General features: G+C 74.0%; 47 protein-coding genes. 30 read left to right on the forward strand and 17 right to left on the reverse strand.

Annotation, left to right across the window (positions count from 1 at the left end; genetic code table 11):
- From FVA95_RS14755 to FVA95_RS14790, 8 genes are all read left to right on the forward strand, one after another.
- Positions 1-392, forward strand: a 392-nt coding sequence (locus FVA95_RS14755; RefSeq protein WP_193564271.1) for a transposase, incomplete at its 5' end; no start/stop codon positions are given.
- On the forward strand, positions 361-549 hold the full coding sequence (locus tag FVA95_RS14760) for a hypothetical protein (RefSeq protein ID WP_149664752.1): 189 nt from the start codon (positions 361-363) through the stop codon (positions 547-549). The genes FVA95_RS14755 and FVA95_RS14760, both read left to right, overlap by 32 nt.
- Complete coding sequence (locus FVA95_RS14765) at positions 546-6,311, forward strand: SDR family oxidoreductase (RefSeq protein WP_149664753.1); 5,766 nt, start codon at positions 546-548, stop codon at positions 6,309-6,311. The genes FVA95_RS14760 and FVA95_RS14765 overlap by 4 nt, the downstream gene beginning before the upstream one ends.
- A gap of 10 nt (positions 6,312-6,321) precedes the next feature.
- On the forward strand, positions 6,322-7,314 hold the full coding sequence (locus FVA95_RS14770) for a 3-oxoacyl-[acyl-carrier-protein] synthase III C-terminal domain-containing protein (protein WP_149664754.1): 993 nt from the start codon (positions 6,322-6,324) through the stop codon (positions 7,312-7,314).
- Positions 7,311-8,522 (forward strand): cytochrome P450, encoded by a 1,212-nt coding sequence (locus FVA95_RS14775; RefSeq protein ID WP_149664755.1) that lies wholly within the window; start codon positions 7,311-7,313, stop codon positions 8,520-8,522. The genes FVA95_RS14770 and FVA95_RS14775 overlap by 4 nt, the downstream gene beginning before the upstream one ends.
- 28 nt (positions 8,523-8,550) lie before the next feature.
- Entirely contained in the window at positions 8,551-9,906 is a 1,356-nt protein-coding gene (locus tag FVA95_RS14780) for a cytochrome P450 (protein ID WP_149664756.1), read from the forward strand.
- Positions 9,903-10,688 (forward strand): class I SAM-dependent methyltransferase, encoded by a 786-nt coding sequence (locus FVA95_RS14785; protein ID WP_149664757.1) that lies wholly within the window; start codon positions 9,903-9,905, stop codon positions 10,686-10,688. The genes FVA95_RS14780 and FVA95_RS14785 overlap by 4 nt, the downstream gene beginning before the upstream one ends.
- A gap of 28 nt (positions 10,689-10,716) precedes the next feature.
- Positions 10,717-11,784, forward strand: coding sequence for a Rieske 2Fe-2S domain-containing protein (locus FVA95_RS14790; RefSeq protein ID WP_149664758.1), 1,068 nt, complete (start codon positions 10,717-10,719; stop codon positions 11,782-11,784).
- Between the two features lie 152 nt (positions 11,785-11,936).
- On the opposite strand, the gene FVA95_RS14795 is transcribed toward FVA95_RS14790, so the two are convergent.
- A complete protein-coding gene (locus FVA95_RS14795; protein WP_149664759.1) occupies positions 11,937-12,761 on the reverse strand; it encodes a helix-turn-helix domain-containing protein in 825 nt (274 codons plus the stop codon).
- Between the two features lie 102 nt (positions 12,762-12,863).
- On the opposite strand from FVA95_RS14795, the gene FVA95_RS14800 reads away from it, so the two are divergent.
- The 4 genes from FVA95_RS14800 (at position 12,864) to FVA95_RS30855 (ending at position 17,080) form a co-directional block, all read left to right on the forward strand.
- Positions 12,864-13,583, forward strand: a complete 720-nt coding sequence (locus FVA95_RS14800) for an SDR family oxidoreductase (protein WP_075312290.1) — start codon at positions 12,864-12,866, stop codon at positions 13,581-13,583.
- A 313-nt stretch (positions 13,584-13,896) separates the two neighbouring features.
- Positions 13,897-15,423 (forward strand): Re/Si-specific NAD(P)(+) transhydrogenase subunit alpha, encoded by a 1,527-nt coding sequence (locus FVA95_RS14805; RefSeq protein ID WP_149664786.1) that lies wholly within the window; start codon positions 13,897-13,899, stop codon positions 15,421-15,423.
- A 3-nt stretch (positions 15,424-15,426) separates the two neighbouring features.
- Positions 15,427-16,836, forward strand: a complete 1,410-nt coding sequence (pntB, locus tag FVA95_RS14810; RefSeq protein WP_149664760.1) for a Re/Si-specific NAD(P)(+) transhydrogenase subunit beta — start codon at positions 15,427-15,429, stop codon at positions 16,834-16,836.
- A 94-nt stretch (positions 16,837-16,930) separates the two neighbouring features.
- On the forward strand, positions 16,931-17,080 hold the full coding sequence (locus FVA95_RS30855; protein ID WP_158071455.1) for a hypothetical protein: 150 nt from the start codon (positions 16,931-16,933) through the stop codon (positions 17,078-17,080).
- A 137-nt stretch (positions 17,081-17,217) separates the two neighbouring features.
- Here FVA95_RS30855 and FVA95_RS14815 read toward each other — a convergent pair whose 3' ends face one another.
- Complete coding sequence (locus FVA95_RS14815) at positions 17,218-17,649, reverse strand: ATP-binding protein (protein WP_149664761.1); 432 nt, start codon at positions 17,647-17,649, stop codon at positions 17,218-17,220.
- A 158-nt stretch (positions 17,650-17,807) separates the two neighbouring features.
- Here FVA95_RS14815 and FVA95_RS14820 point away from each other — a divergent pair, with 158 nt between their 5' ends.
- The 7 genes from FVA95_RS14820 (at position 17,808) to FVA95_RS14850 (ending at position 23,026) form a co-directional block, all read left to right on the forward strand.
- The gene (locus FVA95_RS14820; protein ID WP_149664762.1) at positions 17,808-18,623 is read left to right on the forward strand and encodes a SigB/SigF/SigG family RNA polymerase sigma factor; all 816 of its coding nucleotides are present in this window, start codon (positions 17,808-17,810) and stop codon (positions 18,621-18,623) included.
- Between the two features lie 290 nt (positions 18,624-18,913).
- Entirely contained in the window at positions 18,914-19,426 is a 513-nt protein-coding gene (locus FVA95_RS14825; RefSeq protein WP_149664763.1) for a hypothetical protein, read from the forward strand.
- 130 nt (positions 19,427-19,556) lie between these two features.
- Complete coding sequence (locus FVA95_RS14830; RefSeq protein ID WP_240051498.1) at positions 19,557-20,315, forward strand: energy-coupling factor ABC transporter permease; 759 nt, start codon at positions 19,557-19,559, stop codon at positions 20,313-20,315.
- Complete coding sequence (locus FVA95_RS14835; RefSeq protein ID WP_149664764.1) at positions 20,312-20,602, forward strand: energy-coupling factor ABC transporter substrate-binding protein; 291 nt, start codon at positions 20,312-20,314, stop codon at positions 20,600-20,602. Before FVA95_RS14830 ends, FVA95_RS14835 begins: the two co-directional genes overlap by 4 nt.
- The gene (cbiQ, locus tag FVA95_RS14840) at positions 20,602-21,333 is read left to right on the forward strand and encodes a cobalt ECF transporter T component CbiQ (protein ID WP_149664765.1); all 732 of its coding nucleotides are present in this window, start codon (positions 20,602-20,604) and stop codon (positions 21,331-21,333) included. Before FVA95_RS14835 ends, cbiQ begins: the two co-directional genes overlap by 1 nt.
- The gene (locus FVA95_RS14845) at positions 21,330-22,178 is read left to right on the forward strand and encodes an energy-coupling factor ABC transporter ATP-binding protein (protein WP_149664766.1); all 849 of its coding nucleotides are present in this window, start codon (positions 21,330-21,332) and stop codon (positions 22,176-22,178) included. Before cbiQ ends, FVA95_RS14845 begins: the two co-directional genes overlap by 4 nt.
- Positions 22,179-22,183: 5 nt before the next feature.
- The gene (locus FVA95_RS14850; RefSeq protein ID WP_149664767.1) at positions 22,184-23,026 is read left to right on the forward strand and encodes an SAM-dependent methyltransferase; all 843 of its coding nucleotides are present in this window, start codon (positions 22,184-22,186) and stop codon (positions 23,024-23,026) included.
- 6 nt (positions 23,027-23,032) lie between these two features.
- Here the strand turns inward: FVA95_RS14850 and FVA95_RS14855 are convergent, their stop codons facing one another.
- Entirely contained in the window at positions 23,033-23,848 is an 816-nt protein-coding gene (locus FVA95_RS14855) for a crotonase/enoyl-CoA hydratase family protein (RefSeq protein ID WP_149664768.1), read from the reverse strand.
- A 79-nt stretch (positions 23,849-23,927) separates the two neighbouring features.
- On the opposite strand from FVA95_RS14855, the gene FVA95_RS14860 reads away from it, so the two are divergent.
- Entirely contained in the window at positions 23,928-24,716 is a 789-nt protein-coding gene (locus FVA95_RS14860; protein WP_149664769.1) for an RNA methyltransferase, read from the forward strand.
- On the opposite strand, the gene FVA95_RS14865 is transcribed toward FVA95_RS14860, so the two are convergent.
- Positions 24,704-26,311, reverse strand: a complete 1,608-nt coding sequence (locus FVA95_RS14865; RefSeq protein ID WP_149664770.1) for an AMP-binding protein — start codon at positions 26,309-26,311, stop codon at positions 24,704-24,706. The two genes, FVA95_RS14860 and FVA95_RS14865, sit on opposite strands and share 13 nt — an antisense overlap.
- Before the next feature lie 104 nt (positions 26,312-26,415).
- The gene (locus FVA95_RS14870; RefSeq protein ID WP_149664771.1) at positions 26,416-27,624 is read right to left on the reverse strand and encodes an MFS transporter; all 1,209 of its coding nucleotides are present in this window, start codon (positions 27,622-27,624) and stop codon (positions 26,416-26,418) included.
- Positions 27,625-27,669: 45 nt separating this feature from the next.
- Here FVA95_RS14870 and FVA95_RS14875 point away from each other — a divergent pair, with 45 nt between their 5' ends.
- Positions 27,670-28,890: an ROK family transcriptional regulator gene (locus tag FVA95_RS14875; RefSeq protein ID WP_205015863.1), complete on the forward strand. Its 1,221-nt coding sequence runs from the start codon at positions 27,670-27,672 to the stop codon at positions 28,888-28,890.
- Positions 28,891-28,900: 10 nt separating this feature from the next.
- On the opposite strand, the gene FVA95_RS14880 is transcribed toward FVA95_RS14875, so the two are convergent.
- The gene (locus FVA95_RS14880; RefSeq protein WP_149664772.1) at positions 28,901-30,637 is read right to left on the reverse strand and encodes a pyruvate dehydrogenase; all 1,737 of its coding nucleotides are present in this window, start codon (positions 30,635-30,637) and stop codon (positions 28,901-28,903) included.
- A gap of 196 nt (positions 30,638-30,833) precedes the next feature.
- Between FVA95_RS14880 and FVA95_RS31500 the strand changes: the two genes are divergently transcribed.
- From FVA95_RS31500 to FVA95_RS14915, 8 genes are all read left to right on the forward strand, one after another.
- Positions 30,834-30,989 (forward strand): hypothetical protein, encoded by a 156-nt coding sequence (locus FVA95_RS31500; protein ID WP_020622688.1) that lies wholly within the window; start codon positions 30,834-30,836, stop codon positions 30,987-30,989.
- Between the two features lie 200 nt (positions 30,990-31,189).
- On the forward strand, positions 31,190-31,789 hold the full coding sequence (gene aroQ, locus FVA95_RS14885) for a gamma subclass chorismate mutase AroQ (RefSeq protein WP_161992312.1): 600 nt from the start codon (positions 31,190-31,192) through the stop codon (positions 31,787-31,789).
- Between the two features lie 98 nt (positions 31,790-31,887).
- On the forward strand, positions 31,888-32,934 hold the full coding sequence (locus tag FVA95_RS14890; protein WP_149664774.1) for a leucyl aminopeptidase: 1,047 nt from the start codon (positions 31,888-31,890) through the stop codon (positions 32,932-32,934).
- Positions 32,931-33,677: an aspartate/glutamate racemase family protein gene (locus FVA95_RS14895; protein WP_060711127.1), complete on the forward strand. Its 747-nt coding sequence runs from the start codon at positions 32,931-32,933 to the stop codon at positions 33,675-33,677. The genes FVA95_RS14890 and FVA95_RS14895 overlap by 4 nt, the downstream gene beginning before the upstream one ends.
- Positions 33,678-33,881: 204 nt before the next feature.
- Positions 33,882-34,586, forward strand: a complete 705-nt coding sequence (locus FVA95_RS14900; RefSeq protein ID WP_149664775.1) for a GntR family transcriptional regulator — start codon at positions 33,882-33,884, stop codon at positions 34,584-34,586.
- A 20-nt stretch (positions 34,587-34,606) separates the two neighbouring features.
- Positions 34,607-35,584, forward strand: coding sequence for an ADP-ribosylglycohydrolase family protein (locus FVA95_RS14905; protein WP_149664788.1), 978 nt, complete (start codon positions 34,607-34,609; stop codon positions 35,582-35,584).
- A 12-nt stretch (positions 35,585-35,596) separates the two neighbouring features.
- Positions 35,597-37,039: a cytosine permease gene (locus tag FVA95_RS14910; protein WP_149664776.1), complete on the forward strand. Its 1,443-nt coding sequence runs from the start codon at positions 35,597-35,599 to the stop codon at positions 37,037-37,039.
- Positions 37,036-37,953, forward strand: a complete 918-nt coding sequence (locus FVA95_RS14915) for a PfkB family carbohydrate kinase (protein ID WP_149664777.1) — start codon at positions 37,036-37,038, stop codon at positions 37,951-37,953. The genes FVA95_RS14910 and FVA95_RS14915 overlap by 4 nt, the downstream gene beginning before the upstream one ends.
- A 138-nt stretch (positions 37,954-38,091) precedes the next feature.
- On the opposite strand, the gene FVA95_RS14920 is transcribed toward FVA95_RS14915, so the two are convergent.
- The 10 genes from FVA95_RS14920 to FVA95_RS14965 form a co-directional block, all read right to left on the reverse strand.
- On the reverse strand, positions 38,092-38,577 hold the full coding sequence (locus tag FVA95_RS14920) for a hypothetical protein (protein WP_149664778.1): 486 nt from the start codon (positions 38,575-38,577) through the stop codon (positions 38,092-38,094).
- Positions 38,578-38,639: 62 nt separating this feature from the next.
- Positions 38,640-39,497, reverse strand: a complete 858-nt coding sequence (locus FVA95_RS14925) for an alpha/beta fold hydrolase (protein WP_149664779.1) — start codon at positions 39,495-39,497, stop codon at positions 38,640-38,642.
- Complete coding sequence (locus FVA95_RS14930; RefSeq protein WP_149664780.1) at positions 39,494-40,147, reverse strand: isochorismatase family protein; 654 nt, start codon at positions 40,145-40,147, stop codon at positions 39,494-39,496. Before FVA95_RS14930 ends, FVA95_RS14925 begins: the two co-directional genes overlap by 4 nt.
- Complete coding sequence (locus FVA95_RS14935; protein WP_075333050.1) at positions 40,144-40,704, reverse strand: (2Fe-2S)-binding protein; 561 nt, start codon at positions 40,702-40,704, stop codon at positions 40,144-40,146. Before FVA95_RS14935 ends, FVA95_RS14930 begins: the two co-directional genes overlap by 4 nt.
- Positions 40,701-43,055: a xanthine dehydrogenase family protein molybdopterin-binding subunit gene (locus FVA95_RS14940; protein ID WP_149664781.1), complete on the reverse strand. Its 2,355-nt coding sequence runs from the start codon at positions 43,053-43,055 to the stop codon at positions 40,701-40,703. The genes FVA95_RS14935 and FVA95_RS14940 overlap by 4 nt, the downstream gene beginning before the upstream one ends.
- Positions 43,048-43,833, reverse strand: coding sequence for a xanthine dehydrogenase family protein subunit M (locus tag FVA95_RS14945; RefSeq protein ID WP_149664782.1), 786 nt, complete (start codon positions 43,831-43,833; stop codon positions 43,048-43,050). Before FVA95_RS14945 ends, FVA95_RS14940 begins: the two co-directional genes overlap by 8 nt.
- Positions 43,830-45,236 (reverse strand): MFS transporter, encoded by a 1,407-nt coding sequence (locus tag FVA95_RS14950; RefSeq protein ID WP_075307989.1) that lies wholly within the window; start codon positions 45,234-45,236, stop codon positions 43,830-43,832. The genes FVA95_RS14945 and FVA95_RS14950 overlap by 4 nt, the downstream gene beginning before the upstream one ends.
- Positions 45,237-45,248: 12 nt before the next feature.
- Entirely contained in the window at positions 45,249-46,517 is a 1,269-nt protein-coding gene (locus tag FVA95_RS14955) for an FAD-dependent monooxygenase (RefSeq protein WP_149664783.1), read from the reverse strand.
- 135 nt (positions 46,518-46,652) lie between these two features.
- The gene (locus tag FVA95_RS14960; protein ID WP_149664789.1) at positions 46,653-47,177 is read right to left on the reverse strand and encodes a MarR family winged helix-turn-helix transcriptional regulator; all 525 of its coding nucleotides are present in this window, start codon (positions 47,175-47,177) and stop codon (positions 46,653-46,655) included.
- Positions 47,178-47,265: 88 nt separating this feature from the next.
- Positions 47,266-47,844: a TetR/AcrR family transcriptional regulator gene (locus FVA95_RS14965; protein WP_149664784.1), complete on the reverse strand. Its 579-nt coding sequence runs from the start codon at positions 47,842-47,844 to the stop codon at positions 47,266-47,268.
- A 176-nt stretch (positions 47,845-48,020) separates the two neighbouring features.
- On the opposite strand from FVA95_RS14965, the gene FVA95_RS14970 reads away from it, so the two are divergent.
- Positions 48,021-48,644: an SDR family NAD(P)-dependent oxidoreductase gene (locus FVA95_RS14970; RefSeq protein WP_161992313.1), complete on the forward strand. Its 624-nt coding sequence runs from the start codon at positions 48,021-48,023 to the stop codon at positions 48,642-48,644.
- 26 nt (positions 48,645-48,670) lie between these two features.
- On the opposite strand, the gene FVA95_RS14975 is transcribed toward FVA95_RS14970, so the two are convergent.
- Positions 48,671-49,081, reverse strand: a 411-nt coding sequence (locus FVA95_RS14975; protein ID WP_193564333.1) for a transposase, incomplete at its 5' end; no start/stop codon positions are given.

Genomic DNA, 49,081 nt, shown 5'->3' on the forward strand with positions numbered 1-49,081 from the left:
GAGCTATTTACACCGCGTCCACCGCCGATGCCGCTGCAGCCGCGCTGGATGATCTCGATGACGAGTGGGGGCGAGCCTATCCGGCGATGATACGTTTGTGGCGTAACGCCTGGACCGAGTTCGTGCCGTTCCTCGACTACGACATCGAGGTCCGGAGGGTGATCTGTACGACGAACGCGATCGAATCGTTGAACGCCCGCTACCGGCGAGCGGTCCGAGCGCGAGGGCATTTCCCCAGCGAGCAGGCCGCGATGAAATGTCTGTACCTTGTCACCCGCAGCCTCGACCCGACCGGACGAGGCCACACCCGATGGATGATGCGCTGGAAGCCAGTCCTCAACGCCTTCGCCATCACTTTCGGTGACCGCTGGCCGGGCGCCGAGCACTACTGACAACATCGCCGGAACCACCGTTCTCGTTACAGACCCGGTCGCGGACCTGTTCAACCTGCCCGACCTGCGCTCGAACGCCTCGTTGCTGGGCTTCGGCTCACTGCGGCGCATCGCGGACGCCGTCGTGGCCGGCGGAGCGGTCGGCGAGGCTGCGTGAACGGGCACGAGGGCTCCCCGGACGACCTGACGGGGCGGATCGCGCTGGTCACCGGCGCGGCACGCAGTCTGGGTGCCGACATCGTGCGGAGCCTGGCCCGCCGGGGCGCGCACGTGATCGTCAACTACTTCCACTCGGTCGAGGCAGCCCGGGAGCTGGAGGCGGAGCTGTGTGCCGCAGGCCGTTCCTGCGAGTTCATCCGCGCCTCGGTGGCCAAGACCGCCGAGGTGGACCGGATGTTCGACCTCGTCCGGGAGCGGCACGGTGGCCTCGACATCCTGGTGAACAACGCCGCGGCCGGCGCCTTCCTCCCGCTGCTCGACGTCGACGACGTCTACTGGGAACGGGCCTGGCGCACCAACGTGATGGGGCCATACCACTGCGCGCGGCGGGCGGCCGAGCTGATGGACGGCCGTCCGGGCGCGGCGGTGCTGTGCCTGTCCGCCGTGGGCTCCCACCTGCCGGTGCCCGGCTACGGGCCCGGGGGCGTGACGAAGGCGGCCGCCGAGTCGCTGGTCCGCTACCTGGCGCTGGAGCTGGCCCCGCGGGGGATCCGGGTGAACACGGTCCTGCTGGGCTCGGTGGCGAGCGACATCGTGAGGTCACTCGCCGACCCGGACACGATCGGTGACCGCTCCGACGACGAGCGGCTGCTCCGGCGCACGATCTCGACGCCGGACGCGGCCGACCTGATCTGCCACTTCCTGCACCCGCACGCCGGGTTCGTCACCGGGCAGACCCTCGTCGCCGACGGCGGCATCGGCCTCACCGGGATGCAGACGCTCCAGCTGCACAGCAACCTCGCCGCGCACGCCGCTCCCGTCCGGGGGACGTCGCCCGCACCCGCCGGACCGCCGAGCGGGGACCCCGAGCCGGCGGAGACCGTGGCCGGGTCCCCCTCCGAGGAGCCCCGCACCGACACCGTCGCTGCCGACGACGACGCCGTCGCCGTCGTCGGGATCGGGGTGGCGCTGCCCGGCGCGAACGACCGTCGCGAGCTGTGGGACCGGCTGCGCGAGGCCACGCTGCAGGCGAGCGAACCGACCGGCTTCGCGCTCGAGCACTTCCACGCCTCCGACCCCACGGTGCCCGACCGCTTCCACGCCCGCCGGGCCGGCTATCTCACCGGCTTCGTCCCGGATCCGCGCTCGCTCAGCGAGCCACACGGACTGCGCGACCACCCCGGGGTGGCACCGACCGCGCGCTGGTTGCGGCACTGCGCCGTCCAGGCACTCGACGGCGTGCGCCGCGGAGCGGGTGACCGGTGGCTCGCCGTCACCACGGGAGCGCACGACCACATCGGGCTCGGCGACCGGGCCCCGGTGCTGGGGGCGCAGTACGCGAGCATGCTCCGCGGGGCCACGGCAGCCGACCCGGACGGTGACTGGCTCGGTGAGATGGCCGAGCACGCGGTGCTCGCCCACTACTCCGGCAGCGGTGCCGACCCGCTCATGCACCAGCCCGCGTCCGTCTCACGGGTGGCACTCGGCGGGCTCGTGCCCGACGACGCCCGCCACCTCACGCTCGATGCAGCCTGCGCCAGCGGCCTCTACGTGCTCGACGCCGCCGTGAAGGCACTGCGGGAGGGCTCCTGCGACGTGGCGCTCGCCGGCGGCACCTCGGTGGCCGAGCCGACCCTGCTGACCCTGTTCTGCAAGGCCCAGGGCATCACCCCCAGCGGCCGGGTGCGCCCGTTCGACCGGGACGCGGACGGGACGCTGCTCGCCGAGGGTGCGGTGGCGCTCGTGCTGAAGACCCACGCGAGGGCCGTGGCGGACGGCGACGAGATCCTGGGGCTGGTGCTCGGCACCGGCCTGGCCGCCGACGGCCGGGGCAAGGGCATCCACGCCCCGGCCGAACGCGGTCAGGAACTGGCGATCTCCCGCGCCTGGTCCGACGCCGGTGTCGGAGCCGACGACCTCGACTGGGTCGTGGCCCACGGCACCGGCACACCGACCGGTGACGAGGTCGAGGTCCGAGCCCTGCTGGCGCGGCTCGGGCAGGGCCCGCGCACCTGCCTGCTCACCTCCAACAAGCAGGTCTTCGGCCACACCGGTGTGCTCGCGGGGCTCGTCTCGGTGGCGCACGCGCTCACCGCGATCGAGCACGGGACGATCCCGGCCCAGACGGACCGGATCGTCCCGCACGCGCTGCTGGACGGGGAGGAACGGCTCGGGGTGCCCGTCACCGAGGTCGACTGGCGGCCCTCGGACCGGCCACGTGTCGTCGGCGTCTCGTCGTTCGGGCTCGGGCTCGGTGGCGCCGACGCGCACGCCGTGCTGGCCGACCGCGTCCCGACCCCGCGGCCCGCCAGGGCGATCCCGGAGGACCTCGTCGTCGTCGGCTGGAACACACACCTGCCCGGCTCCGACCGCGACGCGACCGCTGCCTGGCTGGCGGGTACCGGGCCCGGTCCCTCGGCCGGGTTCGGTGAGCCGTACCCCGTCCCGTCGCCGCGTGAGGTGCGGATCCCGCCGCGCACCACCGCGCACATGGACCCGAGTCACCTGATGATGCTGCAGGCGGTGGACCCGCTGCTGGCGCAGCTGGGCGACGCGGCCGCTGACCTGCGTCCCGACACCGCGCTGCTGATCGGGTCGGCGCTGCCCAGCAGGCACGCCACCCGGATGGCCGTGCGGGTGCACGCCGCTGAGTGCGCCGACGCGCTCGGGCTGCTGCCCGACCCCGGCATGGTCGCGACGCTGCGTGAGCGGCTCGCCGCCGCCGTCGACGCGTCCGCTCCCGACATCAGCGAGGACGACTTCACCGGTGCCGTCTCCTGCATCGCGGCCGGCCGGGTGACCAACTACGACGACCTGCAGGGATTCGGCGTCGCCGTCTACGACCACCGGGATTCCGGCACCGCCGCACTCGACCTCGCGATGCGTCAGCTCCGCCACGGGGCCTGCGAGCTGGCGCTGGTGGGGGCCGTGAGTGTGGCACCGGTCCGGGGCTGGGACGGACATCTCGGTCCGCTCGTACCGGACGGGGCGACGATCGCGGAGGGCGCCGCCGTCGTGGCACTGGCCCGGCGCTCGACCGCCGAGCACCACGGTCTGCCGATCCTGGGAACGGTCGCGACGGCCGGTCCGGCGGCGGTGCCGCCCGCGCCCCCGGCGCCCGATCGCACCTACCTCGCCGTCGACGCGCTGTTCGCGCTGCTGCACGGTGTCGTCACCGGCCGCGAGACGATCGTCGGCGCGAGCGACCCGGCCACACCGGGCCTGCGCTTCACCGGTGTACGGCCCGTCGACGCACCGGAACCCGACATCGGTACCCGGGGCACGGTGGACCTCGTCGACATACCCGTCCCGACCGGGGCGACCCCGCCGCACCCGGTTCCGCCGGGCACCGTCGTCGTCACCGACTCCACGGACGTCGTGGCCGCGCTGGAGGGCTGCGTCGACGTCGCCGTGTGGACGACCGACGCCGTCGCCGCGGAGGACGCGGCCGGCGCGCTCGCGGAGCTCCCGTTCGTCCCGGCCCACGTGCGGGTACTGACGCGGTTCACCGACCGCGCTGACGCCCCCACCGACGCGCTGCGCGCCGAGACGCTGCAGGACCTGCTCCTGACCACGACCCAGGCCCTGCTCCCGGCCCTGCGCAACGGCGGAACCGTCGGCGCCGCGCTGCTCGACGCCCTGCCCGGCGACCGTCCGCACCCGCTCGCCGGTCTGTTCACCGGGTTCGTCCGCTCGGTCCGCGCCGAGATCACCCAGTGCGGGGGAGCCGCGCTGCTCACCGCGGAGCCCGACGCGCTGACCGCGCTGCACCAGCTGGCCCGCGCGAGCGGCGACGCCGGTCCGCTGCACACGGTCGCGGCCCGCGGGGACGGGAGCTGGGCCCGGATGGACGTCTGCCCGGACGGCGTGCCCGCCGGCCCGGGCGGGACCTCGCTGGCCCCGGGCTCGGTCGTCGTCGCGTTCGGCGGCGCACGCGGGATCACGCCGGAGCTGCTGCACGCGCTCGCCGTCCGCGTCGAGCGGCCGCACGTCTACCTGATCGGCCGCACCCCGGTCCCGGACGGCCCGCCTACCGAGCCGGCACCCCAGGCGGAGTTCATCGCCGAGCAGCGACACCTGCATCCCGAGCTGAGCCTGCGCGAGCTCAAGGCGCGGTACGACCGTCTCGACGCCGCCCGGGAGGTACGGGCGACACTGCGGCGGCTCGCCGAGGTCTGCGGTCCCGACCGCGTGCACCACCGCGTCTGCGACGTACTCGACGGCGAGGCCACCACCGCCGTCCTCGACGAGATCCACGACCGGCACGGCCGCGTCGACCTCGTGGTGAACGCCGTGCTCGACCTGCGTCCCCGCGCGCTGCACGCCAAGGCGCTCGCCGACTTCCGGGCCGTGCGGGCCACGAAGGCCACCGGCTACCGCAACCTGAAGCACGCCCTCGCCGGACGACCACCGACGATCCTCGCCACCTTCAGCACCCTCGCCACGGTCGCGCCGGCGCCCGGCGACGTCGACTACTGCGCGGTGAACTCCTATCTCGAGTACGCCACGGCCGCCGCCGACCGGGACCTGCCCACGGGGCACCGGGAGATCGCGATCCTCTGGAGCGGCTGGAAGGACGTCGGCGTGGCCAGCGGCGTCGCCATGGAGGAGACGCTGCGGCGCAACAACATGGACGCCTACATCACGCCGGCCCAGGGGTGCGCGCAGTTCCTCTCGTCGCTGGCCCACCCGCCGGCGAACGGACTGACGTTCTTCCTGCGCGGGCCGGAACGGGCCATGCTCGCCCGCCGGGGCATCGGACCGGACGCCTCGCCGATGCCGCCCCCCGACGTCCCGCCCCCCGCCGTACCGGGTCCGGAACCGGCCTCGCCGCTCCTCGACGGCATCACGATGGAGGGCCGGTCCTGGGTGGTCGCGACGAAGACGTGGGACCCCCGCACGCTCGACGAGCGGGACGGGCGGTGGATGCGCCACCACCGGGTCAACGGCGCCGTCGTGCTCCCCGGCACGTTCGCGCTCGAGGCCGCCGCGGCCGCCGCGACCCGGCTGCGGCCGGACATGGTCGTCACCGGTTTCCGTGACCTCGCCTGCCACGCCTCGGTGACGGTGCGGCCCGACGGTCCTCCCCGCACCGTCACGGTCTCCGCGCGGGTGACCACCGAGGATCCCGCCGGGGCCCGGGTCTCGGTCCGGGTCACGACGAACCGGGTCAGCGCGACCGGGAAGGTGCTCCGGTTCGGCGACCTCTGCTACGAGACGGACGTCCTGCTCGCCCCGGTCCGCCCCCACCTCGGCCCGGCGCCGGACCTGCGGGCGCACACCCCCGTCCCGGGGTTCCGGATGCCGATCTACGACGGACATCCCGTACTGGCGCTGAGCGGGCCGTTCGCCGGGACCTCGGCCCACGCCCACGGGCCGGACGGGACGAGTGCACTGTTCTCGTTCGACCACGCGGGGTTCTCGGCCGAGCTCGGCGGGACGACGGTGCCCTCGATCCTGATCGACGCGCTCGCCCACCTGCTGCTCGTGCCGCGGGACGGGGCCGAGGGCGAACCACCGGTGCCGGGCCCCCTCGCCGGTATCGCCGAGGTCGATCTGGGGTGTGCCGGCAACGACTGCGACCTCGCCGCTCGCCACCCGGTCGTCCGGCTCGGCCACGACACCGCGTCCGGAGTGCTCACCGCGGCCGCCGACGACCGGGTGCTGGTCCGGGTCCGCGGCGTCACCGCCTTCTCGAGCAGCGAACCGGGGCGCCTGGTCCGTCCGGGAGCCGACGACCACCGGCCCGTCCCTGCCTGAGGAGGCACTCGTGCTCTGGTCCGACGTGAACATCGCGGGCAGCGGGTCGTGGATCCCGCCCATCCGGCCGCGGGCAGGTGCCCGGCCGGACACCCCCTCGGCGGCCGACGCCAACGGGTTCGGCTCCGCCGCCGTGGCCACGGGCGACACGGCCGTCGGGATGGCGGCACGCGCGGCGCTGAAGGCCCTGCGGCACGCCGGTGCCGTCGGCTCCGACCTGAGCCTGCTCGTGCACGCGAGCTTCCAGGACGTCGACCACTACACCCCCTCGCCCTACCTGCTGCGCGCCCTGGGCACCACGGTGGCGACGGGGATGGAGATCGGCGCCGCGAGTGACGGCGGTGCGGCCGCGCTGGTCACGGCGGCCGAGCACCTCACCGCACGGCCGGACGCACGGGCGGCGATGGTCACCGCGGGGTCCCGCTTCCCCGCCGAACGCTGGGACTTCGTCCACGAGATCGGCTACCTTGCCGGTGACGCGGGCGGGGCCGCGGTGCTCACCCGCGCGCCGGGCCGGGCCCGGCTGGTGGCGACCGCCCACGCCGCGGTGCCCCGTCTGGAGGAGATGAGCAGGGCCGCGGCCGGCGTGGCGGGCGGGGCGACGGGCCGGCGCATGGCGGTCGAGGAGACGGGGCTCGCCCCGCACGTCACCTCCCTGCAGGAGGCCACGCGCTCCTGCGTCGAGCAGGTGCTGGACGAGGCCGGTCTCGGACCGGCGGACGTCGCGCACATCGCCGTCGTCGCGATCGGGTCGGCGGTACTGGACGTCCTGCTCTCGGGGCCACCGTTGCACGCCCGTGCGGCCGGCACGAGCTGGACGTTCGGACGCCACGTCGCCCATGCCGGACCGTGCGACCTGCTGCTGGCCGTCGACCGGCTGCTCCGCGGCGGGACTGTCGTGCCCGGCGACCGCGTGCTCGTGGTGAGCTTCGGGCTCGGGTTCCGCTGGACCGCCGCGGTCCTGGAGATCACCGCGCCCGTCCCCGGACGGACCGCGGCATGACCGCCCCGATCCCCGAGTTCCCCCTGCCGCGTGCGGCCGGCTGCCCGTTCGACCCGCCGCCGGAGCTGCTCGGACTGCATGCGCGCGGACCGGTCGGCCGGGTCCGCATCTGGGACGGCAGTACGCCGTGGTTCGTCACCGGACACGCGCTGCAGCGCGAGCTGCTCAGCGACCCGCGGGTCAGCGCCGACCCCACCCACGACGGCTATCCGCACGTCACGGCAGGGATCAAGGCACGCCACGCCGACGCGCGCTCCTTCATCACCATGGACGATCCGGAGCACCGGCGGCTGCGCCGGATGCTGACAAGCCCGTTCGCCGTACGGCGGGTCGAGGCCCTCCGGCCCACGATCCGGCGGATCGTCGACGAGCGGATCGACGCGATCCTCGACGGACCGCGTCCCGTCGACCTCGTCACGGCCTTCGCACTGCCCGTGCCGACGATGGTGATCTGCGAGTTGCTCGGGGTGCCCTACGCCGACCACGAGTTCTTCCAGCGGTCGAGCCACGTGCTCATCCACCGGTACTCGACGGTGGAGCAGGTGCTCGCGGCGCAGCGCGGGCTGGTCGGGTACCTGGAGGACCTGATCGCGCGGCGGCTCACCGACCCGGCCGAGGACATCCTGTCGCGGATGGCGGCCCGGCACGTCGCAACTGGGGAGCTGACCTCGTCCGAGCTGGCGTCGATGCTCCTGCTGATCCTCGTCGCCGGTCACGAGACCACGGCCAACATGATCGCGCTGGGCACGCTCGCGCTGCTCGGCCACCCCGAGCAGCTCGCGGCGTTGCGCACCACCGAGGACCCCGCGCTGGTGGTGGGCGCGACCGAGGAGCTCCTGCGGTACCTGCCCATCGTGCACTCCGCGCGGCGCCGGGTGGCGCTGGCCGACATCGAGCTCCCCGACGGGACCACGGTCCGCGCCGGCGACGGCATCGTGCTGCCCAACGACGTCGGCAACCGCGACCCCGAGGCCTTCCCCGACGCCGAGCGGCTCGACATCCGCCGCGACGCCCGGCACCACGTCGCGTTCGGCTTCGGCCCGCACCAGTGCCTGGGGCAGCCGCTCGTGCGGGTCGAGCTGCAGGTCGTCTACGGCACGCTCTACCGCCGCATCCCCACCCTGCGCCTCGCCGTCGAGCCGTCCGAGGTGCGGTTCAAGCACGACGGCCTGATCTACGGCGTCCACGACCTGCCCGTCACGTGGTGACCGGACCCTCCGAGACAACGAGGTGACCATGCCCCGCCCCCCGTCGATCCCGCTCGCACCCGGCGCGCTGCCGGTGCTGGGCCACGCGGTGCCGCTGCTGCGGGACGCGCTCGCGTTCACCTCGTCGCTGCCCGCGCTCGGGCCGCTGGCGCGGATCCGTCTGGGCCCCTTCTCGGTCGTGATGGCCTGCGACCCGGACGTGACCCGCCAGGTCCTGCTCGACGACCGCACCTACGACAAGGAGGGCCCGGTGATCGAGCGGATCCGCGAGGTCGCCGGCAACGGCCTGTCGACCTGTCCGCACAGCAGCCACCGCCGGCAGCGGCGGTTGTGCCAGCCCTCGTTCCAGAACGACCGGTTCCCCGGCTACGCCGAGGTGTTCGCCGCGACGGCCGAGGCGAGCAGCAGCGCGTGGCACACCGGGCAGCACCTCGACGTCACCCGCGAGATGATGACTCTCACTGCCCGCGCGACCATGGAGACGATCTTCAGTGGTGAGCTGCCCGCGGATGTGGTCGACCGGAGCATCGACGACACGACGACGCTCGTGCGGGGTGTGTTCCGGCGGATGCTCACGCCGCCGCTGCTGAGCCGGCTGCCCATCCCGTTCAACCGCCGGTTCGACGAGGCCCGCGCGCGGCTCCTCGACGTCGTCGCGACGATCGTGGCGAACCGCCGCGCCGACCCCACCGATCACGGCGACCTCATGTCCTCGCTGCTGGGGGCGGTGGACGACGGCGCGACCCTCACCGATGCCGAGCTGGCCGACCAGGTGCTCACGTTCTTCATCGGCGGCACCGAGACCGCCGCGAACACGCTCGCGTGGGCGCTGCACCTGCTGGCCACCCACCCCGACGTGCAGGAGCAGGTCACGGCGGAGGCGCGGGCAGCGGACGGAGTCCGGCCGCCGCCGCTCGACGGTGTCACCGGCCGGGTCCTCACCGAGACCCTGCGGCTGTTCCCGCCCGCGTGGCTGTTCACCCGCACCCTGACCGCGGACACCGAGCTGGGCGGGGTCGAGCTGCCGCGCGGGACCGTGGTGGCCGTCAGCCCGTACCTGATCCAGCACCGCGGTGACCTCTACCGCGACCCCGATCGGTTCGATCCCGGCCGGTGGGTCGGCCGGGCTCCCGACCGCAGTGCCTACCTCCCCTTCGGCGCCGGGGCCCGCAAGTGCATCGGCGACCGCTTCGCAATGACCGAGATGGTCACCGCGTTGCACGCGGTCCTCCGGCGCTGGCGCGTCGAGCCGCTCTCACCGGAGCCGTTCCGGCCCGCGGTGGAGGCCACCATCACCGCACGCGGCCTGACCCTGCGGGTCGTGGCACGGGACGCCGCACCGGCGGTCGGCGAGCCCTCGGCAGGGGCCGGGTGCCCGGCATGACGGCGGGCTACGGAGCGGGTCACCTCGACCACGACGAGCCGCTGGAGCTGCGCAGACTCCGGGCCCACGAGGAGTTCGCCGACGCAGGTTCCCGACGGGCCCTCGACGGACTGGACCCGATGCCCGGCTGGCGGTGCCTGGAGCTCGGCGGGGGGACCGGGTCGGTGGGGCGCTGGCTGGCCCGGCGCTGTGCGCCGGGCGAGGTGGTGGTCACCGATCTCGACACCACCCTGCTCCCGACCGACGTCGCGAACCTGACGCCGTTGCGGCACGACGTCCTGCACGACGACTTCCCGGCCGCCTCGTTCGACCTCGTGCACGCCCGCGCCCTGCTGGAGCACCTGCCCGACCGGGCCGCCGCGCTGGCCAGGATGGTGGGGTGGACCGCGCCGGGCGGGTGGGTCTCCGTCGACGCCACGCTCCGCATCACGCCGCCCGGCGGCAGCCGCACCGCCTTCCACCGCTGCCTGGAGGGGCTCTCCCGGCTCGCGTCCGGCCGGATGGGCGCCGACATCGGGTGGGCCACCGGCCTGCCGCTGATGCTCGCCGAAGCCGGGCTGGTGGAGGTCGGCGTGCTCTGCACCCCCGGCGTCGTGGGGTCGACCGGCAACGCCACCAGCCTCGTGCGTGTCTCGCTGGCGCAGTTCGGCCCGCTGCTGCGCGAGCACGATCTCGTCTCCGACGACGACATCTCCGACTGCCTCGCCCTGCTCGACGACCCCGGGCATGCCGACCTGCCGTTCCTGCTGATCTCCGCCTGGGGCCGGCGGCCCCGCCCGTGAGCACCCCCACCACCACGGAGGACCTGCGATGTCCGGTCTCACCCGCTACGTCCACGACGACTCCGGTCCCGCCCGCGCCGATGCGCTGACCGCGACCGCCACCGCGACCGCGCTGCCCTATCCCGACGGCTGGTTCTGCCTCGCCTTCTCCGACGAGCTCCCGCCCGGTGGCGTCCTCACCCGCACGCTGATGGGGGAGGAGGTGGTGCTCTACCGCACCCGCGGGGGAGTGCTGCGGGCCGTGCGGCCCTACTGCCCGCACCTGGGAGCACATCTGGGGGCGGGCGGCGCGGTCGAGGGCGAGAACATCGTCTGCCCGTTCCACCGGTTCGCCTTCGACACGAGCGGGACCTGCGTGGCGACCGGCTACGGGCTGCAGCCACCGAAGGCCGCGCTGACGCGGTACGACGTGTGCGAGGTGAACAGCTCCGTCTACGTGTGGCGGCATGCGCTGGGAGAGCCGCCGACCTGGGAGGTGCCCGCCCTGCACGGCCCGCGGCCCAGCGTCTTCCGGCACACCACGGTCGACCTCGCGGGCCATCCGCAGATGATCGTCGAGAACGCGTTCGACTTCGGGCACCTCACCCAGCTGCACGGCCTGAGCGGGCTCACCATCGACGCCGATCCGGTGATCGGGGAGCCCACCTGCACGATCCCGGTGACCGCGGGCGGGCGGGCTTTGGTCCCCAGCGCGTCCTACGAGCTGACCGTCGTCGGCCTCTCGACGTTGGCGGCCGTGGCGCGGCTCGGCCCGCTCGGTGACATGTACGTCCTGCTGCACGCGACCCCCACGGCGCCGGGCAGGCTCCACCTGCGCCTGGGCGCCACCGTGGCGCTGGAGAAGGTCCCGTTCGTGCCCGACGTCCTGGGCCGGCTGATCACCGACCCGCTCTCGCAGCTGTTCAGCCGCCTGGCGCACCACATCACCCTCCGGGACGCCGCTCCCGACTTCCCGGTGTGGAACCACCAGATCTACGTCGAGCACCCGAAGCTCGCCCCCGGTGACGGGCCCGTCGGCCGCTACCGGCGGTGGGCCCGGCAGTTCTACTCCGCTCCGGCCGGCGGGGACGTTCCGGTGGCCCCGCCCCGGACCTGACCCGGCCGACCGGCCCGGCGCCCGCCTGCGGTCGGGGCGGCTCCGCCTCGATGGGCCGGTCGGTGTCCCTCCTGCGACGGGCGGGGTCGGCCGTCACGGGCGGAACAGCGGGCCCGCCGGGGCCGGGGGACGACGTCGAGCGGGGAGCCGCCTCAGCCGCGTGCCCGCTCCGTGGCGGCCAGCGACCCGAGCAACCGCAGGGCGTCGCCGGAGGGACCCGGCTCACCGTGGTAGACGACGAGCTGCTGGCCGGGGGCCGAGCGGACGTCGAAGGTCTGCACGGTCAGGGTCAGCGGCCCCACCCGGGGATGCCGGAGGCGCTTGCGCTCCAGCGACTTCCCCCGCGCATCGTGTGCCGCCCACAGCGCCTCGAACTCCGGGCCGCTCGAGAGCAGCCGGCGCAGGACCGCCCTGATCCGTGGGTCCTCCGGGTCACGGCCGTGGTGGAGTCGCAACCCCGCGACGGTGTTCGCCGCGACGTCGTCCCGGTCGACGTAGAAGCTGCGGGCGGCCGGGTCGCAGAACACGATCTCCATCAGGTTCCGCGAGAACGACCAGCCGCCGAAGAGCGCATCGGCGATCTCGTTGGTCGCCAGGACGTCGTAGGCCCGGTTGTGGACCAGCGCCGGGTTGTCCGGCCACGCGTCCATCAGCTGCCGCAGCGCGGGGTCCACCCGGTCCGTCGCGACGGCCGTGGCCTTCCTGGGTGTGGACCCAGCGAGGGCGAACAGGTGCGAGCGCTCGTCGGTGTCGAGCTGCAGGACCGTCGACAGCGACTCGAGGACCTCCGCCGACGGGCGTCGCTCGCGCCCCTGCTCCAGGCGGACGTAGTAGTCCACGCTCATCCCGGCGAGCATCGCGACCTCCTCCCGGCGCAGCCCGGGGACCCGGCGTAGCCCCGCCGAGGGCAGACCGACCGCAGCCGGGGTGATCCGGGCGCGCCGGGTGGCGAGGTACGCGCCGAGCTCCGAAGCCATGCCGCACACGGTAGGAGGTCCGGCGCGGCCGTGGGTGGGTGTGGCACACCCACGGACGACCGGGGCCTGCCGGTGCGGGCGCGCACCGGCGACGGTGGGCCCATGACCACACAGAAGATCATCTTGGTGACGGGGGCCAGCAGTGGGATCGGGGAGGCGGTGGTGCGCCGGCTCGCGGGCGAGGGACACGTCGTCGTGGCCGGGGCGCGCCGTACGGACCGGCTCGCCGCGCTGGCCGACAGCGCGGAGGGCGCGGTGGAGGCCGTGCGCGTCGACGTGACCGACCGCGACGACGTCCGGGCGTTCGTCGACTCCGCCCGGGAACGGCACGGCCGGGTGGACGTCCTGGTGAACAACGCGGGCGTGATGCCGCTGTCCCGGCTCGACGCCCTGCTCGTCGACGAGTGGGACCGGATGGTCGACGTGAACCTGCGCGGTCTGCTGCACGGCATCGCCGCGGCCCTGCCGGTGTTCACCGAGCAGGGTGGCGGGCACTTCGTCACGACCGCGAGCATCGGCGCGCACCAGGTCGTCCCGACGGCGGCGGTGTACTCGGGCACGAAGTACGCGGCGTGGGCGATCACCGAGGGCCTCCGCCTGGAGAGCGACCCCTCGATCCGCGTGACCACCCTGACCCCCGGCGTGGTCACGTCCGAGCTCGCGGACTCGATCTCCGATCCGGACGCCGCGGGCGGGATGCGCACCTACCGCGCCCACGCGATCGACCCCGATGCCATCGCCCGCGCGGTGTCCTTCGCCCTCGCCCAGCCCGAGGACGTCGACGTCAACGAGATCGTGGTGCGGCCCGCCCGTCAGCGCTGACCGCTCGCCCCGGCTCGGGCCCGCGCCGGCCCGGTGCCGCCCGCGTCGCGGTCGCGCGCCGGCGGCGCCGGGACCGGGTCCACGTTCCCCCGCCCAGCACATCGGAGGGGCGGCGAGCTTCCTCCCGGCGCTACGCTGCCGCCCACGTCAGCCGTGCCTCGCCGGGGTACCGGTCCGGCCTGTGACGTAGTCGTGACTGCACGCGCCCGCTTCCGGCATTACCTTCCGAAAGACCCACGACCGGTGCGAGCGACGATGCGCGCAAGATCGAGGAGAGTGCATGAGCGACAGCCCTGAGCCGTCGGGTCCGGCGATGCGGATCGGTGTGGCCGCGGAGTCCGAGCCCGAGACGCGTGTGGCGATGAGCCCCGAGACCGTCGCGAAGGTGGTCGGGCTCGGCTACGCCGTCACCGTCGAGTCCGGGGCCGGTGCCCGGGCCGGGTTCACCGACGAGGCCTACGTCGAGGCGGGCGCCGACGTCGCCGACGGCCCCGTCTGGGACGCCGACGTCGTGGTGCGCATCAACGCCCCGCAGCCCGACGAGATCGGCAAGCTGCGCGAGGGCTCCGTGCTGATCGCGATGCTCGCGCCGCGCTTCGAGGAGGAACGTACGGCCGCGCTCGCCGCCCAGGGCGTCACCGCCCTGTCGATGGACGCGGTGCCCCGCATCTCGCGGGCCCAGTCGATGGACGTGCTGTCGTCGATGGCGAACATCGCGGGCTACCGGGCGGTGATCGAGGCGGCCCACGTGTTCGGCCGGTTCTTCACCGGTCAGGTCACCGCCGCGGGCAAGGTCCCGCCGGCGAAGGTGCTCGTGGCCGGGGCGGGCGTCGCCGGGCTCGCCGCCATCGCCGCGGCCAACAGCCTGGGCGCGGTCGTGCGGGCCACCGACCCGCGCTCCGAGGTCGCCGACCAGGTGCGGTCGCTCGGCGGGGAGTACCTGGCCGTCGAGGTGGAGCAGGAGGCGTCCACCGACGGCTACGCCAAGGCGACCTCGGCGGACTACGACAAGCGCGCGGCCGAGATCTACTCCGAGCAGGCCGCGGACTGCGACATCATCATCACCACCGCGCTGATCCCGGGGCGGCCCGCGCCGAAGCTGATCACCGCCGCGGACGTGGCGTCGATGCGCCCGGGCAGCGTGGTCGTCGACATGGCGGCCTCGCAGGGCGGCAACGTGGGGGGCTCGATGGCCGGCGAGGCCGTCGTCACCGACCACGGCGTGACCATCATCGGCTACACCGACCTCGCCGCCCGGTTGCCCGCGCAGGCGTCGCAGCTCTACGGCACGAACGTGCTGAACCTGCTCAAGCTGATGACCCCGGAGAAGGACGGGCGGCTCGCGCTCGACCTGGACGACACGGTGATCCGTGGCATCACGATCGCGCATGCGGGGGAGACGCTCTGGCCCCCGCCCGAGGTGAAGGTGAGTGCGGCGCCCGCGGCCCAACCGGCCGCCGAGCCCGTGGCGACGGAGCCGGAGAAGCCACGGTCCCCCTACGCAGGGCTCGCCGCCGGGATCGTCGGCGCGGTGGCGCTGTTCGCGGTCACGGCGCTGGCCCCGCCCGAGCTCGCAGGGCACCTCACGGTGTTCGTGCTGGCGATCGTCATCGGCTTCTACGTCATCGGCAACGTGCACCACGCGCTGCACACGCCGCTGATGTCGGTCACGAACGCGATCTCCGGGATCATCGTCGTCGGCGCGATCCTGCAGATCGGCACCGGCGGCGACGCCCTGGTCATCGGGCTCGCCGCGGTCGCGGTGCTGCTCGCCGCCATCAACATCGTCGGTGGCTTCGCGGTGACCCGCCGCATGCTGCAGATGTTCACGAGGAGCTGAGCCGTGCAGACGTGGACCACTGCGGCGTACCTGATCGCCGCCATCCTGTTCGTGATCAGCCTCGCCGGGCTGTCGAGGCACGAGACCGCCAAGTCCGGTGTGCTGTTCGGCATCACCGGCATGACCATCGCCCTGGTCGCCACCGCGGTCGTCGCGCTGGGGCAGGCGTCCGGGCTCGGCGTCGCGCTGTTGCTCGTGGCCGTCGTCGTCGGTGCGGCGATCGGGCTCTGGCGGGCACGCGTCGTCGAGATGACGGGCATGCCCGAGCTCATCGCGCTCATGCACAGCTTCGTCGGTCTCGCCGCGGTGCTGGTCGGCTGGAACGGCTTCCTGGAGGTCGAGGCCGGGCACCTGCGGCTGGAGAGCCCGCTGCTGGGGATCCACCACGCCGAGGTCGCGGTCGGGGTGTTCATCGGGGCGGTGACCTTCACCGGCTCGGTGATCGCCTACCTGAAGCTGTCGGCGAAGATCAGGTCGGCGCCGCTGATGCTGCCCGGCAAGAACGTCCTCAACCTCGGTGCGCTCGTGGCGTTCGCGGTGCTGACGGTGTTCTTCGTCATCACGCCGCAGATGTGGATCCTGGCCGTGCTCACGGTGCTGGCGCTGCTGCTGGGCCTGCACCTGGTCGCCTCGATCGGCGGTGGTGACATGCCGGTCGTGGTGTCGATGCTGAACTCCTACTCCGGATGGGCCGCTGCGGCGGCGGGCTTCCTGCTCGGCAACGACCTGCTGATCATCACCGGTGCGCTCGTCGGGTCCTCCGGTGCCTACCTGTCCTACATCATGTGCAAGGCGATGAACCGGTCGTTCATCTCGGTCATCGCGGGCGGCTTCGGGGCCACCTCCTCGGCGGCCGCAGCGGTGGAGGGCGAGCACCGCGAGATCGACGCCGACGGCGTCGCCGAGCTGCTCGCGAACGCCGAGAGCGTCGTGATCACGCCCGGCTACGGCATGGCGGTCGCCCAGGCCCAGTACCCGGTGGCGGAGCTGACCCGGTCACTGCGCGACGCCGGCGTGAACGTGCGCTTCGGTGTCCACCCGGTCGCGGGCCGGCTGCCCGGCCACATGAACGTGCTGCTGGCCGAGGCCCAGGTGCCCTACGACATCGTCCTGGAGATGGACGAGATCAACGACGACCTCGCCGAGACCGACGTCGTGCTGGTGATCGGCGCCAACGACACGGTGAACCCGGCCGCGTCGGAGGACCCGGGCTCGCCGATCGCCGGGATGCCGGTGCTGCGGGTGTGGGACGCCAAGGACGTGATCGTCTTCAAGCGGTCGATGGCCACCGGCTACGCGGGCGTCCAGAACCCGCTCTTCTTCCGGGACAACACCCAGATGCTGTTCGGCGACGCCAAGGAGCGCGTGCAGGACATCCTCGCCTCGATCAAGAGCCTCGCGAAGACCGGCTGACCGTCGGGCGTCTTCACCCGGGCGGGGCGCAGGTGTTACCGAGCCGACTCCTGCGCTCCGCTTGCCCGGAACGTCCGGTGGGCACCCTGTGACCATGAGTGAGAGCAGCACGCAGCACGCGAACGAGACCTGGCCCCACCCCGAGAGCGAGCAGGCCCGGCACGACGGGCGCTACACCCCGGTCGCTCGCGGGGGCCACCGCGGCCACCGGTCCGACGACCCGTCGACCGCCATGTGGGACTGACCTGACCCCACCGCCCGGTCCGCGACGGATCGGGCCCGATGAGAACCGGTCGCCGTCACCCGCCCTCGGGCGTGGGGTGCGGCGACCCTGTCGTTGCGGGCCTGTCGTTGCGGGGCCCGTCGTGGGCCCCGGGCGTCTCAGGACGCGGGGGTGCACAACCCCGGGCAGCGACCGATCCTGCCCCGGAACGTCACGGTGGTCCCGTCCGGACCCGGCTCCACCCGCACGTCCTCCGCGACCGCCTCGATCATCCCGATGCCCCGTCCTCGGTGGCCGGGGTCGGTGGGCGGGTCGCGCCAGCACCCGCGGTCGCTGACCTCCATCCGCACCCGGTGCCCGTCGGTCTCGCCGTGCAGCAGGACCGTCGCGGGGCCCTCCGAGCCCGCGGCCCCGTAGGCGTGCTCGATGCAGTTGGACACGGCCTCGTTCACCGCGAGGACGAGGTCCTGCACGGTCGGGCACTGCTCGTCGGTCCCGCACAGCGATGTGAGCCACCTGCCGGTCTCCCGGCGGGAGCGACCGGCCGACGCGGGTTCGACGGGCAGCTCGACACGCAGAGTCGGGGGCATGGGAAAGCAGTACCCACCACATCGTCGTGCAACTCATCGGAGTGACCGCCGATCGAAAATGTCGACCAGGTCACGCGAAGTTCGACGTGCGGGCCCGCGGCCCGCGGCCTACCGTCGATCGGTGATGGCAGTCGATCATTGCCGGCCGCGGAGACGGCATGGCTGAGCCGAGTACGGACGCGGACGCCCGCCCCGACGAGTACACCCACCTCGTCGAGCCTCTCCGTGCCTTCGCGGCCGCCGGCCCCGAGGACCCGGAACGGGAGCGGCTGCGCTCCGAGCTGGCACAGGGCTTCCACCCGGTGGTCCGGCACATCGCCGGGCGCTACCGGCACCGCGGCGAGCCCGTCGAGGACCTGGAGCAGGTCGGCGCGATCGGTCTGCTCAACGCGCTGGACCGGTTCGACCCGGAGCAGGGCACCCCGTTCCTGGCCTACGCCGTCCCCACGATCACCGGGGAGATCCGCCGGTACTTCCGCGACCGCACCTGGTCGATGCGGGTGCCGCGGCGGCTCAAGGACATCCAGAGCCGCATGACCCGCGCCCAGGAGGAGCTGGCCTCGCGGCACGGCCGCGCACCGAAGGTCTCCGAGCTCGCCGAGCACCTCGACATCAGCCGGGAGGAGGTCATCGAGGGGCTGCAGGCCCAGGACTCCTACCGGTCGGACTCGCTCGACAAGCTCGTCGGCGACACCGACAACCCGCTCGGCGAGATCGTCGGGGGCATCGACGCCGGGATGGACGCGGTCGAGGCCCGCGAGTCGCTGCGCCCGGCCCTGCGCAAGCTCCCCGAGCGGGAGCGGACCATCCTGATGCTGCGGTTCTTCGGCAACCAGACCCAGACCCAGATCGCCGCCCAGGTGGGGCTGTCGCAGATGCACGTGTCGCGGCTGCTCGCCCGGGCCCTGGTGACCCTGCGCGGTCACCTCGCCGACGACCAGGACCAGCACGACGGGGTCCCCGAAGCGGGCTGACCGCCGTCCCGCTACGACGATCAGGTGCCCGTGATGGTCCGACCGGGGCGGCCGGGCCGGTCGGAATCACCTCGCCGTCACCTGGGCGTTTCCCCACCGGCCTCCCGGGGCACCCTGTCGTGTTCCGCGCACGCCGCCGCCCGTTCGCCGGGTCACGGTGTCGCGCATCCGACGATGTCGGCGAGACCGTCGTCCCGCGACCCTCACCCGCACCTCAGCGCCCGGCCGGTGTCCCCGTCGGCCGGTCCCGCGTCGTGCCGTCGGTCGCGAGGACAGGAGAGGACCCGGATATGGCCGTGCAGGAGAAGAAGTCCGTGACCGAGAAGGGCACGACGAGCAAGAAGGGCAAGAAGAGCGGCCGGGAGACCGTCGAGGCCGCGAAGGCCGAGACGAAGGAGGCCCGCCGCGCGGAGGAGAAGGACGCCGAGAAGGCCGTCCGCGCCGCCCGCAAGGCCGAGAAGAAGGCCCGCAAGCAGGCGAAGGCCGCGCGTGCTGCGCAGAAGAAGGCGGCGGCTGCCGAGAAGAAGGCCGCCGCGAAGGCGAAGGCCGCGCGGCTGGAGAAGGTCGCCCAGCGCGACGCCGCCGCGAAGGCGGAGAAGAAGGCTCGGAAGCTGGCGAAGGAGCGGGTCGTCGCCGGGCAGCCGGGCACCGGTGTCGGTACGCCCGAGACCACGCCCGCCGAGCGGGAGCAGCGCCGTCGTGAGGCCGAGCAGGCAGCCGGCCGCCTCGCCGCCGCGGCCGAGCACAAGGCCACCGCCGAGCGACCCGCCGAGGTGCACCACACCAACGGCGCGCGCGTCTGACCACCGCACACCGCAGCACCGGCGACGCCCGGACCCGGCCGGGTCCGGGCGTCGACGTATGTCAGGCACTGCACACCTGTCCGGATATTCAGGCTTGCACGAGCCAACGGCGGGGCCGTAGCGTTCGTCCGTGCACATCGCCGAGGGCTATCTCCCGCCGCTGCACGCGGCGGCCTGGACCGTCGTCGCCGCGCCGTTCGTCGTGCACGGCGCCCGGGCCGTGGTACAGCGCGTGCGGGAGGATCCGGACACCAAGCTGCTGCTCGCCGCGGCCGGCGCGTTCACCTTCGTCCTGTCCGCGCTCAAGATCCCGTCGGTGACCGGGTCGTCGTCGCACCCGACCGGCACCGGGCTGGGCGCGGTGCTGTTCCGACCACCGGTGATGGCGCTGCTCGGGACGGTGGTGCTGTTCTTCCAGGCCGTCCTGCTCGCCCACGGCGGGCTGACCACGCTCGGCGCCAACGCGTTCTCGATGGCGATCGCCGGGCCGTGGATCGCCTACGGCGCCTACGTCGTGGTCCGCAGGCTCGGGGGGTCGCTGGGGCCCGCGGTGTTCGCCGCGGCCTTCCTCGGTGACCTCGGCACCTACACGATCACCAGCGCGCAGCTGGCGCTCGCGTTCCCCGACCCCACCTCCGGGTTCGGCGGAGCCTTCGTCACCTTCGCCTCGATCTTCTCGATCACGCAGATCCCGCTGGCCGTGGCCGAGGGGCTGCTGACCGTGCTCGTCGTGCGGCTGCTCGTGCGCATCACCCCGGACGAGCTGCGCCGCCTCGGCGTGCTGCGTCCGGCCACGAGCACGGCCACGGCCACGGCTGCGACCACCGACACCGGCGGCGCCGCCCCGGCCGCGACCACGCAGGGCCCGGAGAAGGAGGCGTCGGCGTGAGCCGCTCGACCGTCGTGAACATCCTGCTGGTCGTCGCCGTCGTCGCGTTGTTCGCGGTGCCGGTGCTGTTCGTGCCCGGCGAGTACGCCGGGTCCGACGGCCAGGCGGGTGAGGCCATCGAGGCCACCGGCTACCAGCCGTGGTTCAGCCCGGTGTGGGAGCCGCCGTCGGGCGAGATCGAGTCCGGGATCTTCGCGATGCAGGCCGCGGCCGGCGCGGGCGTGCTCGGCTACTGCATCGGCGTCGCCCGCACGCGCAGCCGGGAGAAGTCCGCCCGGCAGGCCTGATGCTGCTGATCGACGAGACCGCCCACGCCAACCGCTGGCGGTCCCGGCACCCGGGGGAGAAGGCGTTCCTCGCCCTGGGGCTCCTGCTGCTCGCGGTCGTCCTCCCGCCGTGGCCCGGTGCCGTGCTGACCGGCGGCGCGGCGTTGGCGCTGCTCCTGGGTGGGGCCCGGGTGCCGTGGCGGACCGCGCTGCGGCTGCTCGCCCTGCCGCTCGGGTTCGTCGTCGTGGGGGCGCTGCCGCTGCTGGTGACCGTGGGCGGGGACCCGTGGCTCGCACTCGCACCGGGCGGACCGGCCCGGGCGGCCGCGCTCGTCGGACGCTCGCTGGCGGCGGTGGCCTGCCTGATCCTCTTCGCCGCGACGACGCCGCTCGCGGACACCCTGCCGCGGCTGCGGTGGGTGCCACCTGCCGTCCTGGAGATCACCCTGCTCGTCTACCGGATGTTGTTCCTGCTGCTGGACTCGCTGACCGCGGTCCGGGAAGCCCAGTCCCTCCGGATGGGGTTCCGGACACGGCGGACCACCTTCCGGTCGCTGGCCGCGCAGGGGAGCGCGGTGTTCGTCCGGGCCTTCGACCGTGCCCGCCGCCTCGAGGCGGGCCTCGCCTCCCGCGGCTACGACGGATCGCTGCGCGTCCGGGTGCCCGCCCGCACCGTCTCGCCCGCCTTCGTCGCGGCGAGCGCGGCGCTGCTCGTCGCCGTCCCGGTGACGGCACTGGTGGTCCTCCCGTGACCGCGGTCCTGGAGGCCCGCGGCCTGGTCTTCGCCTACCCGGACGGGCCGGTCGTGCTCGACGGGGCGGACCTCGCCGTCGACCCGGGGCGCAGGCTCGCCGTGCTCGGACCCAACGGCGGCGGCAAGACCACCCTGTTCCGGCTGCTGCTCGGGCTGCTCGCCCCGGCGGCCGGGGAGGTCCTGCTCGACGGTGAGCCGGTCCGGCGCACCCGCCGCGGGCTGGTGCGGCTGCGCGAGTCCGCCCAGCTCGTCCTGCAGGACCCCGACGACCAGCTGTTCTCCGCCGACGTCGCGCAGGACGTGTCGTTCGGGCCGCTCAACCTCGGTCTCGACGGGGCCGAGGTCGACGCCCGGGTGCACGACGCGCTGGCCGCCGTCGGCATCGCCGACCTCGCCGACCGGCCGACGCATCGGCTGTCGTTCGGACAGCGCAAGCGGGTCGCGATCGCCGGTGCCCTCGCCGTCCGGCCCCGGGTGCTGGTGCTCGACGAGCCGACCGCGGGCCTGGACCCGGCCGGGGTGGAGGAGCTCGTCGTCGTGCTGGAGGACCTGCAGCGCGCCGGGACCGCGGTCGTGCTGTCCACCCACGACGTCGACCTCGCCCACCGCTGGGCCGACGACGTCGCCGTCGTCGCGCGGGGGCGGGTGCGGCGCGGTCCGGCGGCCGAGATCCTCGGCGACGCCGCGCTGCTCGCGGACGCCCGGCTCGGCCCGGCCTGGGCACCGGCCGTCGCGCGGCTGCTCGCGCTGGTGGGCCTCCCCGGCACGACCCCCGCCACGGCGGCGGAGCTGCACGAGGTCCTGTCGGGACTTGCGGCCAGGGAGACACCGACGGGAGGGTGAGGTCCATGAGCGTCCCGGAACCCGCACCCGTCCCGGTGGACGAGATCGACCTGACGCTGCCCAACCCGGCCCGGGTCTACGACTACATGCTCGGCGGCGGCCACAACTTCGCCACCGACCGGGAGTTCGCCGAGCGCCTGCTCGTCGCGCTGCCCGACACGCGGGAGCTCGCGCTCGCCAACCGGGCCTTCCTCGGCCGGGCCGTGCGGGCCTGTCTCGACCGGGGGGTGCGCCAGTTCCTCGACCTCGGCTCCGGCATCCCCACCGCCGAGCCGGTGCACGAGATCGCCCACCGCGCCGACCCGACGGCGCGCGTCGCCTACGTCGACGTCGAGCCGGTGTCGGTCGCGATGAGCCGCCAGCTCCTGACCGGGGTGGAGGGTGCCTCGATCACCGCGGCCGACCTCACCGACGTCGAGGCCGTGCTCGCCGCGCCGGGCGTGGCGGGCCTGCTCGACCCGGCCGAGCCGGTCGCCGTGCTCGCGGTCTCGGTGCTGCACTTCGTCGGCGACGACGACCTGCTCGGCGCCCTGTTCGACCGCTACACGACGGCGTTCGGACCCGGCAGCATGCTCGTCGTCTCGCACGGCAGCACCGACGTCGACGACCCGCGCATCGCCGAACGGATGCGCACCGTCGAACGGTTCACCCAGGACACCGCGCAGCCGGCCCGGTCCCGGGACCGGGCCCTGCTGCGCAGGCTGCTCGTCGACCGGCCCGGGCACCGGCTGGAGCTGCTGGAGCCGGGCATGGTCGACGTCGCCGACTGGCGGGCCGAGGCCGGGCGGTCGCCCGCCGGACCCGCCGGGATGTACGCGGTCGTCGGTGAGGTCGTCCCGCGACGGTAGGGCGGGTCAGTCCCGGTAGACGCCCTGGCGCTTCTCCATGAACGCGGTGACGGCCTCGGTCAGGTCGGCCGACACGAGCTGCCCGCCGTTCCAGGTGGCGATCTGGTCGAGCCCGTCGGCGACGGAGTGGTCACGGGCGTAGGTGATCGCGTACTTCGTGCCGCGCAGCGCCAGCGGGGACTTCGCCGCCAGCGACGCGGCGAGCTCGGCGACACCGTTCTCCAGCGCCTCGGCGTCGTCGTACACGCCGTTGACCAGGCGCAGCTCCTTCGCCTCGGTGCCGGACACCGGGCGGCAGGTGTAGGCCAGCTCGCGGGTAACGCCCTCGCCGACGATGCGCGGCAGCCGCTGCAGGACGCCGACGTCGGCGGCCAGGCCCATGTCGACCTCCTTCAGCACGAACGACGCGTCGGCGGTCGCGTAGCGGAGGTCGCAGGCGACGGCCAGGTCCAGACCCGCGCCGAGGCAGACGCCGTGGATCGCGGCGATCACCGGTGTGCGGCAGCGTTCGATCGCGGTCAGACAGTCCTGCAGGTCTCCGATGGTGCGGCGCAGCGCGTCGGCGCCGTGACCCACCGAGTCACCCGAGGCCTTCTCGCGCAGCCCGCCCAGCATCGACACGTCGATGCCGGAACAGAAGTGCCGCCCGTTGCCGCTGATCACCACGACCCGCACGGCGGGGTCGGCGTCCAGCTCGCGCACCGCGTCACGCAGCCCGAACCACATCGGCTCGTGCAGCGCGTTCGCCGCCTTCGGGCGGTCCAGGCGCAGCCGCGCGACCCCGTCCGTCACCTCGACCGCGATCCCCGTCGGCTCGCCCATCGTTCCCACCCTCCACGTGTCCAGCCCGGTCACCGGGAGGTTACCCCGGAGTAGGACGGCGGTGTCCTAGGCTCGTCCGGTGCCCGACCTGACCAGCACCGCCAACCCGCGCGTCAAGAACCTGGTCCGGCTGCGCACCCGTCGCCACCGCGACGCGGCGGGCGTCACCGTGATCGAGGGGCACGACGAGCTGGCGCTCGCGCTCGACGCCGGCGTCGAGCCGAGCGAGGTGTACTGGGCGCCGGACCTGGTGCGGTCCGACGCGCTGCTGGCTCGGATGCCGTCGGCGCGGGTGTTCTCGGTGAGCCGGGAGGTGTTCGCCCGGATCGCCTACCGCGAGTCCCCGGACGGCTGGCTCGCCGTCGCGCCGGCCCCCGGCCGCCCGCTCGACGAGCTGGACCTCGGGCCGGACCCGCTCGTGCTGGTCGCCGAGGGCGTCGAGAAGCCCGGCAACGTCGGGGCGATGCTGCGCACCGCCGAGGCGTGCGGGGTGGACGCGGTGGTCATCGCGACCCCGGAGCGGGGCGGCACCGACTTCGCCAACCCCAACGTGGTGCGCGCGTCCAAGGGGACGGTGTTCGCGGTGCCGGTCGCGTCCGCGTCGACCCCCGAGGTCCTCGACTGGCTCGACCGGCGCGGAATCGCCACCCTCGTCACCACCCCGGCGGGGACGACCGTGCTCGCCGCCACCGACCTGACCGGGCCGAGCGCGCTGGTCATCGGGACCGAGGCGACCGGGGTGACCGACGCGTGGCTCGACCGGGCCGACGCCACGGTGGTCATCCCGATGCGCGGGCGGGTCAACTCGCTCAACGCCTCGATCGCCGCGGCCGTGGTGCTCTACGAGGCGGTCCGTCAGCGCGGCTGACCGGCGAGCTCGGCGCGCAGCCGCTTCTTGTCGGTCTTGCCGATCCCGGTCAGCGGGATCCGCTCGACGAACTCGACGGTGCTCGGCACGTACATCGCACCGGCGCGGTCGGCGACCAGGTCGGTCAGCTCGTCCGCGCTCGGGGACGGGGAGTCGGTGACGACGGCGGCGTGCACGGTCTCGGTGCCGTCGTCGTCGGGCACGCCGAAGACCGCGGCGTGCCGGACGGCCGGGTGCTCCATGAGCAGGTCCTCCAGCTCGGAGGTGTACACGTGCCCGCCCACGACGACGATCATGTCCTTCACCCGGTCGAGCAGGTGCAGGTAGCCGTCGGCGTCCTGGCGGGCGACGTCGCCGGTGCGGACCCAGCCGTCGACGACCGTCGCGGCGCTCAGCTCCGGCTGCTTCCAGTAGCCGTCCATCTCCATGCCGGTGTGCACCCACAGCTCGCCGCGCTCGCCCGGGGCGACGGGCCGGCCGTCGGCGTCGGTGATGGCGATCGTGGTGGTGGGGATCGGCCGCCCGACGGTGCCGAGCAGGTCGGGGTTCCGGTGCTCCTCGGCGGTGAGCACGCTGATCCCTCCGGCCTCGGTCTGGCCGTAGAACTGGGTGAACACCGGGCCGATCCGGCGCAGCGCCTCGGCGATGCGGCGCGGGTTGGCGGGGGCGCCGCCGTAGACCAGTGACCGCAGCGACGACAGGTCGGTCCGGTCCAGGTCGGGGTGGTCGAGGAGGCGGTAGATCAGCGGCGGCAGCAGGAAGGTGTGGGTGATCCGCTCCCGCTCGATCGCGGCGAGGAACGCGCCGGGCTCGAAGGAGTCCTGCAGCACGACGGTGCCGCCCTCGGCCAGCGTGCGGTCGGCCATCGCGCCGCCGACGTGGGCGACCGGGGTGGCGACGAGCAGCCGGCCGCCGGTGGCGCCCGCGCCGAAGTTGCCGGCCCGGCGGCGCATCTCGGCGCCACGCCGGTGGTGGTCGAAGGTGTAGGTGATGCCCTTCGGGTGCCCGGTGGTGCCGCCGGTGTGGCGGATCTGCTCGACGTCGTGCGGGCGGGCCCGGCCCCGGACCGGCTCGGCCGACGCGGCCGCGGCGAGCTCCAGCAGGTCGGTGCCGCCGTCGTGGGCACCCAGCCAGAGGACCTCGACGCCGTCGACGAGGGCCAGGACCGCCTCGGCGGACGCGGCCGCGTCGGCGTCGGCGAGCACCAGCGGTGCCTCGACGTCGGCGACGATGCGGGCCGTCGCGGCGGCCGACAGACCCTCGTGCGGCTGGGTGATCCCGGCACCGAGCAGGGTCACCGCGAGCCGCGCGACGACGGCCTCGGGCGTGTTGCCCGCCAGCAGCGCGACGACCGATCCCCGCTCGACCCGCTCGTCGAGGACGTGGGCGAGCCGGTGCACCGTGTCCACCAGCTCGCCGGCGCGGATCCGGCGGTCGCGGTGCACCAGCGCCTCGCGGTCGCGGTCGGCGGCGAGGGCGTCGAGCAGCTCCTCGACGTCGCTGTACAGGCCCCCGCCGTCCGGGACAGGGCCGTCCGGGACAGCGCGGTCCGGGACAGCGCCGTCCAGGACGTCCTCGTGCAGACCGGTGGTCATCTCGGGTCTCCTCCCGTCGGGATCGTTGTCTGACGCAACGATCAACTCGGAGGCAGTCTTCCCAGAGGTGATCCGATCGACACCTCTCGTTTACACGGGAGTGCTCAGGCGGCCAGGGCGAGCTCCGCGCGCCGCTCGGCGCGCTCCATCCGCACCGCCTGCCACAGGGCGACCAGGCCCAGCAGCGGCAGCACCGTCGCGACGGCGGCGGGCGAGGTCCAGCCCCACCCGGCGGCCAGGACGAGTCCGCCCAGCGCGGCACCGAGGGCGTTCGCCACGTTGAACGCCGCGTGGTGCAGCGCCGCGCCCAGCGTCGGACCCTCGCGGCCGGCGTCCATCAGCCGGGTCGCGAGCGCCGGGGTGGTCGCGGTGGTGGTGAAGGCCAGGGAGAACAGCGCCAGCAGCGCGAACACCGGCGAGGACGCGGTGAGCGCGAACAGGGCCATCGACACCGTGGCGGCGCCGAGCCCGGCCGCGATCGTGCGGACCGGCGCCGCCTCGGCGAGCCGGCCGCCGACCTGGTTGCCCAGCGTCATGCCGAGGCCGAACACGGCGAGCGCGAGCGGCACGGCCGCGGCGGCCAGGCCGGACACCTCGGTGAGCACCGGGGTGATGTAGCTGTACACCGCGAACGACCCGCCGAACCCGGTCGCGATGACCGCCATGGTGATCCACACCTGGCCGCGGCGCAGCGCGGAGAGCTCGCCGAGGATCGAGCCCCGGCGCTCCTCGCGGACGTCGGGGACCAGGCGCCACACGGCCAGCATCGTGACCACCGCGACGACGCCGACGGTCAGGTAGGCGGCCGGCCAGCCCGCCGCCTGCCCGAGCCAGGTCGCCCCGGGCACACCGACGATGTTTGCGATCATCAGCCCGCTCATGACGGTGGCGATCGCGCGCGGGCGCCGCTCGCGCGGCACCAGCGAGGCCGCGAGCACCGACGCGGTGCCGAAGTAGGCGCCGTGCGGCAGTCCGGCCAGGAACCGGGTCACGACGAAGGTGCCGAAGGTCGGGGCGAACGCCGACGCCACGTTGGCCACCGCCAGCGCGCCCGCCAGGGCAAGGAGGAGGTGCTTGCGCGGCCACCGTGCGCCGAGCACGGCGAGGATCGGCGCGCCGACGACGACGCCGATCGCGTAGGCGCTGATGGCGGTTCCGGCCTGCGGCACGGTCGCGCCGAGGTCGGCGGCGAAGGCGGGCAGGAGACCCATCGAGGCGAACTCGGTGGTGCCGATGGCCAGGCCGCCGAGGGCCATCGCGGCGAGCGCGAGCCCGGTGGTGGGAGACTGGGGCGAGGTGAGAGCCTTTTTCATCGTGCCACGAGGATAAATCGTGGCAGGCCGGAGGTGTCAACGACGATGACCGCGATGTCGGCGGGTTCACGTTCCGGGCCCGCCGCCGATCCGGGCGAACGCCCCGGACGGGCCGAGACCGACCGTTGGCGTGCCACCGCCGAGGTGCTGGCCGAGGTCCGGCGCGAGCCCGGCCTGACCCGTGTCGGGCTCGCCCGGCGGCTGCGCCTGGCCAGCGGTTCGGCCACCGAGATCGCGGCCCGGCTGCGTGACCTGGGCTGGGTCACCGAGGAGCGCGCCCCCTGCGGTGGGCGCGGGCGGCCGACCACCACTCTGACGCCCAACCCGGACGGTCCGGGCGTCGTCGCCGTCGACGTGCGGTTCGAGGGATGGCGGGCCGGGCTCGCCGGGCTGGACGGTGTGCCGTTCGCGGTGCGGTCGGGCCCGCACCGGCGTCGCGACCCGGACTCCGTCGCCACGGAGCTGGACGGCGTGGTCGGTGAGCTGGTCGCGCAGGCTCCCGGACCGGTGGTGGCGGTCGGGGTCGGGGTGGCCGCGACGGTCGTCGACGAGCACTTCGCCGAGACCGGTGGCGGCCAGGGCTGGAGCCCGCTGGACGTGCGCCGGATCGGCGCCGGGCCGGGCCTGCCCGTGCTGGTCGGCAACGACGCCAACCTCGCGGGCATCGCCGAGGTCCGCGACGGTGCCGCGGCCGGTGCGGGCACCGCGCTGTTCCTCACCGTCGAGGTGGGCATCGGCGGTGCCTTGCTGCTCGACGGGCGCGCCCAGGCCGGTGCCCGCGGCGCGGCGGGGGAGCTGGGGCACCTGCCCTTCGGCGACCCCGCGGCCCGTTGCGCCTGCGGCGCGCGGGGCTGCTGGACCACCGGCGTCGACGGCTGGGCGCTGGCCAGGATGCTGGGTGAGCCCGAGTCGGACGCCCCGTACAGCTACGCCCGCGCCGTGCTCGACCGCGCCGCGGCCGGCGAACCCGGCCCGGCGGCCGCGGTGACGAGCGCGTCGGCGTCGCTGGCCCGTGGGACCGCCGGGCTGGTCAACGCGCACGACCCGGAGGTCGTGGTGCTGGCCGGGCTCGGCCCCGCCCTGCGGGCCGCGGCCCCGGAGGCGTTCGCCGTCGCCTACGACGACGGGCTGATGGCCTTCCGTCGCGCCCTCGCGCCGCCGGTGCACGACGACGCGCACGGTGAGGACGGCGTGCTCCGGGGTGCCGCCGCCATCGCGCTGGACCACGCGGTCTCGGCCCCCGGGCTCGCCGCCCGCGCCGGCTGACGCGCTCCGCTCAGGGGCGCGGGATCGACCGCAGGTTGCTGCGCGCCAGCTCGACCATCTTCCCGACGCCGCCGTCGAGCACCGTGCGGGTCGCGGCGAGGGCGAACCCGCGGACCTGCGCGGCGGTGATGTGCGGCGGGATGGACAGCGCGTTCGGGTCGGTGCGCACGTCCACCAGCGCCGGGCCGCGGTGGTCCAGCGCCCGGCGCAGCGCGGCGCGCACGTCCGACGGGTCGTCGACGGCCTCGGCGTACAGGCCGGCGGCGCGGGCGATCCCGGCCAGGTCGGCCGGGCCGTGGTCGGTCTGGAACGACGGGTAGCCCGCGACCATCATCTCCAGCCGGATCATGCCCAGCGACCCGTTGTTGAACGCGACGACGGTCAGCGGCAGGTCGTGCTCGGCCGCGGTCAGCAGCTCGCCGAGCAGCATGGTCAGCCCGCCGTCGCCGGACAGCGACACGACCTGGCGGTCCGGGAACGCGAACTGCGCACCGATCGCGTGCGGCAGGGCGTTGGCCATCGTCCCGTGCCGGTAGGAGCCGATGATCCGGCGCCGGCCGTTGGGGGACAGGTAGCGCGCCGCCCACACGTTGCACATGCCGGTGTCGACGGTGGCGATCGCGTCCTCGGCCATCTCCTCGTCGAGGACCGCCGCGACGTGCTCCGGGTGGATCGGGCGCAGGTCGGAGACCTTGCGGGTGTAGGCGCCGACGACCTTCTCCAGCGCCTCGGCGTGCTTGCGCAGCATCCGGTCGAGGAAGGAGCGGTCGGTCTTCTCCGCGATCCGCGGCAACAGAGCGTCCAGGGTGGACGCGGCGTCGCCGTGCACGCCCAGCTCCAGCAGGGTGCGACGCCCGAGGCGCGCGGGGTCGACGTCGATCTGCACGGTGCCGCGCTGGGGCAGGAACGAGTCGTAGGGGAAGTCGGTGCCGATCAGGATCAGCAGGTCGGCCTCGTGCGTCGCCTCGTAGCAGGCGCCGTAGCCGAGGAGTCCAGACATGCCGACGTCGTAGGGGTTGTCGTACTGGATCCACTCCTTGCCGCGCAGCGAGTGGCCGATCGGCGCCTTCACCCTGTCGGCGAGTGCGAGCACCTGCTCGCGGGCGCGCTCGATGCCGGCACCGACGAACAGCGTCACGGTGTCCGCGGCGTCGACGAGCCGGGCCAGCTCGGCCACCTGCTCCTCGGACGGTCGCACGACGCCGGTGGGCGGGGACAGGTGCGAGGAGCCGGTGTCGTTCGGGGCGTCGAGCGCGCTGACGTCGCCCGGCAGGACCAGCACCGACACGTCGGACTCGGCGAGCGCGGTCTGCATCGCGATCCGCTGCATCCGGGGCATCTGCTCGGGCCGCGAGATCAGCTCGCAGTACGCCGAGCACTCGGTGAACAGCCGTTCCAGGTGGGTCTCCTGGAAGTAGCCGGTGCCGATCTGGACCGAGGGGATGTGCGAGGCGATCGCCAGCACCGGCGCACCGGTGCGGTGGGCGTCCATCAGACCCTGGATCAGGTGCGTGTTGCCGGGGCCGCAGCTGCCGGCGCAGACCGCGAGCCGCCCGGTGAGCTGGGCCTCCGCCGCGGCCGCGAGCGCCGCGGCCTCCTCGTTGTGCACGTGCACCCACCGGATGCGGCCGTCGCGGCGGATCGCGTCCGCGATCGGGTTGAGGCTGTCGCCCACCAGGCCGTAGATCCGTTCGACGTCGGCCTGGTGCAGCAGCTCGATCATCTGGTCGGCCACGGTGCGGCCCATGTCGTCCTCCTCGCGCTCGGGTGCGAGAGCCGTGTTCCCCCTCCGGAGCCGGGCCGAACCGTTCCGGCGTGTGACGGTCCCCGCGTACCGCCCGACGCACGGCAGGTCACGAATCGGGCATCGGAATCGATTCCCGCGCTGCGGAACCATCCGGACGTGAGTACTGTCCCCTCACATTCCTGGGAGGGGACGCAAAATGATCATTCTTGGTCTGATCCTGCTGCTGGTGGGCTATTTCACCGGCATCTCCATTCTCTACTACCTCGGCGGCCTGCTGGTGATCGTCGGTGTGGTCCTGTTGATCCTGGGTGCGATCGGACGGCCGGTGGGAGGACGCAAGGCCTGGTTCTGACCGGGCCGGCCGGCCCGCCGCGGAAACCCGCGGGCCGGGCGACGGCCGGCGTCGCCGTATTTGCCGCGGGGGTGCGTTTCCGGGAGCCCGGAAACGCACCCCCGCGGTGTGTCGTGGCGAAAGGATCACCGGAGGGTCGGATTCCGGGAATGTCGCGGGCGGCGGGGGGTCGCGACCGCTGCGGTCGTAGGCTCGCGGCTGTGATCGGCAGACGCGGTACCGCACTGGCCGGGGCCGTCCTGGCCCTGGGGCTGTTGGCCGGGTGCGGCGACCAGCCCCTCCCGCTGACCGAGGGCCCGCCCGGCGCGTCCCCGGCCGACGGGCTCATCCGGATCGTGGAGCTGTCCGCACAGCGCGCCCGGATCTCGGACCAGGTGGCCGCGGCGAAGTTCGGCACCGGAACGGCCGTCACCGACCCGGCACGGGAGGCGGCCGTCGTCGCCGAGACCCGGGCCGACGCGACCCGCGACGGCGTCGACCCCGACTGGGCGGCCCGGATCGTCTCCGACCAGATCGCGGCGAGCACCCAGGTGCAGAACGACCTGATCCGGCAGTGGACCGACCGGCCCGACACCCGTCCCGCGCAGCGGCCCGAGCTGGCCCGGGTGCGGCCGCAGCTGGATCGGATCGGCGACGAGCTGGTGGCCGCGCTGAAGCTGGCCGGCCCGGCCCGGGCGAACGAGGAGTGCCCGTCGACCCTGGCCCAGGCCGCGGTCGAGCAGGCCCGTGGGCTCGACGAGGTCCACCGCAACGCCCTCGGGCGGTCGCTGAAGTCCGTCTGCGACGGCGACCCCGGCTGATCCGTCCCGTGTGACGGTGCCGTTTCCGCTCGTCGCAAGGTATTCCGTATCCGGATAGTACGTGCTCGGATTAATCGGACGAGACACGGAGGTGCGCGATGGACCAGAACCTGTTCAACGACATCTGCCTGCAGCAGCTGACGCTGTCGGGCGTGCACGAGGGTGAGACGGTCGTCGTCCTCACCCGGGGCGCGGAACGGACCGAGTACGCCGACGCCTTCCTCTGGGCGATCCAGAAGCTGGGTGCGACCGGCTACCACATGCGGCTGCCGTCGCCGGCGAGCGCGGGCGGCGCCTGGGCGGTCGGCGACTCCGGCCTGGGCAACATCCCGCTGGCCGTGGACGCACTCAAGGCCGCGGACATGGTCGTGGACTGCACGTTCCTGCTGTTCAGCAAGGAGCAGTTCGCGATCCAGGACGCGGGCACCCGCATCCTCACCGCCGTCGAGCCACCCGAGCTGCTGGCCCGGCTGATGCCGACCACCGAGCTGCGCGAGCGCGTCGAGACCGGCGCGGAGCTGCTGGCCAAGGCGTCGACCATGCGGATCACCAGCCCGCACGGCACCGACGTCACCTACCGGCTCGGCATGTACCCGACGATGAGCGAGTACGGCTACACCGACACCCCCGGCCGCTGGGACCACTGGCCGGCCGCGTTCGTGTTCACCGGCGGTGCCGACGACGGCGTCGACGGGAAGATCGTCCTCGCCCCCGGCGACGTGCTGCTGCCGTTCAACACCTACGTGCAGACCCCGGTCGAGATCACCATCGAGGAGGGCTTCATCCGCGACATCCGCGGTGGCGCGGGCTCCTCCGGGCTCGACGCGGACCTGCTGCGCTCCTACATCGAGAGCTTCGACGACCCGCGCGGCTACGGCATGAGCCACGTCGGCTGGGGTCTCGACGAGCGCGCCCACTGGCACGGCCTGACCCAGTTCGGCGGGGGCATGGGCATGGAGCTGCGCAGCTTCTACGGCAACGTCATGTTCTCGATCGGTCCGAACAACGAGCTCGGCGGCCCGAACGACACCGCCTGCCACTTCGACATCCCGATGCGCGGCAACTCGCTGTTCCTCGACGACGAGCTGATCGTCGACACCGGGGAGCTGACCGTCCCGGAGATGCGCCCGGTGGGGAAGCGATGACCGACCACCACGTGGGGATGATCGTCCCGAGCTCGAACCTCACGATGGAGACCGAGCTCCCGCGGATGCTGCGCGCCCGCGAGGACGTGCTGCCCGACGACCGGTTCGTCTTCCACGCGGCGCGGGCCCGGATGCAGCACGTGACGCCCGAGCAGCTGCGTGCGATGAACGCCCAGGCCCGGCGGGCCGCGGCCGAGCTGGCCGACGCCCGCCCGGACGTCGTCGCGACCGCCTGTCTGGTGGCGATCATGGCGCAGGGTCCCGGCTACCACTGCACCGCCGAGGACGACATCACCGCCGCGCTGCGGGCCGAGGGTTCCGAGGCGCCCGTCGTCTCCAGCGCGGGCGCGCTGCTGTCGGGGATCGCCGCGCTCGGGGCGCAGCGGGTCGCGATCATCACGCCGTACCTGGAGCCGCTGACGAAGGCGGTCGTGGACTACCTCGAGGACGCGGGGGTGCGGGTCGTCGACTCGCTGTCGCTGGAGGTGCCCGACAACCTCGCCGTCGCCCGGCTCGACCCGGCCGACCTGCGCGAGCACTGGCGCAGGCTGGACCTGACCGGTGCCGACGCGCTGGTGCTCAGCGCGTGCGTGCAGATGCCGTCGCTGCCGTCGATCGAGGCCGTGCAGGAGGACGCGGGGATCCCGGTGCTGTCCGCGGCCACCGCGACGGCGCACCGCATCCTCACCGAGCTCGGGCTGGAGCCGCGGGTGCCCGGGGCGGGGGCGCTGCTCGCCGGCTGAGCCCCGTGGGGCCGGGACCCGCGTGCCGCACCGGCGCGCGGGTCTCCGTCGTGTCCGCGGCCCGACCGTCTCCGTGATCGCCGGGTGTGGAGCGCGGGGGTCGCCGGACTGGCGTCCGCACTCCACGCCCGGCGATCACGAGGTCGGGACCGGTGCCGACATCGGGGGTGGACGGGGACGCCCTGCTGCTGTACATGTTTGTACATGTCTGAACAGGGTGGCCGCTCCAAGAGGGCGCGCCTCGTCGAGGACCTCGCCGGGCGGATCCGCTCCGGCCGGTTGCCGAACGGTGAGCAGCTCCCGGGGGAGAACCAGCTCGCCCGCACCTACGCCGTCTCGCGCGGCACGGTCCGCAGCGCGCTGGCCGAGCTCGCGCGGCGCGACCTCATCACCACCGAGACCGGTGTCGGCTCGTTCGTCACCTTCGACGGGTCGCCCCTGGACCAGCGGCTCGGCTGGGCGCAGGCGTTCGCCGCGTCCGGCGCGGCCGTTCGCACCGAACTGCTCGGCATCGCCGCGGGCGGCGACCCCGGTCCCACCGGGTACGAGGGGCCGCTGGTCACCGTGCGTCGGCTGCGGCGGGCCGGGTCCGTCCCGGTCTCGCTGGAGACCGCCTCGCTGCCCGCCACCGGTGACCTCGCCCGGCTCCCGGAGACCGGCCTCGTCGACGGCTCGATCACCGCCACCCTCGCCGCGGCGGGCCTGCTCGGCGTCGCGGGGGAGCAGTGGATCTCGGTCGCCCCGCTCGACACCGCCGACGCCGTCACCCTCGAACGCGAGCCCGGCGAGCTGTTCCTGCGCGCCGTCCGGGTCACCCGCGACGCCCGCGGCGGGCTCGTCGAGCACGTCGTCAGCCTGCTGGATCCGCAGCGCTTCCGGTTCCACCTCGCGTTCGGGGAGCAGCGGTGAGCGCCCCGCACGACCGCGCCATGGGCGCACTGCTCGGCCTCGCCGTCGGCGACGCCCTCGGGATGCCCACCCAGTCGCTGTCCCGGGCCGCGATCACCGAGCGCTACGGCGTCGTCGACCGGCTCCTCGACGGCGCCGACGACCAGCCGATCGCTCCGAAGCTCCCGGCGGGCACCGTCACCGACGACACCGAGCAGGCGCTGCTGCTCGCCCGGATCCTGCTCGACCACGGGGGCCACGTCCCGGCCGGGGTGTTCGCCGGTGCCCTGGAGGCGTGGGAGCAGGACATGATCCGGCGCGGGTCACTGGACCTGCTCGGCCCGTCCACCCGCCGGGCCCTGACCCGGCTCGCGGACGGTGAGCCGCCGGAGCTCGCGGGCCGCGACGGCGTCACCAACGGCGCCGCGATGCGCGTCGCGCCGGTCGGCATCGCGCACACCGGTCCGCGGCTCCTCGACGCCGTGGTGGAGTCCGCGGTCGTCACCCACCACACCGCACCCGGGATCGCCGCCGCCGCTGCGGTGGCCGCCGCGGTGTCGGCCGGGGTGTCCGGCGCGGGGCTCCCTGCCGCGCTGGACGCCGCGCTCGACGCCGCCCGGGCCGGTGCGCGACGCGGCGGCTGGGCGGCGGGCGCCGACGTCGCCGCCCGCCTCGACGTCGCGTTCCGGGTCCTGCCCGGGCTCGACCGGGTCGCGCTCGCCGACACCGTCGTCGACGTCGTCGGCACCTCGGTCACCGCGACCGAGTCCGTCGTCGCGGCCCTCGGGCTCGCCGCCGCCCTCGGCGAGGATCCCCGGGCCGCGCTGGTCACCGCCGCCTCGCTGGGCGGTGACACCGACACCGTCGCCGCGATCTGCGGCGCGGTCCTCGGAGCGGTGCACGGCGCCGCCGCACTGCCCGCCGACCTCGTCGGCACCGTTCGCCGGGTCAACGCCGCCCTGCTCGATCCCCTCGACGACGTGGTCGAGGGGCTGCTCCGCCTCCGCCTTCCATCCTGACAGGAGGCCGACATGGCCACCAGCACGACCGACACCGGCACCGCCGGGACCGGCACGCTCGAGACCCGCGGCATCGAACCCGTCCCGGTCGCCGAACGGCACGGCCGCCCGGGGCAGCTCTTCTGGGTCTGGTTCGCCGCGAACATCTCCATCCTCGGTCTCCCGCTCGGCGCGACGCTGGTCGCCTCCGGGCTGAACATCACCCAGGCGGTGATCGCCGCGGTGCTCGGCAGCGTCGGGTCGTTCGCGATCGTCGGCGCCGTCTCGATCGCCGGGCGGCGCGGCGGGGCCCCCGGGCTGACGCTGTCGCGTGCGGTGTTCGGCGCCCGCGGCAACATCGGCCCGACCCTGGTGTCGCTGCTGTCGCGGCTGGGCTGGGAGACGGTCAACACCACCACGGCCGCGTTCGCGCTGCTGTCGCTGGTCACGATCGTCGCGGGGACCAGCCCGTCGGCGAAGGACCACCCGGTGATCACGCTCGTCTGCATCGCGGTGTTCGTGCTGTGCACGGTGCTCGTCGCCGGGCTGGGGCACGCGGTGCTCGTCGCGGTGCAGCGCTGGGCGACCTGGGTGTTCGGCGCGCTGAACATCGTCGTCGGCGGGTTCCTGGTCGCCACCGTCGACTGGGCCGCGGTCGCCGCGGCCGCCCCCGCGCCGTCGGGTGCGGTCGTCGCCGCGGTCGGGGTGATCGCGGCGGGCACCGGCATCGGCTGGGCCAACGCCTCGGCCGACATGTCCCGCTACCAGTCCCCGTCGGTGCGAGCGGGCTCCCTGGTCGCCTCGGCCGCGGCCGGTGCGGGCATCCCGTTGGTGCTGCTGATCTCGCTGGGCAGCCTGCTCGCCGCTGGTGACCCGACCCTGGCCACCGCCGAGGACCCGGTCGCCGCGATCCGCGACCTGCTCCCCGCGTGGATGGCGATCCCGTACCTGGTCGCCGCGTTCGGCGGGCTGCTGCTGTCGAACCACCTGTCGGTCTACTCGGCCGGGCTGACCACGCTGACCCTGGGCGTGCGGCTGCCGCGGGTGTACGCCGTCGTCGTCGACGTGCTCGTGACCTTCGTCGGCGCGATCTACTTCATGCTGATCGCCGAGGGCTTCTACCCGCCGTTCATCGCCTTCATCAGCGCCCTCGCCGTGCCGATCACCGCCTGGGTCGGGGTGTTCGCCGTCGACATGCTGCGTCGCCGTCACTACGACCCGGTGGCCCTGATGGACACCTCGCGCAGCAGCGGCTACTGGTACCGCGGCGGGATCGAGCCGCGGGCGACGGCGGCCTGGGCGCTGGCGATCGTCGTCGGCTACCTGTTCGCGACCGTCGGGCCGTCGTCGGAGCCGTGGTTCACCGGGCCGCTCGCCGGCACCTGGTTCGGCGAGAACGGGCTGGCCTGGGTGATCACCTTCGTCGTCGCCGCCGGGGTGTACGCCGCACTGGGCGGGGCCCGGGGGCAGCGGTGACCGGCCGGCTCGTCCACTCCGGACAGGTCCTGGTCGACCTGGTCATGCAGGTTCCCGCGCTGCCCCCGCCGGGCGGCGACGTGCTCGCCACCGGCACGGCGATGCTGCCCGGCGGCGGGTTCAACGTCGTCGCCGCGGCCGCCCGGGCCGGGGCCGAGGTCCTCTACGCCGGCGGGCACGGCACCGGTCCGCACGGTGACCTGGTGCGGGCCGCGCTGGCCGCAGAGGGTGTCACGGTGACCGCGCCGCCCGACCCCGGTGGCGACACCGGGATCTGCGTGACCCTGGTCGACCCCTCCGGGGAACGGACCTTCGTCACCGGCAGCGGGGTCGAGACCGCGCTCCCCGCAGGGCTTCCCGCGACCACCGCCGACGACGTGCTCTACGTGTCCGGCTACAGCCTGCTCGTCCCGGACAAGGCCGGGGCGCTGCTCGCCGCGGCCGAGGAGTCGTCGGCGACGGTCCTGCTCGATCCGGGGCCGCTGGTCACGGACGTGCCGGACACGCTGTGGGAGCGGATGCTCGCCGCGACCGGGGTGCTGAGCACCAACGCGCGGGAGGCGCGGCTGCTGACCGGGGAGCCGACCCCGGCGCGCGCCGCCGAGGCGCTGGCCCGGCGGCTGCACGACGACGCGGCCGTGGTCGTCCGCGACGGAGCCGCGGGCTGCGTGGTCGTCCGCGACGGGGTGGTGGAGGCCGTCCCGGCGCCGGTGGTGGACGCCGTCGACACCAACGGCGCCGGGGACGCGCACTGCGGTGTCCTGGCCGCGGAGCTGCTGCGCGGCACCGCGTGGTCCGAGGCGGTCGCCCGGGCCGGTGCGGCCGCGGCACTCGCGGTGACCCGGCACGGGCCGGCCACGGCGCCGACCCGGGCGGAGCTGGACGCGTTCCTCACCCGGGCCGCCGCGGGGTGAGGGTGTGCGCCGTCGCCGCAGGACGGCGGGGCCGGCCGGTGCGCGTCACGGTTCGATGATCGGCGGGAGCGGAGCGTGGAGGTCGGCGGGCTGCACTCCGAACTCCACTCCCGGCGATCATGGACGGCGCAGGGCCCCTCAGGTTCCGGCGCCCGCTGCCGTCGCCATGCCCTGGACGGTCTCCTGGACCGCGCGGAACGCCGGGCCGCAGACGGTGGCGTCGCCCTCGGCGAGGGTGCCCGGGTCGGCCTGGCAGCCCTTCGCGGCGAAGTCGTCCAGCGCCTTCCCGACGAGGTCGGCCTGCGCGGTCGCGGTGGGTGCGTCCTGCCGGACCTGGGGCAGCACGTTGCGGATCTCGGTGGTGAACCGGCCGCAGCGCGGGAAGACCCTCGCCGCGTCGCCCGACCAGCAGGGGTCCTGGGCGTAGAAGCGGAACTTGGTCCGCAGCGCCTCCAGCCCGGGGGCGCCGACCCGCTCCGAGGCGGTCTGTCCCGGCCAGGGCTCGGTGTCCTGCGCCGACGAGGCGGCGGGACGGTCGGCGGAGCAGCCTGCCAGGAGCAGGGCGGCCACCAGCAGGATGGCCGCCCGCAGCAGGGACGTGGTCGGGCGCGGGCACGGTTGCACACCGAGACGGTAGGCCCGCGCCGATCGCCCCGGGAGCCGGGGCGGCGTAGGGCGGGGCGGGGTCAGCCCCGGAGGAGCCCGGTGAGCGTCGTGCGCAGCAGTCCCAGCGCCTCGGCCGGGTTGTCCCAGAACACCATGTGTCCGGCGTCCGGGACGGCGACGAGCCGGGCGTCCGGCCGGGCGGCGGCGAGCTCGGCGACCCCGGACGCGGGCACGACGGGGGAGTCCGCGCCGTACAGCAGGGTCACCGGCGCCGGGACGCTCGGCCAGACGTCGAAGAAGTCCTCGGACTCGAACCCGGCGTGCGTCGCGGCGATCGCGGCCTCGTCGCAGGAGGACAGCCAGCGCGCGCGCAGCTCCTGCTCGCGGCGGGGCCAGCGCGGCCAGGACCGCGCGACCCCGTCGGCGTCGGTGCCGTGCTGCGCCTCGTGCAGCTGGCCCAGGAACGCCTCCAGCGTCGTCGGGTACGGCGAGCGGCCGGGTCCCGACAGCGGCGGGTCGACGAGCACGGCGCTGCCGACCGGCCGTCGCGTGGCGGCGACGGCGGCGATCCGGGCGCCCATCGAGTGCCCGAACAGCACCGTGTCGGGCCCCAGGTCCAGCGCGTCGAGCACGGCCAGCGCGTCACCGGCGTAGTCGTCGAGGGTCCAGGAGTCGCCGGTGTCGGACAGCCCGCGACCGCGGACGTCGAGCACCACCGGGCGGCACAGGTCGACGAGCTCGCGGGCGACGAAGTCCATCGTCACCGCGGGGCTGGTGATGCCGGGCAGGACCAGGACGGCGACGCCGTCGCCGCCGTAGTCCAGGGCGTGCAGCGCCAGGTCGCCGTGCCGCACCCAGCGGGACACGGCGGGGACGCCGGCGAGGTCGGCGAGCGCGTCCTGGCGGACCTGCCGGAGACGGGTGGACGTGACGGTCACAGGAGTCCCTTCAGGTAGGCGAGCGCGTCGTCGAGACCGATCACGTCGCCGTACTTGGCGTGGATGTCGAACAGGTTGGCCTCGTGCGGCCCGGCCGCGCGGTCGCCGACGCACTCACGCGGCACCAGTACGCCGAACCCGGACTGGACGGCGTCGACGGCGGTCGCGCGGACACAGCCCGAGGTGGTGGCCCCGCACACCAGCACGGTGTCCACACCGGACGATCGCAGCAGGGTCGCGAGTCCGGTGTCGAAGAACGCCGAGGCACCCTTCTTGGTCAGTGTGTGGTCGGTGCCGCGGACGTCGAGCCGGGGGTCGAAGCCGACGGCGGCCGAACCCTCGACGAGCGAGCGCATGCCGGGCGCCTTCACCAGCCAGGGCAGGGTGTCGAGCTCGGCGGTGGTGTAGGCGATCGTCGTCCACACCACCGGGGCGTCGAGGGTGCGGGCCGCCCCGACCAGGGTCGACGTCGCGGCGACGACCTCGGACAGCTCGCTGCCGGTGGGCAGCGCGGGGTCGGTGAACCCGACCGTCAGGTCCACGACGACGACCGCGGGCCGGGTCCCGCGCCGCGCGGCGGCGCCGAACCCGGCGGTCGCGTAGGTCGCGTCGGTACCGGCCCCGTGCAGACCGGTGGCGTGCGGGCTCATGCTGATGCTCCGTCCAGTGCGGACTGCGGTGCGGACTGCGGTGCGGAACGGGGTGCGGAGTCCAGTGCGGACTGCAGCGCGGCGCGGCGCCGGCCCGCGCAGTCCTCCACGGCGTCGACGATGGTCTGGTAGCCGGTGCACCGGCACAGGTTCGACGCCACGACCTCGCGGATCTCCTCGCGATCCGCGTCGGGGGACTCGGCGAGGTAGCCCTCGGCCAGCATCAGGAACCCGGGGGTGCAGAAGCCGCACTGCAGCCCGTGGTGCTCACCGAAGCACTGCTGCAGGTCCGACAGCCCGCCGTCGGGCCCGGACAGCGACTCGACCGTGCGGATCGCCGCGTTCTCCACCTGCACGGCGAACAGCAGGCAGGCGCGGGCGGGCGCGTCGTCGACGAGCACGGTGCACGCTCCGCAGATCCCGTGCTCGCAGCCGACGTGGGTGCCGGTGAGCCCCAGGTCGTGGCGGAGCACGTCGGCCAGCGTGCGGCGCGGCGGGATCGCCAGCTCGTGACGCTCCCCGTTGACGGTCAGCTCGACCAGCTGGACGTCGGTCACGATGCCTCCTGGTTCAGGGCCCCGAAGAGGGCGGCGCGGGGGATCGGGGTGGAGTCCAGCTCGGCGCCGGTCGTGCGCAGCGCGTCGTTGACGGCGTTGAGCACGGCCGCGGGGGCGCCGATCGTGCCGCCCTCACCCGCGCCCTTCGCGCCGTCGGCGGTGAACGCGCACGGCGTCTCGAGGTGCTCGATGCGCACGTCGGGGATCTCGGCGGCGGTCGGGACCTTGTACTCCATGAAGCTCGGCGCGAGCGGCTGGCCGAGCTCGTCGTAGACGACCTGCTCGAACAGCGCCCCGGCGATGCCCTGGGCGATGCCGCCGCGGGCCTGCCCCTCGACGACGCGCGGGTGGATGGCGACGCCGCAGTCCTCGACGCAGACGTAGCGCAGGATCTCGACGCCGCCGGTGCCCGGGTCGAGCGCGACGACGCAGCCGTGGGTGGCGTTGGAGAACGTGCCGTCGCCGCCGACGTCGAAGCTCGCCGTCGCGGTCAGGCCCGGCCCCACCTCCTTGGGCAGCAGGTGCGCGCGCAGGTAGGCGACGTCGGCCAGCTCGGCGTAGGAGAACGTGCGGTCCCCGGCACACACCCCGCCGCGGCCGTCGAGCCGGGCCGAGTCCACGTCGGTCCCGGCCAGGTGTGCGGCCAGGGCACGGAGCTGGTCGCCCAGCTTCACCGCCGCCGCGGCCGCCGCGGACCCCCCGATCGTCACCGAGCGGGGCGCGAACGAGCCCCAGCCGTAGGTGATCCGGTCGGTGTCGCCCTGGACGATCATGACCTTGTCGTAGGGCAGGCCGAGCCGGTCGGCGACGATCTGGGCGAAGGTCGTCTCGTGGCTCTGGCCGTGCGAGAGCGTGCCGGTGGTGACGGTGACCGTGCCGTCCAGGTCCATCGTGATCTGGGACAGGTCGAACCCGGGGACGACCTGCATCTTGCGCGCCGCGAACGCGCCGGAGCCGTAGCCGGTGCGTTCGGAGAAGCAGGAGTAGCCGATGCCGAGGACCCGGCCGTCGGACAGGACGCGGCCGGGCCAGCCCTCGTCGCGCAGCACCTGCTCGCACAGGTCCAGCGACTCCCGGTAGGACCCCGGGTCGTAGGTGATCGCGTTGACCCCGCGGTAGGGGAACTCGGTGATCAGGTTGCGGCGGCGGACCTCCAGGGCGTCGAGCCCGAGCTCGCGGGCGGCGCGCTCCATCAGCCGCTCCATCACCATCACGTACTGCGGCCGGGACACCCCGCGGTACGGCGCGGTCGGCGCCTTGTTCGTGGTGACCGCGCGGCCGCGCACCCGGTAGGCGGGCACCCGGTAGACGCCGGGCATCTCCGCCGAGGCCATCAGCGGCTCGATGCCCGCGGTGAACGGGTAGCAGGAGTAGGCGCCCATGTCGCAGACGACGTCGGACTCCAGGGCGAGGATCTCCCCGTCGGCGGTGAACGCGGCGCGGGCGGTGTAGTGCTGCTCGCGGGCCAGGAAGCTCGCGGTCAACGCCTCGCGCCGGTCCTCGATCCACTTCACCGGACGGCGGAGCCGCTTCGCGGCGGCCGCGGCGGCGATCTCCTCCCGGCCGACGACGCACTTCTGCCCGAACCCGCCGCCCATGTCCGGCACCAGGACCCGGACCTGTCTCTCGTCGAGCCCGGCACAGCGGGCCAGGACGGTGCGGACCTGGTGCGGGACCTGGGTGCAGGTGCGCACGACCAGCTGCTCGTCGCGGTCGTCCCAGTCGGCGACGACGCCGCGGGTCTCCAGCGGGAGCGCGTTCTGCCGACCGGTCCGTGCCTCGACCGAGACGACCGTGTGCGCGTCGGCGAACACGTCGTCGATGCCCTCGGTCGCGAACAGCGACACGTCCACGAGCACGTTGCCGGGGGCCTCGTCGTGCACCGGCGGGCCGGCCGCGGCCAGCGCGGCGGCCTCGGTGACCACCGGGTCGAGCGGGTCGAGCTCGACGACGGCGGCCTCCACCCCGTCCTCTGCGGCGTAGGGGTCGGTGGCGAGCACGATCGCGAGCGGCTCTCCGACGTAGCGGACCTTCTCCCCGGCCAGCACCGGCATCGAGGTCGGGACGAACTCCTCGAGCGGCCGGTCGAGCAGCGCGGTGATGTCGCCCAGGGAGAGGTCGGCGGCGTCGAACGCGGCCACCACGCCGGGCACCGCACGGACCTCGGACAGGTCGACGTCGACCACCCTGGCGTGTGCCTCGGTGCTGCGCACGAACGCGGCGTGCAGCATCCGGGGCAGGGTGATGTCGTCGACGAACCGGCCGCGGCCGGTGAGCAGCCGCGGGTCCTCCCGGCGCGGGACGGACGCGCCGACCCAGCTGCCGTCGCGGCGGAATCCGGGCTCAGCCACCCGCGGCCTCCTCCCGTGCCCGGGCGACGAGGGTGCGGACCAGGCCACGGCGGTACGCCGCGGGGATCCCGGCCTCGTCGCGCAGCTCCAGCCCGTCGGCGATCTCCGACGGCGTCCCGGCCGGGCCGACCAGCACCGGGACGGCGCCGACCCCGCCGAGCACGACCTCCTCGGTGTCCAGGTCCACCCCCGCCGCGACGACGGCGAAGTCGCCTCGCCGGTCCGCGTACTCGGTGAGCGCCGCCCGCGGCGCGGGCCGGGGGAACACGACCTCGACGATCACCTCGTCGGGGGCCAGGGCGGTGGTGAACGGGCCGAGGAAGAACTCCCGCGCCCGGATCTCGCGGCGCCCGCCCGGCCCCTCGGCGACGACCACGGCGTCGAGGAGCACGGCCAGCAGACACCACTCGGCGGTGGCGTCGCCGTGCGCGATCGACCCGCCGACGGTGCCGCGGGTGCGGATCGGGAGGTGCCCGACCCAGCGCATCGCGGCCGACAGGACCGCGAAGTCCGGCCCGAGGTCGGCCCGCTCGACGGCCCGGTGCGTGGTGAGTGCGCCGATCCGGAGTGCACCGTCGGTGCGGTGGATGCCGGCCAGGCCCGGGACGTGCGTGAGGTCGATCAGGTGCCCGGGGCGGGCCATCCGGTAGTTCATCATCGCGACCAGGCTCTGCCCGCCGGCGAGCAGCTTGGGCTCGTCGTCGGCGAGCTCGGTCAGCAGGTCGACCGCCCCGCGCACCGACGACGCCCGGTGGTAGGTGAACGCGGCGGGCTTCACGCCTTCTCCACCCGCTCCACGGCCGGCGCGTCGAGGGTCTGCTCGTCGCCGGTGATGCGGTCCAGCTCGCGGCCCCGGGTCTCGGGGGCACCGAGGGCCATGAACGTCACCGCGGCCAGCACCAGCAGCGCCATCAGGGTGAAGGTCAGCGGCAGGCCCAGCACCGGCCACAGCAGGCTGCCGAAGATCAGCGGGACGAACCCGGTGACCGCCCGGCTCGACGACGACGCCCAGCCGAAGCCCGAGGCCCGCAGCTCGGTGGGGTAGAGCTCGGAGACGTAGGCGTACATGACCGGGATGACGACCAGGGCGAAGAACCCGAACACCGCGATCATCGCGACCGCCGCCGTGGACGAGCCCATGACCAGGGAGAACACGACCAGCGACAGTGCGGCGCACGGTCCCGCGACGCCGATGACCCACTTGCGGCCGACGACCTCGACCAGCAGCACCGAGGTGATGACCCCGAGGATGCCGACCGCGTTCATGACCGTGGTGGAGGCGAACGCGGCCACCTCGCCCATGCCCTGGGCCCGCAGGATCGACGGCATCCAGGACAGCGCGGCGTAGTAGACGACCATGACGGTGATGAACAGCGACCAGGCGACGCCGGTGATGCGCGGGTTGAACGACCACACCATGCGCAGCTGCTCGGCCAGCGCGCCGAGACCGCGGCGGCGCGAGGTGGTCGGCTCCGGCGCGGCGGCGGTGATCGTGTACTGCTCGACGGGGGCGCCGGTGCGGCGGACCATGTCGTCGATGACGGCGCGGGCCTCGGCCTCGCGGCCGGTCCGGGCCAGGTAGAGCGGGGACTCCGGGACGCCGCGGCGGACCCAGACCAGCAGCAGCGCGGGCAGCACCATCAGCGCGAGCATCCAGCGCCAGTTGCCCTCGACGGGCACCAGTAGGGTCGCCGACAGCCCGGCGAGAGTGGCGCCGATCGGCCACCAGCCGTCCATCGCGGCGAGCACCTTGCCCCGGTACCTGCGGGGTGAGAACTCGCTGACGATCGCGTAGTCGACCGGGATGCAGCCGCCGAGCCCGATGCCGGCCAGGAAGCGCAGCGCCAGGAAGACCTCCCAGCTGGGGGAGAAGGCACCCAGTACGGAGAACAGGGCGAAGATCAGCAGCGTGATGCTGAAGACCCGCTTGCGGCCCATCCGGTCGGCGATGGTGCCGAACGCGACGGCGCCCACGGCCATGCCGATGAGGTTGGCCGTCGCGACGAGGCCGCGCTGGCCGGTCGAGAGGTCGAACTCGACGCCGAGCAGTGGGGTGAGGAAGCCGTTGAGGGCGACGTCCCAGGCGTCGAACATGTAGCCGAGGCCGCCGATGAGGAAGATCTTCCCCTGGACGCCCCAGCGCCAGGGCAGGTCCTGGACGACCTGGTCTCCGGTACGCATGTCGGTGCTCCTCTATCGGGCGAAGGGGTAGGTGACGGACTCGTCGTCCGGATCGTTCAACGGGGAACCCCGCCACAGCCAGTCGTAGGACACGTCGGACTCGCCCTGGAAGCGGCGCAGCTTCTCGTCGCGTTCGCGCTGCTCGGGGCCGTCGGGCAGGTGGTAGAAGTCCATGTTCTGCAGCGAGGCGTCCTGCACGACGCCCGCGTGCTTGGCGCGGCGCTGCACGTACCGCGCGAGCGCGGCGTCGATCCCGCTGCGGCCGGCCGCGCCGAGCTCCTCGGCCAGCACGGCGGCGTCCTCCATCGCCTGCGAGGCGCCCTGGGCCTGGTAGGGGAGCATCGCGTGGCAGGCGTCGCCGAGCAGGGCGACCCGGCCGTCGAGCCAGACCGGGTCGCGGCGGCGCCGGTACAGTGCCCACACCGAGACGTCGTCCTTGGCCTTGGACAGCATCGCCGGGACGCGGTCGTCCCAGTCGGCGAAGTCGGCGACGAGGTCCTCGGCGGTGGCGGGGGCGCTCCAGTCGCGCTCGACCTGCTCGGTGCAGGGCACGATCGCGACGACGTTGAGGTACTCGCCGCGGCGGATCATGTAGTGCACCAGGTGCTTGCCGGGGCCGTACCAGATCGTGGAGTGGTAGCGGTCGAGCAGGAACCGGGTCGCCGGGTCCGCGGCGATCAGCTCGCCGGGGATCAGGGCCCGGTAGGCCATCTCGCCGGAGAAGGCGAGGGTGTCGTCGAACCCGGCGAGGTCGCGCACCCCGGACCGGATGCCGTCGGCGCCGACCAGCACGTCGCCCGCGACGCGCAGCCCGCGCGCGGTGACCGCCACCGGGCGGTCCGGGTCGCTGCGGTCGAGCTCGACGACCTTCGCGTCGGTGTGCACGGTCACGGCGGGGCCGGGGCCGTCCGGGTCGAGGCAGGCATCGAGCAGGACCCGGTGCAGGTCGGCGCGGTGGTAGTGCCAGTACGGCGCACCGTAGGCCTCGACGACCTGCTGCCCGAGCGGGAGCTGGGCGATGATCGAGCCGTCGGCCCAGCGCCGCCGCACCTGGTCCTGCGGGGCGGTGTGGATCCGCTCCAGCGACCGGCGCAGCCCCAGGCCGAACAGGATGCGGCTGGCGTTGGGGGCGGTCTGGATCCCGGCGCCGACCTCGCCCAGCCGCGGCGCGGCCTCGAGCACGGTGGCCCGGAAGCCCTGGCGGCGCAGGGCCAGTGCGGCGGTCAGCCCGCCGAGGCCGCCGCCCGTGACCGTGATCTCCAGGGACTGGCTGGGTGCCACGACTACCTCCTCGCATCCGTCGGGCCTGTGACGTGGCCCGCACGAGAAGTAATCCGAGCACGTACTATCCGGATACGCAAGGTTCTCGTGGGAACGACCCGGAAGGGAAACCGGGACGTAACGGGGCGGGCGGGTTCAGTCGTCGCCGGGCAGCGACGTCCGCTCCGCGACCGCCTCCCAGTGGGCGCCGAGGGTGTTGAGCAGGCCGGCGATCTCCGAGCGCCGGTCCTGCGGGACCGCGGCCAGCAGCTCCGCGTCCAGGCGCCGGGTCCGGCGGGTGACCTCGGTGAGGGCGGCCGCGCCGTCGTCGGTGAGGGAGAGGATCTTGCGCCGGGCGTCGCGAGGGGACTCGGTGCGCTCGATCAGTCCGCGGCGCTCCATCCGGCGGCAGACGTCGGCCATCGTGGAGGTGTCCAGGGCGACGGCGCCGGCCAGCGAGCTCTGGTCGGACTCCGGGTAGGCGCGGATCGCCGACAGCACCGCGAACTGGGGGCCGGTGAGAACCGGGTCGACGTGGCGGCTCCAGGCGGCAAGATACGCCTGGTACATGCGGCGTGCGCCGTAGCCGGGGGCGGCGACCAGGTCGGCTGGCGGAGCGGTCACGACGGCTGGCCGGCGGTGTTCCCCGCGGTCCGTTTCGCGGCGCAACGGCTCGCCCATGATGCCTCCGTGCTCGTCCGGGCCGGTGCCCTCGTCCGGCACGGATCCTACGTGTCCGGACGATCACCCCGGGTGCCCGGGCCGGGGCTCAGCGCGGACGCAGGCCGTCGACGAGCAGGTCCAGCAGTCGTCCGGCCTGTTCGCGACCCTGCGGGTCGGCGACGGCCATGCAGATCCCGCTGGTGCCGACGAGCACGTCCGCGGCGTCGACGTCGTCGCGCAGGGTGCCGTCGGCGACGCCGGCCTGCTGGAGCAGGCGGACGGCCTCGACCATCCGCTCGCGACTCTGTGCGAACGGGTTGTGTCCGCAGGCGACGAGGGCGTGCAGCGAGTCCGCGAGGTGCTTCTTGGTGATCACGTAGTCGACGAAGCGGTCCATCCAGGCCCGCAGTGCCTGGTCCGCGGGCAGCTCGGTGCGCAGCTGTTCGGCCGCGGCGCAGAGCCGGTCGAGCTCGTTGCGGTAGACCGCCTCGACCAGGGAGTCCCGGTTCGGGAAGTGCCGGTAGAGCGTGCCGATGCCGACGCCGGCGTCCTTCGCGATGCCGTCGAGGGTCGTGGCTGGGCCGCCGCGGCTCTCCGCGGTGAACGCGCGCACGGCCGCGGCCAGCAGCAGCTCACGGTTGCGCGCGGCGTCCGCGCGCAGGCCGGAACGTGTGCTGGTGCCCATGACGGTGCCTCCTCGGGTGGACTGACGATCCCACGATACGTCTTGCGATCCGGAGGATGCTCCGGATAGAGTCCCGAGTCATACGGAGGATCCTCCGCTTACTTGTCCCCGGGGGACACGGCGACGCAACGACGACGTCACCGACCGCGTACCCGGTGCTCAGAAGGGATCACGCCATGCTGTTCCGCTCCACGACCGACCGATCCCGTCCCGTCTCCACCATCACCTCGACCACCTCGACGGCGGCCGCCGTCCTCCCCGTCGCACCGGCCGCGGCCACCGCCGCCGACGTCCTCGCCGGTGTCGACCTCACCGGGCGGCGCGCCGTCGTCACCGGTGCCACCACCGGGGTCGGCCTCGCCACCGCCCGCGCACTGGCCGCCGCCGGCGCCGAGGTCACCCTCGCCGTGCGTGACGCCGAGGTCGGGGCCGTCGCCCGCGCCGGCATCGTCGCCGACACCGGCAACGAGCGCGTCGCCGTCGGCGAGCTCGACCTGTCCGACCAGCGCTCGATCGCCCGCTTCGTGCGGCTGTGGGACGGTCCGCTCCACATGCTCGTGCACGCCGCCGCCGTCGCCGGGGCCCCGCTGACCCGCACCGTCGACGACTGGGAGCTGCACCTGGCCGTCAACCACCTCGGGCCGGCGTCGCTCACCTCGGGGCTGCACTGGGCGCTCACCGCGGTCGACGGCGCCCGGGTGGTCACCGTGACCTCCGCCGCCCACCGGGACGCGGCGTTCGACCCGGAGGACCCGCACTTCTCCGACCAGCGCTACGACGCCCACCTCGCGGGTCTGTAACGAGAACGGTGGTTCCGGCGATGTTGTCAGTAGTGCTCGGCGCCCGGCCAGCGGTCACCGAAAGTGATGGCGAAGGCGTTGAGGACTGGCTTCCAGCGCATCATCCATCGGGTGTGGCCTCGTCCGGTCGGGTCGAGGCTGCGGGTGACAAGGTACAGACATTTCATCGCGGCCTGCTCGCTGGGGAAATGCCCTCGCGCTCGGACTGCTCGCCGGTAGCGGGCGTTCAACGATTCGATCGCGTTCGTCGTACAGATCACCCTCCGGACCTCGATGTCGTAGTCGAGGAACGGCATGAACTCGGTCCAGGCGTTACGCCACAAACGTATCATCGCCGGATAGGCTCGCCCCCACTCGTCATCGAGATCATCCAGCGCGGCTGCAGCGGCATCGGCGGTGGACGCGGTGTAAATAGCTCGGATGGCGCGTTTGACGGC

The organism is Pseudonocardia sp. EV170527-09 (genome assembly GCF_008369905.1).
Lineage (GTDB): Bacteria > Actinomycetota > Actinomycetes > Mycobacteriales > Pseudonocardiaceae > Pseudonocardia.

Excerpts from the sequence above, each read along its gene's own strand:
- FVA95_RS14775 (WP_149664755.1), top strand. The coding sequence starts at position 7,311 with ATGACCGCCCCGATCCCCGAGTTCCCCCTGCCGCGTGCGGCCGGCTGC.
- FVA95_RS14780 (WP_149664756.1), top strand. The coding sequence starts at position 8,551 with ATGCCCCGCCCCCCGTCGATCCCGCTCGCACCCGGCGCGCTGCCGGTG.
- FVA95_RS14785 (WP_149664757.1), top strand. The coding sequence starts at position 9,903 with ATGACGGCGGGCTACGGAGCGGGTCACCTCGACCACGACGAGCCGCTG.
- FVA95_RS14790 (WP_149664758.1), top strand. The coding sequence starts at position 10,717 with ATGTCCGGTCTCACCCGCTACGTCCACGACGACTCCGGTCCCGCCCGC.
- FVA95_RS14795 (WP_149664759.1), bottom strand. The coding sequence starts at position 12,761 with ATGGCTTCGGAGCTCGGCGCGTACCTCGCCACCCGGCGCGCCCGGATC.
- FVA95_RS14800 (WP_075312290.1), top strand. The coding sequence starts at position 12,864 with ATGACCACACAGAAGATCATCTTGGTGACGGGGGCCAGCAGTGGGATC.
- FVA95_RS14805 (WP_149664786.1), top strand. The coding sequence starts at position 13,897 with ATGCGGATCGGTGTGGCCGCGGAGTCCGAGCCCGAGACGCGTGTGGCG.
- FVA95_RS30855 (WP_158071455.1), top strand. The coding sequence starts at position 16,931 with ATGAGTGAGAGCAGCACGCAGCACGCGAACGAGACCTGGCCCCACCCC.
- FVA95_RS14815 (WP_149664761.1), bottom strand. The coding sequence starts at position 17,649 with ATGCCCCCGACTCTGCGTGTCGAGCTGCCCGTCGAACCCGCGTCGGCC.
- FVA95_RS14820 (WP_149664762.1), top strand. The coding sequence starts at position 17,808 with ATGGCTGAGCCGAGTACGGACGCGGACGCCCGCCCCGACGAGTACACC.
- FVA95_RS14825 (WP_149664763.1), top strand. The coding sequence starts at position 18,914 with ATGGCCGTGCAGGAGAAGAAGTCCGTGACCGAGAAGGGCACGACGAGC.
- cbiQ (WP_149664765.1), top strand. The coding sequence starts at position 20,602 with ATGCTGCTGATCGACGAGACCGCCCACGCCAACCGCTGGCGGTCCCGG.
- FVA95_RS14850 (WP_149664767.1), top strand. The coding sequence starts at position 22,184 with ATGAGCGTCCCGGAACCCGCACCCGTCCCGGTGGACGAGATCGACCTG.
- FVA95_RS14855 (WP_149664768.1), bottom strand. The coding sequence starts at position 23,848 with ATGGGCGAGCCGACGGGGATCGCGGTCGAGGTGACGGACGGGGTCGCG.
- FVA95_RS14865 (WP_149664770.1), bottom strand. The coding sequence starts at position 26,311 with ATGACCACCGGTCTGCACGAGGACGTCCTGGACGGCGCTGTCCCGGAC.
- FVA95_RS14870 (WP_149664771.1), bottom strand. The coding sequence starts at position 27,624 with ATGAAAAAGGCTCTCACCTCGCCCCAGTCTCCCACCACCGGGCTCGCG.
- FVA95_RS14875 (WP_205015863.1), top strand. The coding sequence starts at position 27,670 with ATGACCGCGATGTCGGCGGGTTCACGTTCCGGGCCCGCCGCCGATCCG.
- FVA95_RS14880 (WP_149664772.1), bottom strand. The coding sequence starts at position 30,637 with ATGGGCCGCACCGTGGCCGACCAGATGATCGAGCTGCTGCACCAGGCC.
- FVA95_RS31500 (WP_020622688.1), top strand. The coding sequence starts at position 30,834 with ATGATCATTCTTGGTCTGATCCTGCTGCTGGTGGGCTATTTCACCGGC.
- FVA95_RS14890 (WP_149664774.1), top strand. The coding sequence starts at position 31,888 with ATGGACCAGAACCTGTTCAACGACATCTGCCTGCAGCAGCTGACGCTG.
- FVA95_RS14895 (WP_060711127.1), top strand. The coding sequence starts at position 32,931 with ATGACCGACCACCACGTGGGGATGATCGTCCCGAGCTCGAACCTCACG.
- FVA95_RS14900 (WP_149664775.1), top strand. The coding sequence starts at position 33,882 with ATGTCTGAACAGGGTGGCCGCTCCAAGAGGGCGCGCCTCGTCGAGGAC.
- FVA95_RS14905 (WP_149664788.1), top strand. The coding sequence starts at position 34,607 with ATGGGCGCACTGCTCGGCCTCGCCGTCGGCGACGCCCTCGGGATGCCC.
- FVA95_RS14910 (WP_149664776.1), top strand. The coding sequence starts at position 35,597 with ATGGCCACCAGCACGACCGACACCGGCACCGCCGGGACCGGCACGCTC.
- FVA95_RS14930 (WP_149664780.1), bottom strand. The coding sequence starts at position 40,147 with ATGAGCCCGCACGCCACCGGTCTGCACGGGGCCGGTACCGACGCGACC.
- FVA95_RS14950 (WP_075307989.1), bottom strand. The coding sequence starts at position 45,236 with ATGCGTACCGGAGACCAGGTCGTCCAGGACCTGCCCTGGCGCTGGGGC.
- FVA95_RS14960 (WP_149664789.1), bottom strand. The coding sequence starts at position 47,177 with ATGGGCGAGCCGTTGCGCCGCGAAACGGACCGCGGGGAACACCGCCGG.
- FVA95_RS14965 (WP_149664784.1), bottom strand. The coding sequence starts at position 47,844 with ATGGGCACCAGCACACGTTCCGGCCTGCGCGCGGACGCCGCGCGCAAC.
- FVA95_RS14970 (WP_161992313.1), top strand. The coding sequence starts at position 48,021 with ATGCTGTTCCGCTCCACGACCGACCGATCCCGTCCCGTCTCCACCATC.